The sequence below is a fragment of the Streptomyces sp. col6 genome (assembly GCF_008042035.1).
Classification (GTDB): domain Bacteria; phylum Actinomycetota; class Actinomycetes; order Streptomycetales; family Streptomycetaceae; genus Streptomyces.
Genome location: NZ_RDBL01000006.1, coordinates 1,099,183 through 1,150,755 on the forward strand (window position 1 = coordinate 1,099,183; position 51,573 = coordinate 1,150,755).

Below are 51,573 nucleotides of genomic sequence, written 5' to 3' on the forward strand. Positions count from 1 at the left end.
GGGGCCGGGGGCAGCGGTACGGGAAGCGGCTGCGGAGGTTGGGCGGCCTGCTGGTACGGGGGCTGCGGCTGAGGCTGCGGGTACCCGTACGCGGACTGGTCCGGCCAGGGGGCCTGCCCCTGCTGCGGCTGCCCCTGCTGGGGCGGGCTCTGATGGCCGATGGCCCCGAGCTGCGTGGTGCGGGTGTCGGGGACCGGGGCGGGCGCGTCGGGGACCGTGCCGCCGCCCACGGTCGGCTGCTGCCACTCGGGCACCGGCGCCGGCCGGTGGTGGGGCGGCACGGCGTCCTGTATGTCGGGCTCGGGCTCGGGCGCCGGCGGCCGGGGCGCGACGGCGTCCCAGACGTCCCCGTACGACTTCGGGGCGTTCGCGCCCCTGGCGTCCGAGGGGTTCTCGTCGGACACCGGATACTGATCGGACACGGGGTTCTCCACAGACGCTTTCTCGACGGACACAGATTTGTTCGGGGGCGCGGTGCCGGGCTCGGCCGGGGTATCGGATCCGCCGGCCAGCCCCCGGGCCCGCGCGTCCTGCGCGGCCACCGCCGCCGACAGCCCGGCCGGAAGCCAGCCGTCCGCCGCGAGGGCCGCCGCGCCCTCCAGCGCGAGTTCGGCGGCCACCGTCCCCGCGGTGGGGCGGTCGGCCGGGTCCTTCGCCAGGCAGCGGGCGACCAGGTCGCGCAGCTCCGCGGGCACACCGCCGAGTTCGGGGGCCGCCTGCGCGATGCGCTCGGCGGCCTCCGCCGGGGGGCCGTCCGCCAGCGGGGTGGCCCCGGTCGCCGCGTAGGCCAGCAGCAGCCCGAGCACGAAGAGGTCGGAGGCCGGCCCCGCCTCCTCGCCCGCGAGCTGTTCCGGGGTCAGATAGCCGAGGCGTACGGACAGCCCGCCGCCCGGTCCCCGCTCCGCCTCGGCCGCCGCGCCCAGCGGGCCGAACGCGGTGAGCCGGGGGCCGTCCTCGGCCAGCAGGACGGTGCGGGGCGCGAGGCCGTGGAGCACGGCGCCGCCGGCGTGGACGCGGGAGAGGGTCTCGGCGATGCCGGCGCCCAGGATCCGCACGGCGCGCTCGGGCAGCGGTCCGACGGCCTCTATGGCCTCGGCCAGAGTGAGCGCGGGGACGTACGCCGACGCGGTCCACGGCACCTCGTCCGCGCCGGAGCCGTCCGTGCGGGTGTCGGCCGGCTCCGCGACCCAGCCCCCCGCCAGCCGGCCCGCGACGCGCGCCTCCGCGTCGAAGCGGTGCCGGAAGGCGGGCAGCACGGCCAGTTCGGGCCGGGCTGCCGTGACCACCACGAGGTCATGCGCGTCCGTACCGTGTGCGAGGTACTGCACCGCGGCTGCCGTCTCGCGCAAGCGCGCCAGCACGGTGTACGGACCGAAGCGGCGTGGCTCGTCCTGACGCAGCGCCTCCATGGCGCATCCCCCCTTGTGACCGTCCCTCGGCACCAGACGGTCGATCCTAGTTGGACGGTTCCGGCCGTCCGCCGCCCGGCTTCGACCAGGGCCACCGCGGGCGGTTCCGCTCACGGCCCTCGGGGGCGTACTCGTAGATCCAGCCGCGCTGGATGCCGAGCCGCTTGGTGTGCCCGGCCGGGGTCCTGCGATACGCGTGCACGGTGGGGGGTCCGCCGGCGGCGTCCGGGACCGGGACCTCGTACCACTTGGGCGGGTGGCCGGTCGCGCCGGTGAGGACGGGCAGCACCCGGCCGTCCAGCGGGCCGCCGACGAAGGCGGTGTTCTCGCTTCTCACCGGCCCAGTCTGACCGATCGCGCGGGCCGGTCCGACCGGAGCGGTGCCCCGGCCGGTACGGCCGCTCAGTCCGGCGGCAGCAGATGCGCCGCGACGCCCACCAGCGGGGCCAGCCGGTCCGCCAGCCGCCCCGCCGGGCCCTCCACGGTCTCCAGCGGGAGCAGCGCGGCCACGGCCTCGGCGGTCTGTGGGTCCGAGGCCGAGGTGATGGCGAGAAGGCCGATGAACTGGTCGACCAGCCAGTCGCGCAGTTCGGAGGCGTCCGGCCGCTTGTCCTCGTCGAGCCAGATCAGCGAGGCGGCCTCGACCGCCGCGATCCAGGTGCGGACCATCATGCTCATGCGGGGCGCGGGCTCGCTGTGCTCGTCCTGGCCCAGGTGGAACAGGATCTGTTCGGCCGCCGCGCGCCGGACCTCGTCGACGATGGTGCTCGTCCGGGACGTCTCGGCGACGCTGCCGCCCCGGAGGAGGGCGCTGAACCCGGCGTCGTGCTCGTCGACGAACGCCAGATAGCGGTCGAGGACGCGCATGACGCGCTCGGTCGGCGGCCCCTCGGCGGGCTCGGCGAAGCACAGCTTCAGCTGCTCGGCCGCCGAGCGCAGCGCCGCCTCGTACAACTGCTGCCGCCCGCCGGGGAAGTAGCGGTACACCAGCGGGCGCGAGACCCCGGCCACCGTCGCGACCTCGTCGAGCGACACCTCGTCGGGGGCCCGGTGGGCGAAGAGCGTGAGCGCCGCTCCCAGCAGCTGGGCGCGCCGCTCCTCGACGCTGAGCCTTCGGTACGCACGGCTGGGCGGTGCGGTCGCGGCAGGGGTCATACCGCCCAGACTAAGGGGGTCCGGCGATTGAGGGGCGGCGTCGCGGGGCCGGGCACGCACTCCCCCAAGCTCTCGGCTTCGCTCGAGCAGGGAGGGACCCCCTGCGGCGTTGTCGTCAATCACCATGGCTCCGCCATGCCTCAATCCTCCGCCTTGCAGCTGCACGCATCCGGCCCCGCTCCTTCTCCCGCCCCTCAATCGCCGGACCCCCTAAGCGCTGCCACCGCTAGGCCAGCAGGCCCGAGCTCTTCCACAGCCTGCGCCCCACCCCGTTCAGGACGCCGATGTCCTCGAAGAAGTCGGTCAGCCGCTTGGCCCCCGTCTGCATGACCTCGGCGCGGTGGCCGCTGGCCTTCACCTGGGCGACGGCCTCGTGGCGGTTCAGGCCGACGTTCTCGTACACCTGCGGGTTGACGAAGCAGACGGAGAAGACGCGGGCGGCCTGTCCGCAGCTGACGCGCGCCAGTTCGCGTTCCCAGCGGGGCGCGGTCACCATCTGGCGGCGCAGCTCCTCGCGGGCGTAGCGGACGTGCCGGGCCTCCTCGATGACGTGGATGCGGGTCACGCCCCGTACCAGGGGCTGGACGCGCTCGTCGGGGAAGGTCAGCCGCTGCATCCAGTCGAGGATCTCCTCGCCGAGCAGCGTCCCGGCGAACGAACCGGGCGTCGTGGACACGCTTTTGAGGACGCGCGCCATGTTGTGGTACCTGCGCGGAACGGCGTACGTGGGCCCGTCGCCCCAGGTGATCATGCGGCCGAACATCATCGAGTGCCGGCACTCGTCGGCGATCTCGGTGAGCGCGTAGCGGACATGGCTGCTGGTCGCGGGCTTGTCGTAGATGTGCCGGACGAGCAGCTGCATGAGGATGATCTCGAACCAGATGCCGAGCGAGGCCAGCGAGGCCGCCTCGTGCCGGGCGAGTTCGAGCCGCTGGTCGTGCGACATGCGCTTCCACAACGGGGTGTCGTAGAGGGAGATCAGCTCCGGCGGCCAGAACCACTTGCCGTCCTCGGGCAGGGTGTCCCAGTCGAGTTCCTTGTCCGGGTCGAAGGAGTGCTTGGCCGAGGCCTCCAGCAGCCGTTCCGCGATCTGCTCGCGGCCGCGCAGCGGGCCGAGTGCGTCGCGGAGTGTCTGCAGGTCGCTTTCGGAGACGGTCGTCATGGCTGGAGGCACCTCACACATGGGTTACCGGCGGTCACTCTTTATGAGACTGCTTGTCAGCAAGGTCGTCAATCCCTGCGGCACGACTTGTTGACCGGGTGTCTACCAACGTGTGAACCTGCCAACTGAGCGGGGAGCCCGCCGACTTCCCGGCATTCGCGAGGCGAAGGAGCCGTCCGTGTCGACCCACGACCTCTACACCACCGCCCCCGACGAGCCGCTGTGGACGGTGCCCGCCACGGGAGCCGCCCGCTTCAGCTGGGACTACGACGACGGCCGCGAGCGCCTTCTCGCCCTGTACCAGAAGGGCAAGGACAAGCAGTGGGACGGAAACAAGCGCATCGACTGGAGCCTGGAGGTCGACCCGTCCGACCCGCTCGGCACCCCCGACGAGGCGCTCACGCTGTACGGCACCCCGCACTGGGCGAAGATGACCGAGAAGGACCGCGGCGAGCTGCGCAAGCACTACACCGCCTGGCAGTTCAGCCAGTTCCTCCACGGCGAGCAGGGCGCGATGATCTGTGCCGCCCGCATCGTGGAGTCCGTCCCGGACCTGGACGCCAAGTTCTACTCCGCGACCCAGGCGATGGACGAGGCCCGGCACGCCGAGATCTACGGCCGGTTCCTGCACGAGAAGGTGCAGATGCTCTACCCGGTCAACGACAGCCTCCAGGGCCTGCTCGGCGACACCCTGCGCGACTCGCGCTGGGACATGCCCTACCTCGGCATGCAGGTCCTCATCGAGGGCCTGGCGCTGGCGGCGTTCGGCATGATCCGGGACACCACGACCCGGCCGCTGCCCAAGCAGATCCTGGCGTACGTGATGCAGGACGAGGCGCGCCACGTCGCCTTCGGGCGGATGGCGCTGCGCGACTACTACAAGCAGCTCAGCGACGCGGAACGGCGCGAGCGCGAGGAGTTCGTCATCGAGGGCTGCTACCTGATGCGCGACCGGCTCAGCGGGGTCGAGGTCCTGGAGAACTTCGGCATAGGCAAGCAGGAGGCGAAGGACCTCTCGGAGCACTCCGAATTCCTCCAGCTCTTCCGTAAGCTGCTGTTCAGCCGGATCGTGCCGTGCGTCAAGGACATCGGCCTGTGGGGCGAACGGCTCCAGAAGGCGTACGTCGACATGGGCGTCCTCGAACTCGGCGACTCCAACCTGGACCTCCTCATGGCCCAGGACGAGGAGATGGCCGAGCAGCTGGACAAGGACCGCTTCGAGGCGGAGGAGCGGGAACGGGTGGCGGAAGTGGCCGAGGCGATCGCGCAGGGCGGTGCGGGTGCGGCGGAGTCCTGACGACGGGCGCGCGGCCGTCCACGCGGCGGTCTCCACCCGCCTCGCCCTCATGAGCGACCGCCGCATCGGCGAGGCGGTCGCCGCGGCCGCCCCGCTGGGCTCGGGCATGGGCGGCAGGGCGGCCGGACTGGACGTCGACGGCACCCGGGTCTTCGTGAAGCGGGTGCCCCTGACCGACCTCGAACTGCGCCCCGAGAACATCCGGTCGACCGCCAACCACTTCGGGCTGCCGGTGTTCTACCAGTACGGGATCGGCTCCGCCGGATTCGGCGCCTGGCGGGAACTGGCCGCGCACACCCTGACCACCCACTGGGTGCTCAGCGGCGCGCACCCGGACTTCCCCCTGATGTACCACTGGCGCGTGCTGCCCGACTCGCCGCCGCAGGGGTTCGTCGACGAGTTCGGCGGCATCGACGGAGCGGTGGCCCACTGGGAGGGCCACCCGGCCGTACGCGCCCGGCTGGAGGCCATCGGCCGCTCCACCGCGAGCCTGGTCCTCTTCCTGGAACACGTGCCGCACACCCTGGGCGCCTGGCTGGCCGAGCGCCGCGAAGCCGCCGCGCGGGGCGGCGAGGCCCCGCCGTTCGCCCGCCTCGACGAAGCCCTGGCCCGGGGCGCCGAGTTCATGAGCGCGCAGGGGTTCGTCCACTTCGACGCGCACTTCCGCAACGTCCTGACCGACGGGCGCTCGGTCCGGTTCGCGGACTTCGGCCTGGCGCTCAGCACCGCCTTCGAACTGTCCGCCGAGGAGGCCGCGTTCCTGACCGGGCACCTCGCGTACGACCGCCACTACGTCGCCGGCCATCTGCTGCGCCACCATCTCTTCGACGAGGTGCGCGACGCGGACTTCCTGCGTGCCTGGCTCGCGGGCGACCGCCCCGACGGGACAGCCCCGGAGGCCGCCGCGCTGCTCGACCGCCACGCCCCCGCCGCCCTCGTCCTGGACGGCTTCCACCGCCGCCTGCTGACGGAGAGCAGGCGCACGCCGTACCCGTCCGCCGCGATCGACCGGGCGGCGGGGCGCTGACCCTACGCGCTACGCGGGCCGCTCCATGCAGACGAGGTCCGCGCGCTCGTCCCACGACGGTACGACCGTGAAGCCGAGGCGCCCGTAGAGAGCGAGGGCCCCGGTGCGCCACCGCCACACCGAGAGCCGCACGGTCCGGGCACCCGCGCGGCCCGCGTGCTCCAGCGCGGCGCCGAGCAGGGCGGAGGCGACACCGCGCCCGCGCGAAGCCGGGTCCGTCCAGAGCCGTTTGATCTCCGCCCCGCCGTCGACGGGTGCCGTGACCACGACGCACCCGACCGCCGTACCGCCGTCCTGGGCAACGAGCACGGTGCCATCGGCGAACGCGAGGTCCGGCTCCCGCGTCTCCAGCCGGTAGCGCTCCGGGAGCCCGGCCGCGTCCGGGACGGGCACGCCCTTCTCCGCCTCCGTGCACAGGTGGTAGTCGGTGAGCAGCGCGGACAGGCCGGGTACGGAGTGCAGCGAGCCGGCCGGCGGGCGCAGGACGGAGACGGGGCGAAGGTCGTTCATGGCCCGAGAATCGCACGGCGGCACCCGCGGACCTCACCCGGGCAGGCCCCGGAAGCGGTGTCGTGGCCATGCCGTAGCTTGGGCGGCATGACCACGCCCCCGCCCCCGCAGGGTCCGTACGGTGCGCCCCAGGGCCCCTACGGGCCGCCGCAGCCCCAGCCGAATCCGTACGCCCAGCAGCCGGTGCCCGGACAGCAGCAGCCCTACGGGTACCCGCAGGGGCCGGCGCCCCAGCCCTGGGGCACGGTGCCCGGCGGACCGGGGTTCCCGCCGCCGCCGCGGCGGAACCGGACGGGCCTGATCGTGGGGCTCGTCGTCGGGGCGCTCGTGGTGGCGGGCGGCGTCGCCTTCGGGGTCTCCCGGCTGATGGGCGCGGCGGACGACGGCAAGCTGCCGGGGACCGGTGGGTTCCCGGCAGCCGAGTACAAGCTCACCGTGCCGAAGACACTGCTGAACGGCGAGTACACCCTGCACGCGGACACCTCGGCGACGGACGGCAAGGACATCGAGGAGACGTACGACCCGTCCATCCGCGACGCGAAGGCGGTGGTCACGCAGTACACCTCGAAGAGCGGCGGCACGGTGATCGTCTCCGGCATGTGGGGCCGCATCAAGTCCCCGGAGTTCTCCCGCGACAAGATCCTGGAAGGGGCCGCCGAGGCCGACGGGATGACCGTGGCCGTGCCCGCCCGGGAGTTCACCCCCGCCGGTTACGGGATCACCGTCTCCTGCGAGGTCGTCCGGTCGAAGGACGACGGGATCGGCAGCAATACCCTGCCGATGTGCGCGTGGGGCGACGACAACACCGCCTCCTTCGTCGCCGTCGTCACCGCCGAGACCGCGCTCATGGACCCCGACGAGGTCGATCTCGCCGAGGCGGCCCGACAGGCCGCGCAGGTCCGCAAGGAGATGCGCAAGCCGATCGGTGCCGGCACGGCGGGCTGATCACCCCGGGGCCCCTCACCCGGGAGGCCCCTGAAGGCGAGATCTCGCTCTACTGGGAGACCTCGATGATCTTCCCGTCCTTGTCCAGGCTGTGCTCGTTCCAGTACGTCCACCACTTGTCGTCGACGTGCTTCGGGACCTTGCCCTCGGGGTAGCGGGCGTACCCCTTGGGCGGCTCCTCGCCGTCCTTGACGCACGCGCCGCCCGTGCTGCCGACGTACAGCACCGGGTACTCGCCGCCGGAGCACACCGCGTCCGCCGTCGAGCAGGCGGACGTGAGCAGCGCGAACACCGCGCTGCCGGCGGCGAGGGCGGCGGTGGTCCGCAGGGGACGGGGACGACGGGTCGTACGCATCGTGACACTCCTTCAGGGGGTGGCTGTTGGAGTCCAGGCTGCCGTCCCGGGGGCGGCGCCGCCCTGAGTACACGTACTCATCCACGAGGTCCGCGTACTTGTGCGAACGGCTCACCCGACGTCCACAGCGCACGCTCCACCGCCCCTGCCGCGCCCAGGAGTTCGGCGTCCCGCCCCCGGTCCGCCACCAGCTGGAGGCCGACCGGGCAGCCGTCCGCCGTGAAGCCGGCGGGCACGCTCGCCGCCGGATGTCCGCTCAGGTTGAACGCCCAGGTCAGCGCCGTCGAGAAGGTGTCGCCCGGACCCTCGTGGCCGTGCGGGCGGTTGGGCGTGACGGGGGTGAGGAGCAGGGGCGTGCGGGCGAAGAGGGCATCCAGGCGGCGGCCGTTCTCCTCGCGCGCCTCCGCCTCCGGCGGGGCGACGTCCCCGCCGCGCACCGCCAGCCAGGCCGCCGCCGGGTCCAGCAGGGCGCAGCCGCCCCCGGCGAGCCGCACCACCCCGGCCGCCTCCAGCCGCCGCACCGCGCCCCGCACCACGGCCGCCACCTCCGGTTCGGTCTCCGCGAAGCCGAGGTCCGGGCTGTAGGCGGCGGACAGCGGCAGCGACGGGGCGGCCGGGACGTAGTCGTCGAGCACGCAGCGCAGATACGTCTCCGCCTCGGCCGCCGATGCCGCCAGCACCCCGGCCGACGCGAGCCCCGACCGGTCCGGCGAGGGCAGCAGCCCGTTCGTCGTCTTCAGCCCGAACACCCCGCACCAGGCGGCCGGGATGCGCACCGACCCCGCCCCGTCGCTGCCGGTCGCCAGTGGCACCAGGCCCGCCGCGACCGCCGCCGCCGAGCCGGCCGACGAACCGCCCGGGGTCCGGTCCGCGCGCCAGGGGTTGACCGTCCGGCCGTGGGCCCCGAGCCCCCAGGTCTGCCAGACCGTCCCCGGACCGGGCACGGAGGCCGAGCCGACCGGGACGCCGCCGGCCGCGATCAGCCGGCGGGCCGCGTACGAGCGGATGCCGGTGCGGCCCTTCACCGCGAAGGGGAGCCCGGCCAGGGGGAGCCGGGACGCGGCCGGGAGCCGGGCGAGCGCGTCCTCGTGCCACACGTCGAGGAAGGCGCACAGCCCCGGGTCCGCGCGGTCGATCGCGGCCAGCACCGCGCGCAGTTCCCCGCGCACGTCCCCGCTCGTGTCCCCGTAGGCCGTCATCCGCTCAGTCTTCCAGGGCCGCCTCCATCACGGCACGGGCGATCGGGGCCGCGCTGCCGCCGCCGCTGATGTCGGCGCGGTCGGCCTCGGCGTCCTCGACGACCACGGCGACCGCCACCGCCGGGCGGGCCGCGCCGTCCGCCTGCGCCCAGGAGATGAACCAGGCATAGGGCAGGTCGGAGTTGTCGACGCCGTGCTGGGCGGTGCCCGTCTTGCCGCCGACCGTCGCCCCGTCGATCGCCGCGTTGGTGCCCGTACCGTCCTGGACGACGTCCACCATCATCTGCCGCAGTCGCATCGCCGTCATCGGGTTCATCGCCCGGTGGTACGAGCGCGACCCCGTGGTGTGCACCGTGGACCCGTCGTGCTTGGTCGTCCGCTCCACCAGGTGCGGATACATCAGCTCCCCGCCGTTGGCGACCGCCGCCGCCACCATCGCCATCTGGAGCGGGGTCGCCGTGGTGTCGAACTGGCCGATCGAGGACTGCGCCAGCTGGTCGTCGGTCATCTCCGTGTCGAAATTGCTCTTCGCCACCCCGGACGGGACCCGCAGCCCCGTGTCGTTGAAGCCGAACCGCTCGGCCGCCGCCACCATGCCGTCGAGCCCCACCTCCACCCCCAGATGCGCCATCACCGTGTTGCAGGAGACCCGGATCGCGTCGGCCAGCGACGCCTTCTCGCAGCCGCGCGACTCGTTGGGCAGCACGGTCGAGGTGCCCGGCAGCACGTACGGGGACGGGGTGTCGGTCTCCGCGTCCGGATCGGTGACGACCTCCGCGTCCAGCGCCGCCGCCGCCGTCACGATCTTGAACGTGGAGCCGGGCGGATAGGTCTGCCGGATCGCCCGGTTGAGCATGGGCTTGCTGTCCGCCGCGTTCAGCTGCCGCCAGGCGTCGGTGACGGACGAGCCGGTCCCGGACAGCCGCTCGGGGTCGTACGAGGGGGTGGAGACCAGCGCCAGGACGCGCCCCGTGGCCGGCTCGACGGCCGCGACCGCGCCGCGCCGGTTGCCCAGCCCTTCGTACGCGGCGCGCTGCATCGCGTCCCGGACCGTGGTGACGACGTCCCCGCCCGGCTGCCGGCTCCGGCTGACCTCGCCCCACAGCGGGAGCGGGGCGAGCAGCGGATCGGTGCCCGAGAGGATCTCGTCCTCGGCGTTCTCGATGAACGTGGTGCCGTACGTCTGCGAGGCGTACCCGGTCACCGGCGCGTACAGCGGCCCGTATCGGTAGGTCCGTTCGTACGCCAGCTGCTCGCCGGTGTTCTCGGATCCGGTGACGGGCCGGCCGTCGACCAGGATGTTGCCGCGCGGCTCGTCGTAACGGGTGATGGCGGTACGCCGGTTGGCCGGGTTGTCGTCCAGCTCGTCGGCCTCGAAGACCTGGACGCGTGCGGCGTTCGCCAGCAGCGCCACGAGCAGCAGCAGACAGAACGCGGCGGCGTGCCGGATGTAGCGGATCACCGCTCGCCCTCCGTGCCGGGCCGCTCTGCCGGGACGGAGGCCACGATCCCCGTCTCCACGTCGTCCGGCGCGGGTCTGCGGGCGAGATCGCTGACCCGGATCAGCAGCGCCACGATGATCCAGTTGGTGACCACGGACGACCCGCCCTGCGCCAGGAACGGCATCGCCATCCCGGTCAGCGGGATCAGCCCCATCACCCCGCCCGCGATCACGAAGACCTGGAGCGCCAGGATCGAGGCGAGGCCGATCGAGAGCAGCCGCCCGAACGCGTCGCGCAGGGCTAGCCCGGCCCGGTATCCGCGCGCGACCAACAGCGCGTACAGCAGGAAGACCGCGGTCAGACCGGCGTACCCCAGCTCCTCGCCCGCCGTCGCCAGGATGAAGTCGGACTTGGCGGCGAACCCGATCAGGACGGAGTGGCCGAGCCCGAGCCCCGTACCGAGCATCCCGCCGGCCGCGAAGGCGAACAGCGACTGGGCGAGCTGTCCGGGCCCGCGTCCGGCGTCGATCGAGGCGAACGGATCGAGCCAGTCCTGCACCCGGCTGTGCACATGCGGTTCGAACGAGCCGACGACGAACGCGCCGACCGCCGCGAGCAGCAGCCCCACCGCGATCCAGCCCCGCCGCCCGGTCGCCACGTACAGCAGGATCACGAAGAGGCCGAAGAACAGCAGCGAGGTGCCGAGGTCCCGTTCCAGGACCAGGACGCCCACGCTGAGCAGCCAGATCGCCACGATCGGGCCGAGCACCCGCCCGGTGGGCAGCTGGAACTTCCAGACCTTGCGGCCGGTGTACGCGAGGGCGTTGCTGTTCGCCGCGAGGTAGGCGGCGAAGAACACCGCGAGCAGGATCTTGGCGAACTCGCCGGGCTGGAAGGAGAACCCGCCGACCCTGATCCAGATCTTCGCCCCGTTCACCGCCGGGAAGAAGATCGGCACGATCATCAGGACGAGGGCGGCGGCGACCGAGAGATACGCGTAGCGCTGGAGCACCCGGTGGTCGCGCAGGAGCACCACGACCGCGATGAAGAAGGCGACGCCGATCGTGGACCAGATCAGCTGGGTCGTCGCCGCCCGGTCGCCCGGGGTCTCCAGGTCCAGCCGGTAGATCAGCACCAGGCCGAGTCCGTTGAGCAGGACGGCGATGGGCAGCAGCAGCGGATCGGCGTACGGGGCGCGGAGGCGGACCGCGAGATGGGCCAGCAGCGCGAGCAGCCCGAGGCCGCCGCCGTACCCCGCGACATCGGGCGGGACCGCGTCGTCGTGGGCCAGACCGACCGCGGCGTAGCCGTAGACGGAGATGAGGACGGCCCCGATGAGGAGCGAGAGTTCCACGCCGCGCCGCCGGGGCAGGCGCAGCTCGGGCGGGGGTGTGTCCGCCGTCGATGCGGTCATGCTCCGCAACGTAGCAAGAGGCGGGGGTTATGTCGGTTATGTCACGTACGGAGGCGGCGCGTACGGGCGGCTCATGACGCCTCGCCGTCCAGGCGTACGTAGTGAGGCAGCGTCAGCCGGGCCACCGCGCCGCCGTCCGGCGCGTTCCCGAAGGTCAGCGCGGCGCCCATCACGTCGGCCTGGCCGGCGGCGATGGTCAGCCCGAGGCCGTGCCCCTTGCCGCCGCCCTCGGTGCGGAAGCGCTGCGGACCACCCGCCGTCAGGTACTCCGGGAAGCCGTCGCCGTGGTCCCGTACGGTCACCGCCGGGCCGTCGACGGTCAGCACCACGGGTGGCCTGCCGTGCCGGTGCGCGTTGCTGATCAGGTTGCCCAGGACGCGTTCCAGGCGCCGCTTGTCCGTCTCGACGCGCACGGGCTCCCCGGTGACCTCGACCACGGTGTCCGTGCCCCGGGCCACGCGGGCGGCGAGCGGGGCCAGTTCGTGGACGTCCAGGTCGACGTGTTCGGTGCGGGCGTCCAGGCGCGAGATCTCCAGCAGGTCCTCGGTCAGGGCGCGCAGGGCGCGGGCCCGGTCCTGCACCAGCTCGGACGGGCGGCCCGGCGGCAGCAGTTCGGCGGCGGCCGACAGGCCCGTCAGCGGGGTCCGCAGCTCGTGCGCCACATCGGCGGTGAACCGCTGCTCCGCCTGGAGCTTGCGCTGGAGCGCCGCGGCCATGGTGTCGAGCGCCCCGGCGACGACGGCGACCTCGTCCTGCCGGCGCGCGGGGTCCGCCGTGCGCGGGTCGTCGACGCGGGCGTCCAGGTCGCCCGCCCCGATCCGCCGGGCCACCCGGGCGGTCTGGTGGAGCCGCCGGGTGACCCGGGTGACGGCGAACGCGCCGACGAGCAGCGTGGCGCCGATGGCCAGCAGCGAGGACCCGATGATCGCCCCGTCCAGGCCGTTGATGGTGCGGGCGCTCTGGCTGTAGTCGGTCCAGGCCGCGAGCGCCCGGCCGCCGTCCGCCGGGGCGGCGGCCCACATCACCGGCCGCCCGCGGAGCCGGCCGACCATCGTGCCGCGCCGCCCGCCCGCCGCCAGCGTCCGCAGCGGCCCCGGCAGGCCCGGCGGATCGGCCCCGGAACGCGGCGGCAGCGCCTCGCCCGCCTCGTACGCGCGCGACACCTCCGTCAGCCGGGAGAGCGACTTCTCGCGGGCGTGGCCGACCGTCTGGCGGGTGACCGCGGTGTGCACCAGGACACCGAGGAGCGCGGCGAGCACGCAGCACATCACGGTGATGAACACCGCGGCCTTCCAGGTCAGCGTCGCGGTCCAGGCGGGCAGCCGCGGCCGGCGCCGGCGCCTCGTCGCCCCCGCCCGGCGGCTCACCGGCGCTCCGCCGATACGGAGGCCGTGGGTCGGGGTGTGCGCGGGGCGGAGGGGCGTGGCACCGGTGTGTGCCGCCGGAACTCGCCGGTGCGCAGGATCTCGTCCTGGGTCGGCAGCATCGCGCGCTGCCGGTCGTCCCAGGACCACGCCGTGCGGTACTCGTATCCCGTGATCGCCGACGGCGCCCGCATGATCAGGTCGCGCCCGGCCAGCTGCACGCTGATGACCGCATCCGAGGTGGACATGATGCGCGTCAGCCCGCCGGACTCCGGCATGTAGACCTGGACGGAGAGCTGGCGGCCAGGCATGCGGACCGCGAGGACCATCTCGTCCCGGCCGTCGCCCGTGAGGTCCCGGAAGTACGGCGGCAGCACCGGGCAGGAACGGGGCGCGCTCGGGCAGGCGTTGATCGCCTCCACCGTCCGCGCGGGCAGCTCCTCGGCCACGTCCGACCGGTCGGGCCGCGCCTTCAGCCCCGCGCGCACCACCGCCACCGGGTCCAGCCGGCGCACATCGCCGCCGGTGACCCGGATTCCGGGGAGGCGCGCGGTCTCGCCCTCGCCGTAGTCGTAGGGGGCGGCGGAGGCCGGGGGCAGCGTCGGCCACAGGCGCACCGGGCCGGTCGCGGCCGGGGTCCGGCCGGCGCTTCGCAGCTCGCCGCCGGTGCCGCACCCCGCCAGCAGCAGGGCGGCGGCGACGGTCACCAGGGCGGGCAGCCGCGGACGCATGACTTCCTCCGTTCCCGACGGGCGGACGGGCCGGTGCGCGGCCCCCACCTGCCGACCTTATTCGGAAGGAAGTCTCTTATGCGTATTTAGTGCTGATGTGCAGTCGGTGCGGACGCACCCGTCACTGCTGGTACGGGTTCTGCCCCTGGCCCGGCGCGCCCGACGCGTATCCCTGCTGCGGGGCCTGGCCGAACGGGTTGCCGTCCTGCGCGGCCATGTGCTGCGCGAGCAGCTGGTCGGCCTGCTCCTTGGGTATCCGCTGCTCGCCGCCGCAGAACGTGCACTGCGTGGCGTACTTCGTCGAGATCGGGAACAGCGGCACGAAGAACAGCGTGAACTTCGTGAGCCGCTTGCGCAGCGTGTGCGCCGCCGGGTTCCCGCACCAGCCGCAGACCAGCGTCAGGACCGCCAGCTGGTACAGATAACCTCGCGTGCCGAAAATGATCATGTGGGTTCCTTCCCCGTGTTCCCCAGGAGCGCCCGGCGGCAGAGCGCCAGCAGCTTTTCGTCGGTGTACGTGTCGTGGCTGCCGTGGACCCCGTCCGTGGCGTTGTGACGGCGTACGGAGGTGAGTTCGGCGAGCAGCACGCGCGCCGCCTCCGACCCTGCACCAACGGGCCGCATCCGCGCCAGGCATTCCGCCACCCGGACCCGGACGTGACGGTTCTGCTCCCAGGCCGCCAGCAGCACCGGGACGCACTCCGCGGCCCGCCCGGAAACCTCCCACAGAGCGACCGCCGCGTCCACCCGCAGCCACAGCTCCTCATGGCGCAGCAGGGCCCGCAGCCGGGGCGCGGTCACCGCCGCCCGCTCACCCAGCCGGCCCAGCACGCCCGCCGCGGCTCGCCGCGCGTACACGCTCTCCGACGCCAGCCCCTCGATCAGGGCGGGCAGCACCGCGCCGGCTTCCCCCTCCACCGCCCACAGGGCCCCCGCCGCCTCGGTCGCCTCCACCGTCCCCGGGTGCCGCACCAGCGCCCGCAGCTCAGGTACGGCGCAGCGGGCGGCGGGCCCGAAGGAGGCGAGCGCCCGCAGCGCCGCCGTACGCAGCCACTCGCCCCGGAACTCCCCGGCGTCGCGCAGCACCCGCAGCACCTCCGGCGCGGCCTCGCCCGCCCGCAGTGCGGTCAGCCCGGTCAGCAGCGGGCGCGCCCGGTCGTAGGCGTGCTCGTCCAGCACCACATCGGCGAGCCGGCGCCGCAGCGCACCGGTCAGCGGCCGGGCCGCCTCGCCGAGGAAGCCGATGGCCGGGCCCACGTCGTACGGCACCCCGGGGTGGTCGAGGGCCGCCGCCAGGGCGGGCAGGGCGCGGGCGTCGCCGAGCCGGGCCAGTGCCTTCACCGCGCTGCCGAGCTCCGGCCGCCCGTCCGCCCACTCGCGCACCCACGCACCCGGGTCCGCCGCGACCCGTGCCGCCAGCGCGTCCGCCGCCGGGGCGGCGAGAGCGAACAGATCCTCCAGCACGTGCGAGGCGGCCTCGGCGAGCTTGGGCTCGGGCGCGGCGAGCTGCTCGCCCACCAGCCGCACCAGCTCCGTGTGGGAACCCCGCCAGCCGCCCATGAGCCCGCCGGTCATGCGCACGGCGTCGATGCGCTGCCAGGGGTCGGGGCTGCGCAGCTGGTCGGCCAGTAACGCCGCCCGCTCGGCGACCCGGTCGTCGAGCCCGGCGTGCAGGGTGCGCAGCAGATCGGCCGTCCAGGGCGCGGTCCGCACCGCGCTCTCCCCGGCGGACCGTGCCCGCAGCTGCCCGAGCAGCGTGACCGGGGCGGCCTCGGCGCCCGGACCGAGTGGTTCCGCGGTCCGCGCACGGGCGCCGCCTGGGCCGGGGAACGCGCGCAGCTGCCGCAGCAGGGCGGTCACCACGGAGGCCACGTCGCCGGGCAGCGCGTGCGGGGCGCAGCGCGCCAGCTGGGCCAGGGCCGCCAGCCGCAGCCCCGGTGGATGGGACTCGGCGGCCAGCCGGCTCAGCCAGTCGGCCACCGGCCCGGCCAGCGGCCGATGGCGCAGCGCGAGCCGCCCGGCCGCCTCGACCAGCGCGAACCGCACCTCGTCGGCCCGCTCCGCCGCCAGCCGGGCCCGCAGCAGGGCCAGCACCCTGGCGGGGTCGTCGTGCAGGGCGGCGAGCGCCAGCGGGGCGCTCAGCCGTACGCCCGGGTCCTCGTCGGCCAGCAGCGCGAAGAAGACCCCGGCGTTCGCGGAGACGGCCGCCGCCGCCATCGCGTAGTTGGCCGCGCCCTCCGCCTCCTCCTCGTCGAGTTCCGCCTCGTCGTCCTCGCCGAGGTCGATGCCGCCGATGCTGGTCAGCAGCTCGACTATGTCGCCCCGGTCCGGCACCGAGGGATCGGCGACCAGCTCGAAGAGGAAGGGGATGCAGGCGAGCGTGCACGGATAGACGTCGCCCTGGTGGTGCACCGCCCCGTACATCCCGTCCAGGGCGCGTTCGCGTTCCGCCGGATCGGCGGACGCCAGTCCCCGCAGCAGGGCCGGCACATCGTCCGCCGGCCCGTAGGCATGCTCCATCGAGGCCCAGTCGACCTCGTCGATCCCCGCGAACACGCCATCGCCTCCCCGCCGACGCCACGAAAGCAGTGTCTGCGCAGAGTGTGCACCACTGGCCTGACCATCCGGCCACCCTCCGCGCGCATTTGCCCTGTGACATGACAAGAGTCGCGCGCGTGCGGTAGGGACGGGGTGCGTACGCCCTACGAGGCCTCCGGGAGCGGGCGGCCCGCCCCGGGGTCGCACAGCGGGGCGAGCAGATCGCCGTGCCGGTCCAGCCGGCCGGCCAGGTCGCCCGCCAGGAAGACCAGGTCACCGGGGGAGCGGCAGCCCTCGATCTCCGCCCAGGTCACCGGCGCCGAGACGGACGGCTCGGCGCGGGCGCGCAGGGTGTAGGGCGTGGCGGTGGTCTTCGCGGCGGCGTTCTGGCTGAAGTCGACGAACACCTTGCCCGGCCGCAGCGCCCGCCGCATCCGGTGCACCACCAGGTCCGCCAGCTCCCGTTCCGCGCGGACGGCCAGCCCCTTCGCGTACGCCGACACCGCCGCCGAGTCCGTCGGGGTGATCGGGACCAGCAGATGCAGGCCCTTGGAGCCCGAGGTCTTCCCGTACGCCGTCAGGCCGTCCTCGGCCAGCTGCTCCCGCAGCCACAGCGCGACCCGGCAGCACTCCACGACCGTGGCGGGCGCCCCCGGGTCCAGGTCGAACACCAGCCGGTCGGCCACCGCGGGCGTCTCGGCCCGCCACTGCGGGGTGTGGAACTCCACCACCAGATTGGCGGCCCACATCAGGGAGGCCAGGTCCTGGACGACCACCTGCTCGGACGGCTCGCTCTCGCGGTGCGGCACCGGGGCCCGGCGTACCCAGGACGGAGCACCGGGCGGCGGGTTCTTCGTGAAGAACAGCTGCCCCTCCGGTCCGTCCGGATAGCGCAGGAACGACACCGGCCGGTCCCGCAGATGCGCGAGCAGCACCGTGGCCGCCGTGGCCGCGTAGTAGTGCAGCACCTCGCCCTTCGTGGTGCCGGTGGCCGGATACAGCACCTTGTCCAGGTTGCTCAGGGACAGCCGTCGCCCCTCCACCTCGGTGATCGGCGTCATACGATAAGAATCACACGCGAAACGTCCTTTCTTCGTATAAACGGATCCAAGGGGTGAACCGTGAGGTCCATCTGGAACGGCGCCATCTCCTTCGGGCTGGTCAGCATCCCGATCAAGCTGGTCAACGCCACCGAGAACCACTCGATCTCCTTCCGGCAGATCCATGTCGAGGACGGCGGGCGCATCCGCTACCGCAAGGTGTGCGAGCTGGACGGGGAGGAGGTGACCCCGGCCGAGATCGGCAAGGCCTACGAGGACGCCGACGGCACGATGATCCCGATCACCGACGAGGACCTGAGCCATCTGCCGCTGCCCACCGCCAAGACCATCGAGATCGTCGCCTTCGTCCCGGCCGACGCGATCGACCCGCTCCAGATGGACGCGGCGTACTACCTCTCCGCCAACGGCGTCCCGGCCGCGAAGCCGTACACCCTGCTGCGCGAGGCCCTGAAGCGGAGCCGGAAGGTGGCCCTCGCCAAGTACGCGCTGCGCGGGCGCGAGCGCCTGGGCATGCTGCGGGTCGTCGACGACGTGATCGCCATGCACGGGCTGCTCTGGCCGGACGAGATCCGCGCCCCCGAGGGCGTCGCCCCGGAGTCCGACGTGACGGTGCGCGACGCGGAGCTGGATCTCGCGGACGCGCTGATGGACACCCTCGGCGAGGTCGACATGGACTCGCTGCACGACGACTACCGCGAGGCGGTCGAGGAGATGATCGCGGCGAAGGCGTCGGGCGAGGCCCCGGAGCCGGCCGAGAAGGGCGCGAAGGGCGGCGGCAAGGTCATCGACCTGCTGGCCGCGCTGGAGAGCAGCGTCAAGGCCGCGAAGGAGGCCCGGGGCGAGGAGGGCGAGGAGTCCGTGGCAGACGTCACGCACCTCGCCGACCACAAGGCGTCCGGTGCCGACAAGAAGCCCGCGGCCGGCGGGGCCGCCAAGAAGTCCGCCTCCTCCCCGAAGTCCACCGGCGGCAAGAAGTCGACGTCAGGCGGTACGGGCAGGCAAGCGGCCAAGAAGACCGCCTCCAAGGGCACCGCCAAGAAGACGGCCGCGAAGAAGACGACGGCCAAGAAGCAGAGCGGGTCCAGGAACACGGCGTCCCGCAAGCGCGCTTCCGCCTGACGGGGCGGGCACCTCCCCGTGCGCCCGAATCACCGTTGCGCACCCCGTACGGGCGCCCGGTAGGGTGCGGAAGGCCGCGACTGGCGCGCACTCCCTCACGGGGGTGCTCAGTGGAATCGACCACGAGGAAGCGGCACACCCCGGGCACGCCCGGGGGCGTCATGCCGGAGAGCCGTCCGCCTGGGCATCCGGGTCCACGCCGCAGCCATGCGACCGACCCGGGAGGAACCCCGTGACCGCGTCCGTACCCGCACAGCCCCGCCACCCCGCCCTGGCGGGCGCCGATCCCGAACTCGCCGCCCTGGTGGCCGCCGAGGAGCGGCTCCAGGCCGACACCCTGCGCCTGATCCCGAGCGAGAACTACGTCTCCGCCGCCGTGCTCGAAGCGTCGGGCACCGTGCTCCAGAACAAGTACTCCGAGGGCTACCCCGGCAAGCGCTACTACGAGGGCCAGCAGGTCATCGACCAGGTCGAGACGCTGACCGCCGAGCGCGCCAAAGCCCTCTTCGGCATGGACCACGCCAACGTCCAGCCGTATTCCGGCTCCCCGGCCAACCTCGCCGTCTACCTGGCGTTCCTCAAGCCCGGCGACACGGTGCTCGGCATGTCGCTGCCGATGGGCGGCCACCTCACGCACGGCTGGGGCGTCTCCGCCACCGGCACCTGGTTCAACGGCGTCCAGTACGGCGTGCGCCGCGACACCGGCCGCGTCGACCTGGACGAGGTCCGCGACCTGGCCCTCGCCGAACGCCCGAAGCTGATCTTCTGCGGCGGCACCGCCGTACCCCGCGAGATCGACTTCGCGGGCTTCGCGGAGATCGCCCGCGAGGTGGGCGCGGTCCTGGTCGCCGACATCGCCCACATCGCCGGCCTGATCGCGGGCGGCGCCCACCCCTCGCCCGCCCCGCACGTGGACGTCGTCTCCACCACGACGCACAAGACGCTGCGCGGCCCGCGCGGCGCGATGCTCCTCAGCCGCGCCGAACACGCCCGCGCCCTGGACCGCGCCGTCTTCCCCGGCCTCCAGGGCGGCCCGCACAACCAGACCACGGCCGCCATCGGCGTCGCCCTGAACGAGGCGGCGACCCCGGACTTCCGCACCTACGCCCACGCGGTGGTGGCCAACGCCCGCGCCCTGGGCGAGGAGTTGGCGGCCCGAGGCTTCGATCTGGTCTCCGGCGGCACGGACAACCACCTGCTGCTGGTGGACCTCACGGCCAAGAACATCCCCGGCAAGCCTGCGGCCAAGGCCCTGGACCGCGCGGGCATCGTCGCCAACTACAACGCGGTGCCGTACGACCCGCGCAAGCCGTTCGACCCCTCCGGCATCCGCCTTGGGACGCCCGCGCTGACGTCGCGGGGCGTCCCGGTCTCGGAGATGGCCAGGATCGCGGACTGGATCGACCGCGTGATCACGGGTGACGAGGACACGATCGTGAAGGTGCGCGCCGAGGTGAGGGAGCTGATGGACGCGTACCCGGCCCCGGGCCTGCCGGTCGGCTGAGCCGCCGCGTACGACCGTGCCCCGCACCGGAGTTGTCCGGCGCGGGGCACTGCGCAGGCCGTCAGCCCCGGGCGGCGTACGCGATGATGTGGCGGTCAAAACCGCGAACAGCGCCGCCGTGCCGGCCGGCGCGCTGAGCCCGCCGATGCAGCGGAGGAGCGGCGCGGCCGCATCGTACATACGCGAAGACCCCGACTTCAGTGTTTCCACTGACGGCGGGGTCTTTTCGGCACTTCCTGCGAAGTGCCCCCGGCAGGATTCGAACCTGCGCACCCGGCTCCGGAGGCCGATGCTCTATCCCCTGAGCTACGGGGGCGTATCGCCGTGTTGCTCGGCGACGGGTGAAACACTACCAGCTCCGACGGGGTGCCCGTGAACAGGTATTCCGCGTCATCGCGTGACGGTGCGCGCCCCCTCGTACACACATCCGGCCATCCTTATGGGCGCTCCTCCGGGGGCGGAAGTGGGCAAAACCCGGACGCAGCCCCTCCGGCCCGCCTACTCTCGAAGGGTGTCAGGGGCATGCGGCCGCGTGCTTGTTGTCGACGACAACAAGGTCATCCGGCAGTTGATCAGGGTCAACCTCGAGCTGGAGGGCTTCGAGGTCGTGACCGCGGGCGATGGTGTCGAGTGTCTGGATCTGGTGCACCGGGTCCGCCCCGACGTGATCACGCTCGATGTCGTCATGCCCCGGCTCGACGGCCTCCAGACCGCCACCCGGCTGCGGTCCGACCCGCGCACCGGACATCTGCCGCTCGCGATCATCAGCGCCTGCACGCCGTACGAGGTGGACAACGGCGTCGCCGCCGGGGTCGACGCGTTCCTCGCCAAACCCTTCGAGCCGAGCGAGCTGGTGCGGCTCGTGCGCCGGCTGATGGAGCGGGGCCGGGCGCCCGTGTTCGACGGTGGACCGGGTGCCGGGCGGGCGGAGAGCTCCGCCGGCTGACCGCATGGCGAAACCGGTTCGCGAAGGGCCCCCCTCCCTCCCATACGCTGGTCCCGTGACCCCCGTCGATCTCTCCACGACCGTGCTGCACGCCGTGCGCCGCGCGGTCCGCGAGGACGCTCTGCGCGCGCCCGTGCCCGCGCGCGTACGGGTGGAGAGGACCCGGCCCGGCGGCCGCGGGGACTACGCCAGCGCCGTCGCGCTCCAGCTCGCCGGACCCGCCGGCCTGGGCGCGCGCGAGGTCGCCGCAATCCTCCGCGACCGGCTCACCGGCGCCCCCGGAGTCGCCGGTGTCGAGATCACCGGCCCCGGTTTCCTGAACTTCACGCTCGACGCCACCGCCCACCGCGACCTGGTGCACCGGGTACGGGAGGAAGGGGAGCGGTACGGGTACGGGGACGCCCTCGCCGGGCAGCGTCCGCTCCTCGTGCACGCCCGCGAGGTCCGGGCCGCCGTCACCGCCGACGCCGTCCGCCGTCTGCTGACCGCCCAGGGCGCCGTCGTACGCGTCAGCTGCGACGGGGAGCCGGACGCGGACTGGACACGGCTCGGGGCGAGCGCGGAGGCGTACGGGATCCCGCAGACGCCCGGCCCCGTCTCCCACGAACCCCCCGCGCCCGGCACCGTCCCCCCGTCCCCGCCGGCGAGACCGCTGCCGAACTGCTCACCCGCCTCGGCCCCGACGCCGCCCGCTGGGGCCTGCTCCGGGCCGCCGGGCACGACCGTGCCTCCCTCGGGCCCGAGCTGATCGCGCAGACCGAGGCCAACGCCCTCTTCCGGGTCCGGTACGCGCACGCCCGCGCCCGTGCCGTGCTGCGGGGCGCGGACCGGCTCGGGGTCGCCGTCGCGGGGCCCGGTGAGGACATCGACGCCACCGAGGTGTCCACCGCCCTGCTCGCGCTGCTCGACGCGTACCCCGCCGTACTCGCGGGCGCAGCCCGCCACCGCGCCCCCGACCGGCTCGCCCGGCACCTCGAAGCGGTCGCGGGCGCCTTCTTCGACTTCCACGACGCCGCCCCGCCGCTCCCCGTCGGGGACGGGAAACCCTCGGCCGCCCACCGCTCCCGGACGGCCGTCGCCGAAGCCGCCGGGACGGTGCTGGCCGGCGGCCTGTCCCTGCTCGGCGTCAGCGCGCCCGAACACCTCTGAAGACCCGAGAGAGCAGAGCCACACGATGAGCCGTTCCGCACACCCCGCCGGACCCCGTCACGCCGACGTCATGTCCGACGGCCACTACCTCGCCCCCGCCGACGACCTCAACGTCCTCGACGAGAAGGTGTGGTCCCGCACCGTCACCCGCGACGAGCACGGCGCCCTGACCGTCGCCGGAATCCCGGTCTCCCGGCTGGCCGAGGAGTTCGGCACCCCGGCCTACTTCCTCGACGAGGCCGACTTCCGGGCCCGCTGCCGCGCCTGGTCCGACGCCTTCGGGCCCGGGGCCGACGTCTTCTACGCCGGCAAGGCGTTCCTCTCCCGGGCGGTCGTGCGCTGGCTCAAGGAGGAGGGGCTCAACCTCGACGTCTGCTCGGGCGGCGAGCTGACCACCGCCCTGGACGCCGGGATGCCCGCCGAGCGCATCGCGTTCCACGGCAACAACAAGACCGTCGAGGAGATCGAGCGGGCCGTCGAGGCGGGCGTCGGACGCATCGTCCTCGACTCCTTCCAGGAGATCGTCCGCGTCTCCCACGTCGCGCAGAGCCTCGGCCGGCGCCAGCGCGTCCAGATCCGGGTCACCGTCGGCGTCGAGGCGCACACCCACGAGTTCATCGCCACCGCCCACGAGGACCAGAAGTTCGGCATCGCGCTGGCCGGGGGGCAGGCCGCCGAGGCGGTGCGCCGGGCGCTCACGCTCGACGGGCTCGAACTCGTCGGCATCCACTCCCACATCGGCTCGCAGATCTTCGACATGGCCGGCTTCGAGGTCTCCGCCCGCCGCGTCGTGCAGCTGCTCGCCGAGGTGCGCGACGAGCACGGCGTCGAACTGCCCGAGATCGACCTCGGCGGCGGCCTCGGCATCGCGTACACCTCCGAGGACGACCCGCGCGAACCGCACGAGATCGCCAAGTCGCTCGGCGACATCGTGACCCGCGAGTGCGAGGCCGCCGGGCTCGCCACCCCCCGTATCTCCGTCGAGCCGGGCCGCGCCATCGTCGGCCCGACCGCCTTCACGCTGTACGAGGTCGGCACCATCAAGCCGCTGGAGGGGCTGCGCACCTACGTGAGCGTCGACGGCGGCATGTCGGACAACATCCGCACCGCGCTGTACGACGCCGAGTACAGCGTCGCGCTCGTCTCGCGCACCTCGGACGCCGAACCGATGCTCGTCCGCGTCGTCGGCAAGCACTGCGAGAGCGGCGACATCGTGGTCAAGGACGCCTACCTGCCGTCCGACCTGGCCCCCGGCGACCTGATCGCCGTGCCCGCCACCGGCGCGTACTGCCGCTCCATGGCGAGCAACTACAACCACGCCCTGCGCCCGCCGGTCGTCGCCGTGCGGGACGGGGAGGCGCGGGTGATCGTCCGGCGCGAGACGGAGGAAGATCTCCTGCGTCTCGATGTCGGCTGATGCCGTATTTCCGGGGGCGTACCACGGTATCCCCGTAAACATCTCAGGATCCGGACGGGTGGCGGGAACACCCGTCCGGTGAGTGAGACTGGTCCGTACAACAGGTGTAAAGGAAACGAGGTCGGATGATGCGTACGCGTCCGCTGAAGGTGGCGCTGCTGGGCTGTGGAGTGGTCGGCTCAGAGGTGGCGCGCATCATGACGACGCACGCCGACGACCTCACGGCGCGCATCGGCGCGCCGGTGGAGCTCGCCGGTGTCGCCGTCCGCCGGCCCTCCAAGGTGCGCGAGGGCATCGACCCCGCGCTGATCACCACGGACGCGACCGCCCTCGTCAAACGCGGCGACATCGACGTCGTCATCGAGGTCATCGGGGGCATCGAGCCCGCCCGTACGCTCATCAGGACCGCCTTCGAGCACGGCGCGAGCGTCGTCTCCGCCAACAAGGCGCTGCTCGCCGAGGACGGCGCCGCCCTGCACGCCGCCGCCGAACAGCACGGCCGGGACCTCTATTACGAGGCCGCCGTGGCCGGTGCCATCCCGCTCGTCCGGCCGCTGCGCGAGTCGCTCGCGGGCGACAAGGTGAACCGGGTGCTCGGCATCGTCAACGGCACCACCAACTTCATCCTCGACAAGATGGACACCAGCGGCGCCGGCTACTCCGAGGCGCTCGACGAGGCCACCGCCCTCGGCTACGCGGAGGCCGACCCCACCGCCGACGTGGAGGGCTTCGACGCCGCCGCCAAGGCCGCCATCCTGGCCGGTATCGCCTTCCACACCCGGGTGCGGATCGGCGACGTGCACCGCGAGGGCATCACCGAGGTCACCGCCGCCGACATCGCCTCCGCCCGCCGCATGGGCTGCACCGTCAAGCTCCTCGCCATCTGTGAGCGCGCCGCCGACGGGGCCTCGGTGACGGCCCGCGTGCACCCCGCGATGATCCCGCTCAGCCACCCGCTCGCCTCAGTGCGCGAGGCGTACAACGCGGTGTTCGTCGAGGCGGAGGCCGCCGGGCAGCTGATGTTCTACGGCCCCGGCGCGGGCGGCGCGCCCACCGCGTCCGCCGTCCTCGGCGACCTCGTCGCCGTCTGCCGCAACAAGCTCAACGAGGCCCCCGGGCCCGGCGAGTCCGCGTACACGCGTCTGCCGGTGAGCCCCATGGGCGACGTCGTCACGCGGTACCACATCAGCCTCGACGTGGCCGACAAGCCGGGCGTGCTCGCCCAGGTAGCGACGGTCTTCGCCGAACAGGACGTATCGATCGATACGGTCCGCCAGCAAGGTCGACAGGACGGCAGCGGCGAGGCGTCGCTCGTCGTCGTCACCCACCGCGCGCCCGACGCCGCCCTCTCCGGGACCGTCGAGGCGCTGCGCAAGCTCGACACCGTGCGCGGTGTCGCCAGCATCATGCGTGTTGAAGGGGAGTAAGGACCCATGACCACCAAGGGCACCCACCAGTGGCGCGGCATCATCGAGGAGTACCGGGACCGTCTCCCGGTCACGAGCACGACGCCGGTCGTCACGCTCCGTGAGGGCGGCACGCCGCTCGTCCCCGCTCAGGTCCTCTCCGAGCGCACGGGCTGCGAGGTGCACCTCAAGGTCGAGGGCGCCAACCCCACCGGGTCCTTCAAGGACCGCGGCATGACCATGGCCATCACCCGGGCCAAGGAGGAGGGCGCGCAGGCCGTCATCTGCGCCTCCACCGGCAACACCTCCGCCTCGGCGGCCGCCTACGCGGTCCGGGCCGGGATGGTCTGCGCCGTCCTCGTGCCGCAGGGCAAGATCGCGCTCGGCAAGATGGGCCAGGCGCTCGTGCACGGCGCCAAGATCCTCCAGGTCGACGGCAACTTCGACGACTGCCTGACGCTGGCCCGCTCGCTTTCGGACAACTACCCGGTGGCGCTGGTCAATTCGGTCAACCCGGTCCGTATCGAGGGCCAGAAGACCGCCGCGTTCGAGATCGTCGACGCGCTCGGCGACGCCCCGGACATCCACGTCCTCCCGGTCGGCAACGCCGGCAACATCACCGCGTACTGGAAGGGCTACACCGAGTACGCCGGGGACGCCATGTCGACGCACAAGCCGCGCATGTGGGGCTTCCAGGCCTCCGGCTCCGCGCCCATCGTGCGCGGCGAGGTCGTCAAGGACCCGTCGACCATCGCCACCGCGATCCGCATCGGCAACCCGGCCTCCTGGAACTACGCGCTCGCCGCGCGCGACGAGTCCGGCGGCTTCATCGACGAGGTCACGGACCGTCAGATCCTGTCCGCGTACCGGCTGTTGGCCTCCCAGGAGGGTGTCTTCGTGGAGCCCGCGTCGGCGGCCTCCGTCGCCGGTCTGCTGAAGGCCGCCGAGGAGGGCAAGGTCGACCCCGGTCAGAAGATCGTCTGCACGGTCACCGGCAACGGCCTCAAGGACCCCGACTGGGCCGTCGCGGGCGCCCCGCAGCCGGTCACCGTCCCGGTCGACGCGGCCGCCGCCGCCGAGAAGCTCGGCCTGGCGTAACGCCGTACGACGAGGTCCCCGGGGCCGGTCCGCACACGGCGGGCCCCGGGGCACCGTGTGCGGACCGGCCCCGGAGGCTCCGCCCGCGCCACACCTCGTCAGAAACGGCACCCGACCGGCCCTTTCCGGTGCGGAGAGCGCATCGCGGGCGTGCGACACGCATCGTGCGCCTCCTGTGCGCCCTATGTCGCCACAGAACCTTCCTTCGATAAGCTGTACCCAACCCGCCCCGCCGCATCTGCCGGGGTGCCCCGGGCCGTTGCGGCTCCCCCCGAACACCATCCCCGCAGTCGCAGCGCCCCGAATCCCCGCCGCCTCACAAGGAGAGTCGTCACAGCGATGGCCGGTCCCGCCTTCCGAGCCGCCGCCGTCCGGGTGCGCGTCCCCGCGACCAGCGCCAACCTGGGCCCCGGTTTCGACGCCCTCGGCCTGTCGCTCGGCCTGTACGACGACGTCGTCGTCCGCGTCGCCGACTCCGGACTGCACATCGACATCGCCGGCGAGGGTGCGGACACCCTGCCCCGCGACGAGAAGCACCTGCTCGTACGGTCCCTGCGCACCGCCTTCGACCTGCTCGGCGGTCAGCCGCGCGGCCTGGAGATCGTCTGCGCCAACCGCATCCCGCACGGGCGCGGCCTCGGCTCCTCCTCCGCCGCCATCTGCGCCGGCATCGTCGCCGCCCGCGCCGTGACGACCGGCGGCGACGCCCGCCTCGACGACGCGGCCCTGCTGGAGCTCGCCACCGAGATCGAGGGCCACCCGGACAACGTCGCGGCCTGTCTGCTCGGCGGATTCACGCTCGCCTGGATGGACGGCGCGTCCGCCCGCGCGATCAGGATGGATCCCGCTGATTCCATCGTTCCGGTGGTTTTCGTCCCCGGCAAGCCGGTGCTGACCGAGACCGCCCGCGGCCTGCTGCCGCGCACCGTCCCGCACGTCGACGCCGCCTTCAACGCCGGCCGTGCCGCCCTCCTCGTCGAGGCCCTGACCAGGCGCCCCGAGCTGCTGCTCACGGCCACCGAGGACCGGCTGCACCAGGACTACCGCGCGCCCGCCATGCCCGAGAGCGTCGAACTCGTCGGCCGGCTGCGCGCCGAGGGCGTTCCCGCGGTCATCTCGGGCGCGGGACCGACGGTGCTGGCCCTGGCCGAGGACGGCGCGGCCGACAAGGTCGCCGCGCTGGCGGGCGAGGGATGGGCGGCCAACCGGCTCGCTCTCGACGCGCAGGGCGCGAGCGTCCTGCCGCTGGCGCCCTAGCGCGCCCGAGGCTGCTGGCCGAGAAGTGATTGCCGGTGAGTGAGAGGGGGAATGTTTGTTGGAGCCGGTAGTGTTAACCTCAAGTCTGCAATCGACGTCCATGAGGCGCGTTGCTTCGTGTCCCCTTCGGGACCACCATTTCTTCCGGGAGCCTCCCCAACTGCCTGAGCAGCCTGCCTGAGCAGTTGCGAGCACGCTCCGGAACCGGCACGACACCCCTCGCTCGTCCAGGAGTGGGCCGAGCAGGGGGATGCTCGCGCCGGGCCCCAGCACACCTCATCTCTCCGCCGTTCCATCCGGCGGACCACCGCCCCGGCACGGGCCGCACCAACCGAGGACCGCAGCCGGACAGCACAACCGGTCGCCGAGCCAGAAGGCCGACGTCCGCTCCAGGGAAGGACCCTTCGTGAGCGACACCACCGATCTGATGGGCGTGACTGCCGACAAGAGCGTCGACAGCGCCGCGCCCGCCGAAGGTGCTGCCACTGGCACCACCGCACGGCGCCGCCGCTCCGGCACCGGCCTTGACGGCATGGTCCTGGCCGAGCTGCAGCAGGTCGCGTCCGGCCTCGGTATCAAGGGCACCGCGCGGATGCGCAAGAGCCAGCTGATCGAGGTCATCAAGGAGGCCCAGGCCGGCGGCGGCTCCTCCGCCCCCAAGGCCAAGGCCGCCGCGGCCCCCGCCGAGGCGGCGGAGACCAAGCCGAAGCGCCGCGCCACCTCCAAGGCGCGCACCGGCACGGCCGACGAGACCGCCGCCGCGCCCGCCGACCAGGCCACGGCCCAGCAGCAGATCGACATCCCGGGCCAGCCGGCCAGCGACGACCAGCCCGCGGGCGAGCGCCGTCGCCGCCGCGCCACCGCGCAGGCGGGCAGCCCGGAGAGCAAGCCGGACGCCAAGGCGCAGTCCAAGGACCGCGCCCAGGACGAGCCGAAGCAGGACCAGAAGCAGGAGGCGCCCGCCGAGGGCTCCGACGCCAAGGCCGAGGCCGGTGCCGACAACGCCGAGGGGCGTCGCGGCGACCGCCAGGACCGCGGCCAGCGCGGCGAGCGGGGCGAGCAGCGCCGTGACCGCCAGCGCGACCGTCAGCGCGGCAAGGGCGACGACCAGCAGGGCGGCCGGCGCCAGGGCCAGGGCGGCGGCGGCCAGAACCAGGGCGGCAACAACGGCCCGCAGGACGACGGCTTCGACGACGAGGGCGGCCGGCGCGGCCGTCGTGGGCGCTACCGCGACCGCCGCGGGCGTCGCGGGCGCGACGACTTCGCGAGCGACGCCCCGCCCGTCAGCGACGACGACGTCCTGATCCCCGTCGCGGGCATCCTGGACATCCTCGACAACTACGCGTTCATCCGGACCTCCGGCTACCTGCCCGGACCGAACGACGTGTACGTCTCGCTCGCCCAGGTCCGCAAGAACGGCCTGCGCAAGGGTGACCACGTCACCGGTGCCGTGCGCCAGCCCAAGGACGGCGAGCGCCGCGAGAAGTTCAACGCGCTGGTCCGCCTCGACTCGGTCAACGGCATGGCGCCGGAATCCGGCCGCGGCCGCCCCGAGTTCCAGAAGCTGACGCCGCTCTACCCGCAGGACCGGCTCCGTCTGGAGACCGACTCCAACGTCCTGACGACGCGGATCATCGACCTGGTCGCCCCCATCGGCAAGGGCCAGCGCGGTCTGATCGTGGCCCCGCCGAAGACCGGTAAGACCATGATCCTCCAGGCCATCGCCAACGCGATCACGGTCAACAGCCCCGAGTGCCACCTGATGGTCGTCCTCGTCGACGAGCGTCCGGAAGAGGTCACCGACATGCAGCGGTCGGTGAAGGGCGAGGTCATCTCCTCGACCTTCGACCGTCCCGCCGAGGACCACACCACCGTCGCCGAGCTGGCCATCGAGCGCGCCAAGCGCCTCGTGGAGCTGGGTCACGACGTGGTCGTCCTGCTCGACTCGATCACCCGTCTGGGACGCGCGTACAACCTCGCCGCCCCGGCCTCCGGCCGCATCCTGTCCGGTGGTGTCGACTCGACCGCGCTCTACCCGCCGAAGCGCTTCTTCGGTGCGGCGCGCAACATCGAGGACGGCGGCTCGCTGACCATCCTGGCCACCGCGCTCGTCGAGACCGGCTCGCGCATGGACGAGGTGATCTTCGAGGAGTTCAAGGGCACCGGCAACATGGAGCTCAAGCTCGACCGCAAGCTCTCCGACAAGCGGATCTTCCCGGCGGTGGACGTCGACGCGTCCTCCACCCGCAAGGAGGAAATCCTGCTCGGCAGCGAGGAGTTGGGGATCGTCTGGAAGCTGCGCCGGGTGCTGCACGCCCTCGACCAGCAGCAGGCCATCGAGCTTCTGCTGGACCGGATGAAGAAGACCCAGTCCAACGCGGAGTTCCTGCTCCAGATCCAGAAGACCACGCCGGCCCCGGGCAACAACGACTAGTCGTCGCCCTCCGGCAGCGGTACACAGGGCCGCCCCCGCACTCCGGTGCGGGGGCGGCCCTGTGCCGTACGCCGTTGCCGTTCCGAGACCTTCGCCACACGGGCGCCCGCACGCGGGGCCGTCGTACGACCGTTGTACGAGCCACGAAACCGCAGGTGAACGCCGGAGCACGGGCCGTCTCCCCGTGCGTCCGAGCCGCCGGGTGCGCACCCGGCGGCCCCGGCTCCCTGTGCAACCCTTCTTGTCGCCGCCGCGTCGTACCCATCAGTGACGAACAAGCGCGACAAATCGGCACACAGACCCGCTCACCACTGCAGGGGGTAGCCGGGAGCAGCGAGGGAACGAGGAGAGCATGAGCGATCGAAGCGGGAGCAGCAGCCGAATACGGGCCACCGGCAAGCGCCGGAAGAAGGCGTCCCGCCGCCGGAAGGCGACGCGCATAGCCGTCTGGAGCCTGGCCGGCGCCGTCGTCGTCGGCGGTGCGGGGCTCGGATACGCGTACGTGCACCTCAACGGCAACCTCAAGGCCGTCGACATCAACTCGGCGCTCGGCAAGAACCGCCCCGAGAACGTCGACAACGGCTCCGAGGACATCCTCGTCCTCGGCTCCGACTCCCGCTCCGGCGCGAACGGCAAGTACGGCGCCGACGAGGGCGCGGCCCGCTCGGACACCGCGATGGTCGTCCACGTCAACAAGGGCCACAGGACCGCGAGTGTGGTCTCCATCCCGCGCGACACCCTCGTCACCCGCCCCGACTGCACCGGCGACGTCAGCGGCAAGCCCGTGGCCGGGCAGCAGCGCGCGATGTTCAACACGGCGTACGAGGTCGGCGGGCCGGCCTGCGCGGTCAAGACCGTCGAATCGATGTCCGGCATCCGCATGGACCACTACGTCGAGGTCGACTTCACCGGCTTCAAGAAGCTGATCGACAAGCTCGGCGGCGTCGAGATCACCACCACCAAGGCGATCGACGACCCCGACAGCCACCTGGACCTCCAGCCCGGCACCCACACCCTGGACGGCGAGCAGTCCCTCGGCCTGGTCCGCACCCGCCACAGCGTCGGCGACGGCAGCGACCTCGGCCGCATCCAGCTCCAGCAGGCGTTCATCAAGGCGCTGATGCAGCAGGTCAAGAGCGTCGGCGTGTTCAACGGCAGCAAGCTCTACGGCGTCGCGGACACCGCCACCAAGGCCATCACCACCGACTCCGACCTGGGCTCCGTCACCGAGCTCGCGAGCTTCGCCAAGGGCCTCAAGGGGCTCGGCTCGGAGGACGTGAACATGGTGACCCTGCCTGTCCAGTACGACCCCGCGGACCCCAACCGCGTCGTCCCGCTGGAGAAGGCCGACAAGCAGGTGTGGGCCGCGCTCAACGCCGACAAGCCGATCCCCGCCTCCGCCACGAAGCAGTCGGCGGGCGACAAGGGCGACGCAAGCAAGATCGTGAAGTGACCCGCGGCCGGCCCGGGAATACCGGGCCGTCGCCCCTGGTTTTGGGAGATACGGCCGGTCCTGGCAGACTGGTACGTCGGCCCCGGTTCACGGACGCGCAATCCGCGCGTACGACCCGGTGCCCTCCCGAACCTAGGAGACACCCTTGAAGCGCGACATCCACCCCCAGTACGTCGAGACGCAGGTCAGCTGCACCTGTGGCGCGTCGTTCACCACCCGCTCCACGCTGGACAGCGGCACCATCCGTGCCGAGGTCTGCTCCGAGTGCCACCCGTTCTACACGGGCAAGCAGAAGATCCTCGACACCGGTGGCCGTGTGGCCCGCTTCGAGGCCCGCTTCGGCAAGGGCGCCAAGGCCGCCGGCAAGTAGCGAGCCGTCCGCGCCGGTCCGCGGCGCCCTCTTCCCGGGGGCGCCGCGGCCGGCGTTTTTTTCCGGTCCGGGCACGGGGTCTCCGTATCCCGGCCCCGGCAGGCACCCACCGGCCGGCAGGCACGACGAGCGAAGGAACCAGGAGCCCGAGATGTTCGAGGCGGTCGAGGAACTGATCGGCGAGCACGCCGATCTCGAGAAGCAGCTCGCCGACCCCGCGGTCCACGCCGACCAGGGCAACGCGCGCAAGCTCAACAAGCGCTACGCGGAGCTGACCCCGATCGTCGCGACGTACCGCTCCTGGAAGCAGTCCGGCGACGACATCGTCACCGCCCGCGAGCTGGCCGCCGACGACCCCGACTTCGCCGCCGAGGTCAAGGACCTGGAGCAGCAGCGCGAGGAGCTCACCGAGAAGCTGCGCCTCCTGCTCGTCCCCCGCGACCCCAGCGACGACAAGGACGTGCTCCTGGAGATCAAGGCCGGCGCGGGCGGCGACGAGTCCGCGCTGTTCGCCGGCGATCTGCTGCGCATGTACCTCCGCTACGCCGAGCGCGTCGGCTGGAAGACCGAGATCATCGACTCCACCGAGTCCGAACTCGGCGGCTACAAGGACGTCCAGGTCGCCGTGAAGACCAAGGGCGGCAACGGCGCCACCGAGCCCGGCCAGGGCGTCTGGGCCCGGATGAAGTACGAGGGCGGCGTGCACCGCGTGCAGCGCGTGCCCTCCACCGAGTCCCAGGGCCGCATCCACACCTCCGCCGCCGGCGTCCTCGTGACGCCGGAGGCCGAGGAGGTCGACGTCGAGATCCACGCCAACGACCTGCGTATCGACGTCTACCGCTCCTCCGGCCCCGGCGGCCAGTCCGTCAACACGACCGACTCCGCCGTCCGCATCACGCACCTGCCCACCGGTGTCGTCGCGTCCTGCCAGAACGAGAAGAGCCAGCTCCAGAACAAGGAGCAGGCCATGCGTATCCTGCGCTCCCGGCTGCTGGCCGCCGCGCAGGAGGCCGCCGAGCAGGAGGCTTCGGACGTACGTCGCAGCCAGGTGCGTACGGTCGACCGCTCCGAGAAGATCCGGACGTACAACTTCCCGGAAAACCGGATCTCGGACCACCGCGTCGGCTTCAAGGCGTACAACTTGGACCAGGTACTCGACGGCGACCTCGACGCGGTGATCCAGGCGTGCGTCGACGCCGACTCCGCGGCCAAGCTCGCCGCCGCCTGAGCCCGTCCGCCCGCCCCGCCCCGCTCGTGAACCCGTACGGAGAACCGCGATGAACCTGCTGCTCGCCGAGGTGGCCCAGGCCACCCAGCGGCTGGCCGACGCCGGTGTTCCCTCACCGAGATTCGATGCCGAGGAACTCGCCGCGTTCGTGCACGGCGTCAAGCGGGGCGAGCTGCACCACGTGCCGGACGCCGACTTCGACGCCCGCTACTGGGAGACCATCGCCCGCCGCGAGGCCCGCGAACCCCTCCAGCACATCACCGGACGCGCCTTCTTCCGCTACCTGGAGCTCCAGGTCGGACCCGGAGTCTTCGTGCCACGCCCCGAGACCGAGTCGGTCGTCGGCTGGGCCATAGACGCCGTCCGCGCGATGGACGTCGTCGAGCCGCTGATCGTCGACCTGTGCACCGGCTCCGGCGCCATCGCCCTCGCCATGGCCCAGGAGGTCCCGCGCTCCCGCGTGCACGCCGTGGAGCTGTCCGAGGACGCCCTGAAGTGGACCCGGAAGAACGCCGAGAACTCCCGCGTCACCGTCCACCGGGGCGACGCGCTCAGCGCCCTGCCCGAGCTGGACGGCCAGGTCGACCTGGTCATCTCCAACCCCCCGTACATCCCGCTCACCGAGTGGGAGTACGTGGCGCCCGAGGCTCGCGACCACGACCCCGAGATGGCGCTGTTCTCCGGCGAGGACGGCCTCGACACCATCCGCGGCATCGAACGCACCGCCCACCGCCTGCTGCGCCCCGGCGGTCTCGTCGTCATCGAGCACGCCGACACCCAGGGCGGCCAGGTGCCCTGGATCTTCACCGAGGAGCGGGGCTGGGCCGACGCGGCCGACCACCCCGACCTCAACCGGCGCCCCCGCTTCGCCACGGCCCGCAAGGCGATGCCGTGACCGGGGGCCGACACCCGTACCAGCCCTACCCGTACATGCTTGAGGAGGCCGGCTGATGGCACGGCGATACGACTGCAACGACGCGACCGACCGTACGACGGGTCTGCGCGAAGCCGCGTCGGCCGTCCGCCGCGGGGAACTCGTCGTGCTGCCCACCGACACCGTGTACGGGATCGGCGCGGACGCCTTCAGCTCGGAGAGCGTCGGCGACCTGCTGGAGGCCAAGGGCCGGGGCCGCAACATGCCCTCGCCGGTCCTCATCGGCTCCCCGAACACCCTGCACGGCCTGGTCACCGACTTCTCCGAGCAGGCCTGGGAGCTCGTCGACGCCTTCTGGCCGGGCGCGCTGACGCTCGTCGCCAAGCACCAGCCCTCCCTCCAGTGGGACCTCGGGGACACCCGGGGCACCGTCGCCGTCCGGATGCCGCTGCACCCGGTCGCCATCGAACTGCTCACCGAGGTCGGCCCGATGGCCGTCTCCAGCGCCAACCTCACCGGCCACCCCTCGCCGGAGACCTGCGACGCCGCCCAGGAGATGCTCGGCGACTCCGTCTCCGTCTACCTCGACGGCGGCCCGACCCCCGGCATCGTGCCCTCCTCCATCGTCGACGTCACCGGCAAGGTGCCCGTCCTGCTGCGCGCCGGAGCGCTCTCGGCGGAGGAGCTGCGCAAGGTGGTACCCGACCTCGAGGTGGCCAATTGACCGCCCCCGAGGGGCGTGGCATAGCGGGGCGGTCCGACACTTTCCGCATCCTCCACGTCAGCACCGGCAACGTCTGCCGCTCGCCGATCACCGAGCGGCTGACGCGGCATGCCCTGGTGCACCGGCTCGGCGACCCCCTCCAGGGCGGGCTGATCGTGGAGAGCGCGGGCACCTGGGGACACGAGGGCGCCCCGATGGAGGCCAACGCCGAGGTGGTGCTCGCCGACTTCGGGGCCGACGCCACCGGCTTCACCGGCCGTGAGCTGCTGGACGAGCACGTGATCCGCGCCGACCTCGTGCTCACCGCCACCCGCGACCACCGCGCCCAGGTCATCTCCATGGGCCACTCGGCCGGGCTGCGCACCTTCACGCTCAAGGAGTTCACCCGGCTCGTCCGGGCCATAGACCCGGCGACCCTGCCCGACGCCGGCGAGGAGGGCGTCGTCGAGCGCGCCCGCGCCCTGGTCCGGGCCGCCGCCGCGCTGCGCGGCTGGCTGCTCGCGCCGACCGCGGAGGCCGACGAGGTCTACGACCCGTACGGCGCCCCGATCACGTTCTTCCGGTCCGTAGGCGACGAGATCAGCCAGGCCCTGGACCCGGTCGTCACCGCACTGACCGGCGTCTCCGCACCCCGCTGACCCCACGGCAGCGGGCAGCGGGCCCGTTACGGGCCTACATTGGAGCTACGCCAGTCCCCCCGGGCCCGGAGCCTCCGATGCCGGTCAACCGATCCGCCGCACCCTCCGCCGACGGCCGCCTGCCGCAGGACTTCGGCGCTCTGCTCCGCGAGGACCCGGAGATCGCCGGCGTACTGCTGGGCGAGCTGGACCGGCAGTCCGGCACCCTCCAGCTCACGGCCGCCGAGAACTTCACCTCGCCCGCCGTCCTCGCCGCCCTCGGCTCGCCCCTGGTCAACAAGTACGCCGAGGGCTACCCCGGCCACCGCCACCACGGCGGCTGCGACCGGGCGGACGCCGCCGAGCGCATCGCCGTCCAGCGGGCCACCGCCCTCTTCGGCGCGGACCACGCCAACGTCCAGCCGCACTCCGGCTCCTCCGCCGTCCTCGCCGCCTACGCCGCGCTGCTGCGCCCCGGCGACACCGTGCTCGCCATGGGACTCCCGTACGGCGGCCACCTCACGCACGGCTCGCCCGCCAACTTCTCCGGCCGCTGGTTCGGGTTCATCGGCTACGGCACGGACCCGGAGACCGGGCTCATCGACTACGCGCAGGTCCGCGCGCTGGCCCGGGAGCACCGCCCCCGGGCGATCGTCACCGGATCGATCTCGTACCCCCGCCACCCGGACCACGCGCTGTTCCGGGAGATCTGCGACGAGGCCGGCGCGTATCTGATCGCCGACGCGGCGCACCCGATGGGGCTGATCGCCGGGGGAGCGGCCCCGAGCCCGGTCCCGTACGCGGACGTGGTCTGCGCCACCACGCACAAGGTGCTGCGCGGGCCGCGCGGCGGGATGCTGCTGTGCCGCGCGGAGCTGGCCGAGCGCGTCGACCGGGCCGTCTTCCCGTTCACCCAGGGCGGCGCCCAGATGCACACGATCGCCGCGAAGGCCGTGGCGTTCGGCGAGGCGGCGGCACCGGCCTTCGCCGCGTACGCGCACCGCGTGGTGGCCCACGCCCGCGAGCTGGCCGCCGGGCTCGGCGCGGAGGGCTTCGGGATCGCCACGGACGGCACGGACACCCATCTGATCGTCGCCGACCCGGCCCCGCTCGGCGTCGACGGACCCACCGCACGCGACCGGCTGGCCGCCGCGGGCCTCGTGCTCGACACGTGCGCATTGCCGTACGGGGACGCCCGGGGCATCCGGCTCGGAACGGCCGCCGTGACGACGCAGGGCCTGGACACGGGGGACATGGCGCGCCTCGCGGTGCTGATCGCTGCGGCGGTGCGCGGGGAGGACGGGGTCCTGGCCCGGGTCCGTGAACTGGCCGCGGCCCATCCGCCGTATCCGGGGTGAGAGGGGCCCGTTGATCTTGCCGGGAAGAGCCGTGCAACCATCGCGGACAGCTTCGTGTCCTCAACCATGGGACCTGTCTAGTTAAGGTGTGGGCTGAGATGGCCGGCGATTTCTGTGGGGCAGCCCGTGCGTGATTACTTGCTGACACTCTGTGTCACGGCCGCTGTGACCTACCTGCTCACCGGACCGGTGCGCAAGTTCGCCATCGCGGTCGGGGCGATGCCCGCGATCCGTGCGCGCGACGTCCACCGCGAACCGACCCCGAGGCTCGGCGGCATCGCCATGTTCGGCGGGCTGTGCGCGGGGCTGATCGTCGCCAACCACCTCGCCAACCTCGACGGCGTCTTCGAGCTGTCCAGCGAACCGCGGGCGCTGCTCTCCGGGGCGGCGCTGATCTGGCTGATCGGTGTCCTGGACGACAAGTTCGAGATCGACGCCCTGATCAAGCTCGGCGGGCAGATGCTCGCCGCCGCCGTCATGGTCCTCCAGGGCCTGACGATCCTGTGGCTGCCGATCCCGGGCGTCGGCACCGTGGCCCTCACCCCGTGGCAGGGCACGCTGCTCACCGTCGCGCTGGTCGTCATCACGATCAACGCGGTCAACTTCGTGGACGGCCTGGACGGGCTCGCGGCCGGCATGGTCCTCATCGCCGCCGCCGCGTTCTTCCTGTACACCTACCGGCTCTGGTACGGGCACACCATCGAGGCCGCCGCCCCGGCGACGCTCTTCGCGGCGATCCTGATGGGCATGTGCCTCGGCTTCCTGCCGCACAACATGCACCCGGCCCGGATCTTCATGGGCGACTCGGGCTCGATGCTGATCGGGCTCGTGCTGGCGGCCGGCGCGATCTCGGTGACCGGGCAGGTCGACCCGGACACCATGAAGATCTTCGAGGGCAGTGAGCGCCAGGCGACCCACGCGATGCTCCCGGTGTTCATCCCGCTGCTGCTGCCGCTGACCATCATCGCCATCCCGGCGGCCGACCTGGTGCTGGCGATCGTGCGGCGCACCTGGAACGGCCAGTCGCCGTTCGCGGCGGACCGCGGCCACCTGCACCACCGGCTGCTGAACATCGGCCACTCGCACAGCCGGTCGGTGCTGATCATGTACTTCTGGTCGGCGCTGATCGCCTTCGGCGCGGTGGGGTATTCGGTGCACTCGACGTCCCTGTGGATCGTCCTGGTGATCGTGGGCCTGAGTGCGCTCGGCCTGATCCTGCTGCTGATGCCGCGCTTCACCCCGCGCGCCCCGCGCTGGGCTGAGAGCTTCGTACCGCCGCGCTACCGCCGCAGACGGCGTCGCGGAGAGGGGCCGGGTGCCGCCGTGCGGGACGAGGCCGCGGAGGGCCAACAGGGGCCCGCGGAAGGCCGGATGGACGCGGACGGACCCGACGGGCCGGGGGGCGGTCCGGGAGAGCGCGAGGAGGCCGCAGCGGCCCCGGTCGCCGCGGGCGCCGCGCGTGTCAACGGAGCGACCGCCATCGGCCACCGTTCGCGTATCGCCGACCGCCGGGCGGCCGGTTCCACCCGTCGCTGAAACGGTCATGGGCGCCCATTAACAGACAAATCGAATGGACGCCTCGCTCACACGTGCTCGTTAACCCTCACGTGTGACAGCAAGCACACTTTCTTGGTAAAGACCTCATCAAATAGTTTGTGATACCGTTCACGAAGCCCGGTGACAGAGCCGAAGGACCTGATGTAGCACGGTCCATCGGCCCGAGGCATCGACTCGGACCGGGCCCCTACGCTCGTCCATGACGACACACTGCCCACCCCCTGCAAGCGGAGCTGCCGCCATGCCGTCCAACGACGTCCGGACTCTCCTCCAGACCGCCGTACCCACCGCTGTCGCCGGCGCCGTAGCCGTCGCGATCAGCGCGGGTGTCGCCGGTGGCAAGGGGGCCCTGGGCGCGGTCTTCGGGACGGTTGTGGTCATCCTCTTCATGGGGATCGGGCTCGTGGTCCTGCAGCGGACCGCCAGGTCCATGCCCCACCTCTTCCAGGCGATGGGGCTCGCGCTCTACACGGCGCAGCTCCTGCTGCTCTTCATCTTCGTCGCCGTATTCAAGAACACCTCGCTGTTCAACCCGAAGGCCTTCGCGATCACCCTGGTCGCGACGACCCTCGTGTGGATCGGCGCACAGGCGCGTGCGCACATGAAGTCCAAGATCCTTTACGTGGAACCGGAATCCGACAAGGGTGACAAGCCCATGAAACCGGGGTCCGGAGCGTGAAGGGTAGGGGCGGAATAAGTGCGGGGTCAGGACCCTGCTATCGTCCGGTTCCAACTGCGGCACTGCGGGCGCGTGCATGTGAGCTGACGCCTGCTCGATCGCGAGGCTCACATGCCTGACTGCCGCTCACACATCCGAAACACCAGTCCAGTGCCGAACCGCGGCTGCGCGCCGCGCCGACACAACGAGGTTGCCGTACCTATGCGCCACGCTGAAGGAGCCCGCGGTGAGTGCTGACCCGACACAGGTGCTCGCCTTCGAGACCGATTGCCACCTCTTCGACGGTTGTGGCTTTCCGGCACCCGGCCTGCACTCGTTCCTGTTCGAGCCCCTCTGGGGTGACGCGGACAGCAACTTGTACTTCAACAAGACGATGCTGCTGGCCCTGCTCGGCTCGGTCATCATCGTCGGCTTCTTCTGGGCCGCCTTCCGCAAGCCGAAGTTGGTGCCCGGCAAGCTCCAGATGACGGCCGAGGCGGGTTACGACTTCATCCGCCGCGGCATCGTCTACGAGACGATCGGCAAGAAGGACGGCGAGAAGTACGTCCCGCTGATGGTCTCGCTGTTCTTCGTCATCTGGATGATGAACCTCTGGTCCATCATTCCGGTTGCCCAGTTCCCCGTGACGGCGATCATTTCGTACCCGGCGGTTCTCGCCGGAATCGTCTACCTCCTGTGGGTCGGCCTGACCTTCAAGAAGCACGGGTTCGTCGGAGCCTTCAAGAACTTCACGGGCTACGACAAGAACCTCGGCGGGGTCCTGCCGCTCTCGATGACCATCGAGTTCTTCTCGAACCTCCTGGTCCGGCCGTTCACGCACGCGGTCCGACTGTTCGCCAACATGTTCGCGGGCCACACGCTCCTGCTGCTCTTCACGATCGCCAGCTGGTACATGCTCAACGGCATCGGCATCGCCTACGCGGGCGTGTCGTTCGTGATGGTCCTCGTGATGACGGCCTTCGAACTCTTCATCCAGGCTGTCCAGGCCTACGTGTTCGTGCTGCTGGCCTGCAGCTACATCCAGGGCGCTCTCGCCAAGGGCCACTGAGCACCCCACCTCCTGAAGCACCCGGTGGCCAACCCCCACCGGACATTGAAAGAGAAGGAAGAACCGGCATGTCCGCTCTCCAGACCCTCGCCGCCGGCGTCGAAATCAAGGGCAACCTCGGCTCGATCGGTTACGGCCTCGCCGCGATCGGCCCCGGCGTCGGCATCGGCATCATCTTCGGTAACGGCACCCAGGCGCTCGCCCGTCAGCCCGAGGCTGCCGGTCTCATCCGCGCCAACCAGATTCTCGGCTTCGCCTTCTGTGAGGCGCTCGCCCTGATCGGTCTGGTCATGCCGTTCGTCTACCCGACCTCCTGACCGGTCGCGAACAGCCCATTCGACGGAAGGCACTGACGTGAACCAGCTGGTTCAGCTCGCGGCGGAGGAAGCGGAAAACCCGCTCATTCCGCCGATCCCTGAGCTCGTCATCGGCCTCATCGCTTTCGTCATCGTCTTCGGCTTCCTCGCCAAGAAGCTCCTCCCGAACATCAACAAGGTTCTGGACGAGCGCGGCAAGGCCATCGAAGGCGCTATCGAAGAGGCTGATGCGGCCCGGACCGAGGCCCGGAGCGTGCTCGAGCAGTACAAGGCTCAGCTCGCCGAGGCCCGTCACGAAGCCGCTCGTCTGCGCCAGGAGGCGCAGGAGCAGGGCGCCGTGATCCTGCAGGAAATGCGCGAGGAGGGGCAGCGCCAGCGCGACGAGATCGTCGCCGCCGGCCATGCCCAGATCGAGACCGACCGCAAGGCGGCCGCCGCCGCGCTGCGCCAGGACGTGGGCAAGCTCGCCACCGACCTGGCCGGCAAGCTCGTCGGCGAGTCCCTGGAGGACCACGCCCGGCAGAGCGGCACCGTCGACCGGTTCCTCGACGAGCTCGAAGCGAAGGCCGAGGCCGTCCGATGAACAGCGCGAGCCGCGAGGCACTGGCTGCCGCACGCGAGCGTCTCGACGCGCTGACCGACTCCACGTCGGTCGACGCGGCGAAGCTCGCCGAGGACCTGGCCGGCGTCACGGCGCTGCTGCACCGCGAGGTGTCGCTGCGCCGGGTCCTGACCGACCCGGCGCAGCCGGGCGAGGCCAGGGCCGAGCTGGCGGGCCGCCTGCTCGGCGGCCAGGTGGGCGGCGAAGCCGTCGACCTGGTCACCGGCATGGTCCGCTCGCGCTGGTCGCAGTCGCGTGACCTGGTCGACTCGGTCGAGGAACTGGCGAACACCGCCGACCTCACCGCCGCGCAGCGCAACGGCGACCTGGACGACGTCGAGGACGAACTCTTCCGGTTCGGCCGCATCGTCGCCTCGGACACCGCTCTGCGCGCCGCGCTCACCAGCCGGACCGCGACCCCGGCCGCCAAGGGCGAGCTGCTCCGCAGCCTGCTCGGCGGCAAGGCGCGGCCCACCACCGAGCGCGTCATCGTGCGGCTTGTCACCCAGCCGCGTGGACGTAGCCTGGAAGCGGGACTCGACTCCCTCTCCAAGCTCGCCGCGGAGCGCCGGGAGCGCATGGTCGCCATCGTCACCTCGGCGGTGCCGCTCAGCGACCGGCAGAAGCAGCGCCTGGGTGCGGCCCTGGCGAAGATCTACGGCCGCCAGATGCACCTGAACCTGGACGTGGACCCCGAGGTCCTCGGCGGGATCGCGGTGCGGGTCGGCGACGAGGTCATCAACGGCACCGTCGCGGAGCGCCTCGACGAGGCGGCCCGTCGCATGGCCGGCTGACACAAGCGCAGCGCAACAGAACAGAGCAAGACCAGCGGCCCGGTTGGGCCGTGCAGAAACTGCAGAAGATTCCTGGGGGTCGGCCCCCAGACCCCCTTAAGAAACTTCGGGCCCAACAAGGAGAGCAGGGAACCCAGATGGCGGAGCTCACGATCCGGCCGGAGGAGATCCGGGACGCGCTGGAGAACTTTGTCCAGTCGTACCAGCCGGACGCGGCCTCGCGCGAGGAGGTCGGTACGGTCAGCGTTGCCGGCGACGGCATCGCGAAGGTGGAGGGCCTGCCCTCCGCCATGGCGAACGAGCTGCTGAAGTTCGAGGACGGCACCCTCGGTCTCGCCCTCAACCTCGAGGAGCGCGAGATCGGTGCGATCGTCCTCGGCGAGTTCAGCGGCATCGAGGAGGGCCAGCCGGTGCAGCGCACCGGTGAGGTGCTCTCCGTCGGCGTCGGCGAGGGTTACCTCGGCCGCGTCGTCGACCCGCTCGGCAACCCGATCGACGGTCTCGGCGAGATCGCGACCGACGGCCGCCGCGCCCTCGAGCTGCAGGCCCCTGGCGTCATGGTCCGCAAGTCGGTGCACGAGCCGATGCAGACCGGCTACAAGGCCGTCGACGCCATGGTGCCGATCGGCCGCGGCCAGCGTCAGCTGATCATCGGCGACCGTCAGACGGGCAAGACCGCTCTGGCCGTCGACACGATCATCAACCAGCGCGACAACTGGCGCTCGGGCGACGTGAACAAGCAGGTGCGCTGCATCTACGTCGCCATCGGTCAGAAGGGCTCCACCATCGCCTCCGTGCGCGGTGCCCTCGAAGAGGCCGGCGCGCTCGAGTACACGACCATCGTCGCCGCCCCGGCGTCCGACCCGGCCGGCTTCAAGTACCTGGCGCCGTACACCGGTTCGGCCATCGGCCAGCACTGGATGTACCAGGGCAAGCACGTCCTGATCATCTTCGACGACCTCTCGAAGCAGGCCGACGCCTACCGCGCCGTGTCCCTGCTGCTGCGCCGTCCGCCGGGCCGCGAGGCCTACCCGGGCGACGTCTTCTACCTCCACTCGCGTCTGCTGGAGCGCTGCGCCAAGCTCTCCGACGACATGGGTGCCGGTTCGATGACGGGCCTCCCGATCGTCGAGACCAAGGCGAACGACGTGTCGGCGTTCATTCCGACCAACGTCATCTCCATCACCGACGGCCAGTGCTTCCTGGAGTCCGACCTGTTCAACGCCGGCCAGCGTCCGGCCCTGAACGTCGGCATCTCGGTCTCCCGCGTCGGTGGCTCCGCCCAGCACAAGGCCATGCGCCAGGTGTCCGGCCGGCTCCGCGTGGACCTCGCCCAGTACCGCGAGCTGGAGGCGTTCGCCGCCTTCGGTTCCGACCTGGACGCGGCCTCGAAGGCTTCGCTGGAGCGCGGTAAGCGCATGGTCGAGCTGCTGAAGCAGCCGCAGTACGCCCCGTTCCCGGTCGAGGAGCAGGTCGTCTCCGTCTGGGCCGGCACCAACGGCAAGATGGACGACGTCCCGGTCGAGGACATCCGCCGCTTCGAGTCGGAGCTGCTGGAGTACCTGCGCCGCGAGCGCAAGGACCTCCTGACCAGCATCCGCGAGGGCGCCAAGATGTCCGACGACACGCTGCAGGCGATTGCCGACGCCGTCGCCGCCTTCAAGCAGCAGTTCGAGACCTCGGACGGCAAGCTCCTGGGCGAGGGCTGATCGATGGGCGCTCAGCTTCGCGTTTACAAGCGCCGCATCCGCTCCGTCACCGCCACGAAGAAGATCACCAAGGCGATGGAGATGATCGCCGCCTCGCGCATCGTCAAGGCGCAGCGCCAGGTGGCGGCGTCGACGCCGTACGCGACCGAGCTCACCCGCGCGGTGACCGCGGTGGCGACCGGCTCCACCACCAAGCACCCGCTCACGACCGAGGTCGAGTCCCCGGCCCGTGCCGCGATCCTGCTCATCACGAGCGACCGCGGTCTGGCCGGCGGTTACTCCTCCAACGCCATCAAGGCCGCGGAGAAGCTGACCGAGCGGCTGCGCGGTGAGGGCAAGGAGGTCGACACGTACGTGATCGGCCGCAAGGGTGTCGCCTACTACGGGTTCCGCGAGCGCAAGATCGCGGACTCGTGGACCGGCTTCACCGACAGCCCGACGTACGCGGATGCCAAGCGGGCGGCTGCCCCGCTGATCGAGGCGGTCTCCAAGGAGACCGCCGAGGGCGGCGTCGACGAGCTGCACATCGTCTTCACGGAATTCGTGTCGATGATGACGCAGAACCCGGTCGACGGCCGGATGCTGCCGCTCAGTCTCGGTGCCACGGAGCAGGAGGACGGCAAGGGCGAGATCCTGCCGCTCTTCGACTTCGAGCCGTCGGCGGAGGACGTCCTCGACGCCCTGCTTCCGCGGTACGTCGAGAGCCGTATCTACAACGCGCTGCTGCAGGCCGCTGCTTCCGAGCACGCCGCCCGCCGCCGTGCGATGAAGTCGGCCACCGACAACGCCGGTGAGCTCATCAAGACGCTCTCCCGGCTTGCCAACGCGGCCCGCCAGGCCGAAATCACCCAGGAAATCAGCGAGATCGTCGGCGGTGCCAGTGCGCTGGCCGACGCGACCGCGGGGAGTGACAAGTAATGACGACCACAGTTGAGACGGCCGTTGCCACGGGCCGCGTCGCCCGGGTCATCGGCCCGGTCGTCGACGTGGAGTTCCCCGTCGACGCGATGCCGGACATCTACAACGCGCTGACCGTCGAGGTGGCCGACCCGGCCGAGGACGGCAAGCTCAAGACGCTGACGCTCGAGGTCGCCCAGCACCTCGGTGACGGCGTGATCCGCGCGATCTCGATGCAGCCCACCGACGGCCTGGTCCGCCAGGCCCCGGTGACCGACACGGGCACGGGCATCACCGTCCCCGTCGGTGACATCACCAAGGGCAAGGTGTTCAACACCCTCGGCCAGATCCTCAACAAGCCCGAGGCCGAGGCCGAGGTCACCGAGCGCTGGCCGATCCACCGCAAGGCGCCCAACTTCGACCAGCTCGAGTCCAAGACCGAGATGTTCGAGACCGGCGTCAAGGTCATCGACCTCCTCACCCCGTACGTCAAGGGTGGAAAGATCGGTCTGTTCGGTGGTGCCGGTGTCGGCAAGACCGTGCTGATCCAGGAGATGATCTACCGCGTCGCCAACAACCACGACGGTGTGTCGGTGTTCGCGGGCGTCGGTGAGCGCACCCGTGAGGGCAACGACCTCATCGAGGAGATGGCCGACTCCGGCGTCATCGACAAGACGGCGCTCGTCTTCGGCCAGATGGACGAGCCGCCGGGGACCCGTCTCCGCGTCGCCCTGGCCGGTCTGACCATGGCGGAGTACTTCCGCGATGTGCAGAAGCAGGACGTGCTCTTCTTCATCGACAACATCTTCCGGTACACCCAGGCCGGCTCCGAGGTGTCCACCCTGCTCGGCCGTATGCCGTCCGCGGTGGGTTACCAGCCGAACCTGGCCGACGAGATGGGTCTGCTGCAGGAGCGCATCACGTCGACCCGCGGTCACTCGATCACCTCCATGCAGGCGATCTACGTCCCCGCGGACGACCTGACCGACCCGGCGCCGGCGACCACCTTCGCCCACCTCGACGCGACGACGGTTCTCTCCCGTCCGATCTCCGAGAAGGGCATCTACCCGGCCGTGGACCCGCTGGACTCGACGTCCCGCATCCTCGACCCGCGGTACATCGCGGCGGACCACTACGAGGCCGCCATGCGTGTCAAGGGGATCCTCCAGAAGTACAAGGACCTCCAGGACATCATCGCGATCCTCGGTATCGACGAGCTGGGCGAGGAGGACAAGCTCGTTGTCCACCGTGCCCGTCGTGTCGAGCGCTTCCTGTCGCAGAACACCCACGTCGCCAAGCAGTTCACCGGCGTGGACGGTTCGGACGTTCCGCTCGACGAGTCGATCGCCGCGTTCAACGCGATCTGCGACGGGGAGTACGACCACTTCCCCGAGCAGGCGTTCTTCATGTGCGGTGGCATCGAGGACCTGAAGGCCAACGCCAAGGAGCTCGGCGTCTCCTGAGCCCCCGGCTCACCGAGGGGGGCGGGTGCGTCCCGTCCCCCTCACCACGCCCCGTAGAATTGACCCAACACCCGGCACGACCGCCGGGTGGTGACCCGAGGAGCCACCCTTGGCTGCTGAGCTGCACGTCGAGCTGGTCGCCGCGGACCGCAGTGTCTGGTCCGGCGAGGCCACCCTGGTCGTCGCGCGCACCACGTCCGGCGACATCGGCGTCATGCCCGGTCACCAGCCGCTTCTGGGTGTGCTGGAATCGGGCCCGGTGACGATCCGTACGAGCGACGGCGGCACCGTCGTCGCCGCGGTGCACGGCGGTTTCATCTCGTTCGCGGACGACAAGCTGTCGCTTCTCGCCGAGATCGCCGAGCTTGCCGACGAGATCGACGTCCAGCGCGCCGAGCGTGCGCTGGAGCGTGCGAAGTCGGACACGGACGCCGCTTCCGAGCGGCGCGCCGAGGTACGACTGCGTGCGGTGGCGGCACACTAGCCACCCCACGACATGGCTTTACCCTCAGCCGCGGCCCGTGCCGGAGACCCCTCCGGACCGTGTCGCGGCTGAGGCGATGCAGATGCAGATGCGGTTCGGGCGGTATCCGTTTACTCGACGACGCGAGGAGGTCGGTGGAGATGTTCCTCGCGCTGTGGGTGGGCGGGCTGGTCGTCGCACTGGTCGCGGTGGGGCTCTTCGTCTTCGGTCTGCGCCGGCGGCTGATTCAGCGCTCCGGCGGGACCTTCGACTGCAGCCTGCGGTGGGACGTACCCGAGGAGCCCGATCTGTCGGGCAAGGGCTGGGTGTACGGCGTCGCCCGGTACAGCGGCGACAAGGTGAACTGGTTCCGGGTCTTCAGCTACTCGCCGCGTCCGCGCCGGGTGCTGGAGCGCTCCGCGATCGAGGTCGTCGCCCGCCGCATGCCGGAGGGCGAGGAGGAGCTGGCGCTGCTCTCCGACGCCATCGTGCTCGGCTGTCTCCACCGGGAGACCCGCCTGGAGCTGGCGATGAGCGAGGACGCGCTGACCGGATTCCTCGCGTGGCTGGAGGCGGCCCCTCCCGGCCAGAGGGTCAACGTCGCCTAGGGCCTGTCTGACCTAGCGGGCGGCCGTCGGCCGGTTCTCGATCGCCGGGCGGACCCGGGTCAGCATCAGGTCCAGGAAGCGGTCCGGGTGCCGGAACGACGCGAAGTGGCTCGCCTCGTCGATGAGCGCGAAGTCCTTGACCGGAGCCGAGACGGACGCGTGGAACGCCCTGGCCGGCTCCGGCGGCGTCAGGACGTCGTGCGCCCCCTGGAAGACGAAGAACGGCAGGGCGAAGTCCGTGCCCTCGGCCCACTCGTCGATCCCCACGGCCTCCGGCGCGACGCGCTCCGAGTAGGTCATCCCGCCCATGTAGGAGCGCAGCCCGCGCAGCGTGTGCAGGGGTGAGAACCACAGCGAGCGGACCACCACGGTCTTCATGGTGTCGTAGGTCAGCGGGTCGGACGTCACGACGATCTTCGCTCGGGCCGACCACTGCTCCGGGGTCCAGGCGGCGGGGTCGGGGCCCATCGCGGTGATGGCGGCCAGGGCCTTGCGCTTCCCGGCCGCCCGCAACCGTTCCAGCAGGGCGTCGTGGGCGCTTCGGTCGCGGTCGCCGCCGTAGATGTTCTGGTCGGTGCCGACGTACGCGGAGTACAGCTCGGGGTGCAGCCGGGCCAGCCGCAGCCCGAGGACCGTACCGAAGGAGTTGGCCACCAGCAGCACCTTCTCGACGCCCATCCGGTCGCGGACGTGCGCGGTGACCTCCAGGGCGTCCGCGTACAGCCGGTCGAGGGTGAACTCGCCCTGGCCGTCGGCGCCGTGCGCCGCGAAGGTCCGCCCGGCGCCGCGCATGTCCCAGCGGACGACGGTGAAGTGCTTCTCCCAGCCCCGGGTGCGCGGCAGGAAGATGTGGTTGGAGGCGCCGGGGCCACCGTGGATCTCCAGGATCACCGGGTTGGCGCGGTCGTCGCCGCGTATGGAGATCCACTGGTCGATGCCGCCGATCCGGACGAACCCCGACTCGTCGATCCCGTTCGGCGCGGTGATGCGCAGCCTTCTGGCGTGGGTGGTGCGCTTGAGCTGCCGGTATCCCAGCATGCCCGCGGCGGGACCGGCGATCAGAGTGGCGGCGGAGGCGGTGACGAGCGTGGCCAGCATGGCTGACTCCTTAAACTGTTTATGACGTAAGCGGTAGCGCTTAAGGTATATACAGTTGTTTGGAAGTGTCAACCGTCCGACCGAGACCAGGGAGAACGCGATGGCCGGGGCAGCCGGGAGAAGCAAGCGGGCGGGGCCGAGGGACATGCGGGCGGGCGTCGCACTGCTCTGGGGCGAACGGGAGCGGCCGGCCCGGGGTCCCAAGCCCTCGCTGACCCCGGGCCGGATCGCCGACGAGGCGGTCGCGGTGGCTGATGCCGAGGGATTCGACGCCGTCTCGATGGGGCGGGTCGCGGCCGGACTCGGGGTCTCGGGGATGGCGCTCTACCGCTATGTGCCCGGCAAGACCGAGCTGGTCGAGCTGATGGTGGAGGTCGTCCTCGCCGATGTGCCCGACCTGACGGACGAGGGGCCGGGGTGGCGGGAGCGGCTGGCCGCCTGGAGCCGCCGGTCCTGGCAGGTGTACGCGGACCATCCCTGGCTGCTGACGGCCACCGCGATGCGCCGCCAGATCATGGGCCCCCACCAGCTCGGCTGGCTGGACGCGGCGCACGCGGCGCTGGAGCCGACCGGTCTCGGCGCCGCCGACCGGCAGCGGGTGATCGTGCTCCTGATCGGCCAGGTGCGCAGCCTCGCCCAGCAGTCGGCGGACTTCGACGCGGAGCACGCCCGCGAGTGGGGCCGGCTGACGGGCGAACTCCTGGAACGGCACGCCGACCGGTTCCCGGCGCTGACCAGGGCCATCGCGGACGGGGCGTTCGAGTCGAGCGGCCTCGAATCGGTGGACTTCGGTCTCGACCGCATCCTGGACGGCGTCCAGGTGCTGATCGACGAGGCGTCCGCGTAGACCGCCCCGGAACACGCGAAAACCGGGGAGACAGGGGGCGGACCTGTCTCCCCGGCGTTTTTCGGGGGGTTGAGCCTCGGTCGTTACTTGAGGCCGTTGTTCATCGCGCTCACGAGTTCACCGTTGCTGGTGTCCCCGCTGAACTCCCAGAAGAACGCGCCTCCCAGGCCCTGGTTCTTGGCCCAGGTCATCTTGGAACCGATGGTGGCGGGGGTGTCGTAGCTCCACCAGTTGGTGCCGCAGTGCGCGTACGCGGTGCCGGCGACGGTGCCGGTGGCGGGGCAGCTGTTCTTGAGGACCTTGTAGTCCTCGATGCCCGCCTCGTACGTGCCGGGGGCGGCGCCGGTGGCGGTGCCGCCGGGCGCGTCCTGGGTGACGCCGGTCCAGCCGCGGCCGTAGAAGCCGATGCCGAGCAGCAGCTTGGAGGCGGGGACACCCTGCGCCTTCAGCTTGGCGATCGCGTCGGCGGAGTTGAAGCCGGCCTTCGGGATGCCGCTGTAGGAGGTCAGGGGGGAGTGCGGGGCGGTCGGGCCCTTCGCGTCCCATGCACCGAAGAAGTCGTACGTCATCACGTTGTACCAGTTGAGCGACTGCGCGGCGCCCGCGTAGTCGGCCAGGTCGATCTTGCCGCCGGCGGAGCCGTCGGCCGTGATGGCGGCGGTGACCAGGTTGCTGCTGCCGAACTTGGTGCGCAGCGCCGAGGTGATCTTCTTCAGCGCGTCCGGGCCGCTGGAGTCACAGGTCAGGCCACATGCGTTGGGGTACTCCCAGTCGATGTCGATGCCGTCGAAGACATCGGCCCACCGCGGGTCCTCCACCAGGTTGTAGCAGGACTCGGCGAACGCGGCCGGGTTCTGGGCCGCCTGGCCGAAGCCGCCGGACCAGGTCCAGCCGCCGAAGGACCACAGCACCTTGATGTTCGGGTACTTCGCCTTGAGCTTGCGCAGCTGGTTGAAGCTGCCGCGCAGCGGCTGGTCCCAGGTGTCGGCGACGCCGTCCACGGACTTGTCGGCCGTGTACGCCATGTCGTAGTCGGCGTACGAGTCGCCGATGGTGCACTTGCCGCCCTGGACGTTGCCGAAGGCGTAGTTGATGTGCGTGATCTTCGCGGCGGAACCGGAGGTGTCCAGGTTCTTGACGTGGTAGTTCCGGCCGTAGACGCCCCAGTCGGTGAAGTAACCGAGGTTGACCTTGTCACCGGTGCCGGGGTCGGTGCCGCCGCCGCCCGTGGTGTGCACCTTGACCGCGCCGCTGACCGGGCCGGTCTGGTCGGCGGTGTCACGCGCCTGCACGGTGTACGAGTAGTCGGTGCCGGCGCTCAGGCCGGTGTTCGTGTACGTGGTGCCGGTGACCGTGGCGACGACCGAGCCGTCCCGCAGGACGTCGTAGTTCTTGACGCCCTTGTCGTCGGTGGCCGCGGTCCAGCTGAGCTTCGCCGAGGTGTCGGTGATGCCGCTCGCGGTCGGGGTACCCGGAGCCGAGGGGGGATTGTCACCCGGGACCGTGGGGCCGCCGTCGCAGGAGGCGCCGTTCAGCGTGCAGTTGGTGGCGGCGCCGGAACCGGAGCCGGTGCCGTTGAAGCCGAAGGAGACGCTGGCGCCGGGGGCGACCGAACCGTTCCAGCCGACGTTCTTGGCGGTCCAGTGGTTGCCCGTGTGGGTCACGGTGGCGTCCCAGGCGGAGCCGACGCCGGTGCCGCTGGGGAAGTCCCACTCGATGGTCCAGGAGCTGAGGGCGGTGGTGCCGGTGTTCTTCACCGTCCACTGGCCCTCGAAGCCGGTGCCCCAGTCGGACTTCTTGAGGTACGTGGCCGTGGCGGAGGTCGCCGCCTCGGCGGGGGAGGCCAGGCCGACCATGGCGGCGAGGGGAAGGAGCAGTGCGGTGAGGCCCGCGACGGCTCTGGATCTGGAGGCTTGACCGGACCCGAGTCTGAATCGGGTCCGGCGGGGGGTCTCAGTGCTCAACGGTGCTCCTCGGGTGAGGTCCGGACATACGGGGTGGTCCGTGAACTGCAACCCTGCGCCGCCCTGAGCCCGCGTTTGTCATGGCAGGCTCACCGCAGTGTGTTCGGTGAGATTAGAAAGGTCTGGACCAATCGTCAAGAGGTCTGGACCAAAGAACGCGACCGGTCGCTGAATAAACCTCAGACGCCCAACTCCTGTGCCAGCACGGCCGCCTGGACCCGGCTGCGCAGCTCCAGCTTCCCCAGCAACCGGCTGACGTGCGTCTTCGCCGTCGCCTCCGCCATGGACAGCCGTTCGGCGATCTCCACGTTCGACAACCCCTCGCCGAGGCACCCCAGTACCTCGCGCTCCCGCCGGGTGAGCGTCTCCAGCACCGACGCGTCCGGAGCGTCCGCCCGTACGGATCCGCCCCCCGCGAACTCCGCGATCAGCCGCCGCGTCACGGCCGGGGCGATCAGCCCCTCACCGCGCGCCACCGTGCGCACCGCGTCGAGCAGCCCGGCCGCCTCGGTGTCCTTCAGCAGGAAACCCGAGGCCCCCGCCCGCAGCGCCCCGAACACATAGGCGTCCAGGTCGAACGTCGTCAGCACCAGCACATCCGCCAGCCCCTCAGCGGTCACCTGCCGGGTCGCCGCCACCCCGTCCAGGCGCGGCATCTGCACGTCCATCAGCACCAGGTCCGGCCGCAGCTCCCGGGCCAGCCGTACCGCCTCCTCGCCGTCCCCGGCCTCCCCGACGACCTCGATGTCCGGCGCGCTGCCCAGGATGAGCACCAGCCCCGCCCGTACCGCCGTCTGGTCCTCCGCGACCACCACCCGGACCGTCATGACCCCACTCCTCCTTCGTCCACGGGCAGTTCGGCCCGCACCCGCCACATCCCGTCGCTCGTCGAGGTGCTTCCCGCCTCGAACTCCCCGCCGAGCAGCGCCACCCGCTCCCGCATCCCCACCAGACCGGCCCCCGAC

The 51,573-nt window shown here is 71.8% G+C and carries 47 protein-coding genes, 1 tRNA gene, 2 pseudogenes and 1 riboswitch; of the genes and pseudogenes, 31 read left to right on the plus strand and 19 right to left on the minus strand.

Annotated features, from left to right (window positions below; genetic code table 11):
• The 4 genes from EAO73_RS36425 to EAO73_RS09110 all read right to left on the minus strand — a co-directional run.
• A partial coding sequence (locus EAO73_RS36425; protein ID WP_224756218.1) for a protein kinase domain-containing protein occupies window positions 1–1,409 on the minus strand: 1,409 nt, incomplete at its 3' end.
• A gap of 46 nt (window positions 1,410–1,455) precedes the next feature.
• Window positions 1,456–1,746, minus strand: a complete 291-nt coding sequence (locus EAO73_RS09100) for a hypothetical protein (protein WP_147970879.1) — start codon at window positions 1,744–1,746, stop codon at window positions 1,456–1,458.
• A gap of 65 nt (window positions 1,747–1,811) precedes the next feature.
• Window positions 1,812–2,564 (minus strand): TetR/AcrR family transcriptional regulator, encoded by a 753-nt coding sequence (locus tag EAO73_RS09105; protein WP_147970880.1) that lies wholly within the window; start codon window positions 2,562–2,564, stop codon window positions 1,812–1,814.
• Between the two features lie 226 nt (window positions 2,565–2,790).
• Window positions 2,791–3,726 carry an AurF N-oxygenase family protein gene (locus EAO73_RS09110; RefSeq protein ID WP_147970881.1) on the minus strand — a complete coding sequence of 312 codons (936 nt, stop codon included), beginning with the start codon at window positions 3,724–3,726 and terminating at the stop codon, window positions 2,791–2,793.
• A 178-nt stretch (window positions 3,727–3,904) separates the two neighbouring features.
• On the opposite strand from EAO73_RS09110, the gene EAO73_RS09115 reads away from it, so the two are divergent.
• Both EAO73_RS09115 and EAO73_RS09120 read left to right on the plus strand, forming a co-directional pair.
• Complete coding sequence (locus EAO73_RS09115; protein WP_147970882.1) at window positions 3,905–5,023, plus strand: ferritin-like domain-containing protein; 1,119 nt, start codon at window positions 3,905–3,907, stop codon at window positions 5,021–5,023.
• The gene (locus tag EAO73_RS09120) at window positions 5,001–6,050 is read left to right on the plus strand and encodes a protein kinase family protein (RefSeq protein WP_412074571.1); all 1,050 of its coding nucleotides are present in this window, start codon (window positions 5,001–5,003) and stop codon (window positions 6,048–6,050) included. The genes EAO73_RS09115 and EAO73_RS09120 overlap by 23 nt, the downstream gene beginning before the upstream one ends.
• A 9-nt stretch (window positions 6,051–6,059) precedes the next feature.
• Here the strand turns inward: EAO73_RS09120 and EAO73_RS09125 are convergent, their stop codons facing one another.
• Window positions 6,060–6,560 (minus strand): GNAT family N-acetyltransferase, encoded by a 501-nt coding sequence (locus tag EAO73_RS09125; protein ID WP_147970884.1) that lies wholly within the window; start codon window positions 6,558–6,560, stop codon window positions 6,060–6,062.
• A gap of 87 nt (window positions 6,561–6,647) precedes the next feature.
• Between EAO73_RS09125 and EAO73_RS09130 the strand changes: the two genes are divergently transcribed.
• Window positions 6,648–7,505: a hypothetical protein gene (locus EAO73_RS09130; RefSeq protein WP_147970885.1), complete on the plus strand. Its 858-nt coding sequence runs from the start codon at window positions 6,648–6,650 to the stop codon at window positions 7,503–7,505.
• 49 nt (window positions 7,506–7,554) lie between these two features.
• On the opposite strand, the gene EAO73_RS09135 is transcribed toward EAO73_RS09130, so the two are convergent.
• From EAO73_RS09135 to ligD, 9 genes are all read right to left on the minus strand, one after another.
• Entirely contained in the window at window positions 7,555–7,860 is a 306-nt protein-coding gene (locus tag EAO73_RS09135) for an SCO0607 family lipoprotein (protein ID WP_147970886.1), read from the minus strand.
• 77 nt (window positions 7,861–7,937) lie between these two features.
• A complete protein-coding gene (locus EAO73_RS09140; protein WP_147970887.1) occupies window positions 7,938–9,059 on the minus strand; it encodes an amidase family protein in 1,122 nt (373 codons plus the stop codon).
• A gap of 4 nt (window positions 9,060–9,063) precedes the next feature.
• Window positions 9,064–10,521 carry a penicillin-binding transpeptidase domain-containing protein gene (locus tag EAO73_RS09145; RefSeq protein WP_147970888.1) on the minus strand — a complete coding sequence of 486 codons (1,458 nt, stop codon included), beginning with the start codon at window positions 10,519–10,521 and terminating at the stop codon, window positions 9,064–9,066.
• Window positions 10,518–11,915 carry an FtsW/RodA/SpoVE family cell cycle protein gene (locus EAO73_RS09150; RefSeq protein ID WP_147970889.1) on the minus strand — a complete coding sequence of 466 codons (1,398 nt, stop codon included), beginning with the start codon at window positions 11,913–11,915 and terminating at the stop codon, window positions 10,518–10,520. Before EAO73_RS09150 ends, EAO73_RS09145 begins: the two co-directional genes overlap by 4 nt.
• A gap of 71 nt (window positions 11,916–11,986) precedes the next feature.
• Window positions 11,987–13,282 carry a sensor histidine kinase gene (locus EAO73_RS09155; RefSeq protein ID WP_147970890.1) on the minus strand — a complete coding sequence of 432 codons (1,296 nt, stop codon included), beginning with the start codon at window positions 13,280–13,282 and terminating at the stop codon, window positions 11,987–11,989.
• On the minus strand, window positions 13,279–14,010 hold the full coding sequence (locus EAO73_RS09160; protein ID WP_147970891.1) for a hypothetical protein: 732 nt from the start codon (window positions 14,008–14,010) through the stop codon (window positions 13,279–13,281). Before EAO73_RS09160 ends, EAO73_RS09155 begins: the two co-directional genes overlap by 4 nt.
• Before the next feature lie 121 nt (window positions 14,011–14,131).
• Window positions 14,132–14,458, minus strand: coding sequence for a zinc-ribbon domain-containing protein (locus tag EAO73_RS09165; RefSeq protein WP_147970892.1), 327 nt, complete (start codon window positions 14,456–14,458; stop codon window positions 14,132–14,134).
• Window positions 14,455–16,566, minus strand: a complete 2,112-nt coding sequence (locus EAO73_RS09170) for a HEAT repeat domain-containing protein (RefSeq protein WP_147970893.1) — start codon at window positions 16,564–16,566, stop codon at window positions 14,455–14,457. Before EAO73_RS09170 ends, EAO73_RS09165 begins: the two co-directional genes overlap by 4 nt.
• 146 nt (window positions 16,567–16,712) lie before the next feature.
• Window positions 16,713–17,609, minus strand: coding sequence for a non-homologous end-joining DNA ligase (gene ligD, locus EAO73_RS09175; protein ID WP_147970894.1), 897 nt, complete (start codon window positions 17,607–17,609; stop codon window positions 16,713–16,715).
• 60 nt (window positions 17,610–17,669) lie between these two features.
• Here ligD and EAO73_RS09180 point away from each other — a divergent pair, with 60 nt between their 5' ends.
• The gene (locus EAO73_RS09180) at window positions 17,670–18,728 is read left to right on the plus strand and encodes a Ku protein (RefSeq protein WP_147970895.1); all 1,059 of its coding nucleotides are present in this window, start codon (window positions 17,670–17,672) and stop codon (window positions 18,726–18,728) included.
• A gap of 66 nt (window positions 18,729–18,794) precedes the next feature.
• A riboswitch (ZMP/ZTP riboswitch) is annotated at window positions 18,795–18,921 on the plus strand.
• 39 nt (window positions 18,922–18,960) lie between these two features.
• Window positions 18,961–20,232: a serine hydroxymethyltransferase gene (glyA, locus tag EAO73_RS09185; RefSeq protein WP_147970896.1), complete on the plus strand. Its 1,272-nt coding sequence runs from the start codon at window positions 18,961–18,963 to the stop codon at window positions 20,230–20,232.
• Between the two features lie 244 nt (window positions 20,233–20,476).
• On the opposite strand, the gene EAO73_RS09190 is transcribed toward glyA (EAO73_RS09185), so the two are convergent.
• Window positions 20,477–20,548 (minus strand) — tRNA-Arg (locus EAO73_RS09190).
• 216 nt (window positions 20,549–20,764) lie between these two features.
• Between EAO73_RS09190 and EAO73_RS09195 the strand changes: the two genes are divergently transcribed.
• The 25 genes and pseudogenes from EAO73_RS09195 (at window position 20,765) to EAO73_RS09315 (ending at window position 46,699) form a co-directional block, all read left to right on the plus strand.
• The gene (locus EAO73_RS09195) at window positions 20,765–21,178 is read left to right on the plus strand and encodes a response regulator (RefSeq protein WP_147970897.1); all 414 of its coding nucleotides are present in this window, start codon (window positions 20,765–20,767) and stop codon (window positions 21,176–21,178) included.
• A gap of 55 nt (window positions 21,179–21,233) precedes the next feature.
• Window positions 21,234–22,327: pseudogene (nrtL, locus tag EAO73_RS09200) on the plus strand (ArgS-related anticodon-binding protein NrtL).
• A gap of 25 nt (window positions 22,328–22,352) precedes the next feature.
• Complete coding sequence (gene lysA / locus EAO73_RS09205) at window positions 22,353–23,744, plus strand: diaminopimelate decarboxylase (protein WP_147970898.1); 1,392 nt, start codon at window positions 22,353–22,355, stop codon at window positions 23,742–23,744.
• Window positions 23,745–23,869: 125 nt separating this feature from the next.
• On the plus strand, window positions 23,870–25,171 hold the full coding sequence (locus EAO73_RS09210; RefSeq protein ID WP_191133973.1) for a homoserine dehydrogenase: 1,302 nt from the start codon (window positions 23,870–23,872) through the stop codon (window positions 25,169–25,171).
• 6 nt (window positions 25,172–25,177) lie between these two features.
• Window positions 25,178–26,248, plus strand: coding sequence for a threonine synthase (gene thrC / locus EAO73_RS09215; protein WP_147970899.1), 1,071 nt, complete (start codon window positions 25,178–25,180; stop codon window positions 26,246–26,248).
• 339 nt (window positions 26,249–26,587) lie between these two features.
• Window positions 26,588–27,505 (plus strand): homoserine kinase, encoded by a 918-nt coding sequence (gene thrB, locus EAO73_RS09220; protein ID WP_147970900.1) that lies wholly within the window; start codon window positions 26,588–26,590, stop codon window positions 27,503–27,505.
• Window positions 27,506–27,911: 406 nt separating this feature from the next.
• On the plus strand, window positions 27,912–29,939 hold the full coding sequence (rho, locus tag EAO73_RS09225) for a transcription termination factor Rho (RefSeq protein ID WP_147970901.1): 2,028 nt from the start codon (window positions 27,912–27,914) through the stop codon (window positions 29,937–29,939).
• A 352-nt stretch (window positions 29,940–30,291) separates the two neighbouring features.
• Window positions 30,292–31,392 (plus strand): LCP family protein, encoded by a 1,101-nt coding sequence (locus EAO73_RS09230; RefSeq protein ID WP_147970902.1) that lies wholly within the window; start codon window positions 30,292–30,294, stop codon window positions 31,390–31,392.
• A 145-nt stretch (window positions 31,393–31,537) separates the two neighbouring features.
• Window positions 31,538–31,762 (plus strand): 50S ribosomal protein L31, encoded by a 225-nt coding sequence (gene rpmE / locus EAO73_RS09235; RefSeq protein WP_018102644.1) that lies wholly within the window; start codon window positions 31,538–31,540, stop codon window positions 31,760–31,762.
• Between the two features lie 151 nt (window positions 31,763–31,913).
• Entirely contained in the window at window positions 31,914–32,990 is a 1,077-nt protein-coding gene (prfA, locus tag EAO73_RS09240) for a peptide chain release factor 1 (protein ID WP_147970903.1), read from the plus strand.
• A gap of 49 nt (window positions 32,991–33,039) precedes the next feature.
• Window positions 33,040–33,885 (plus strand): peptide chain release factor N(5)-glutamine methyltransferase, encoded by an 846-nt coding sequence (gene prmC / locus EAO73_RS09245; RefSeq protein ID WP_147970904.1) that lies wholly within the window; start codon window positions 33,040–33,042, stop codon window positions 33,883–33,885.
• A 55-nt stretch (window positions 33,886–33,940) separates the two neighbouring features.
• The gene (locus EAO73_RS09250) at window positions 33,941–34,588 is read left to right on the plus strand and encodes an L-threonylcarbamoyladenylate synthase (protein ID WP_147970905.1); all 648 of its coding nucleotides are present in this window, start codon (window positions 33,941–33,943) and stop codon (window positions 34,586–34,588) included.
• Window positions 34,585–35,226 carry a protein-tyrosine-phosphatase gene (locus EAO73_RS09255; protein ID WP_147970906.1) on the plus strand — a complete coding sequence of 214 codons (642 nt, stop codon included), beginning with the start codon at window positions 34,585–34,587 and terminating at the stop codon, window positions 35,224–35,226. Before EAO73_RS09250 ends, EAO73_RS09255 begins: the two co-directional genes overlap by 4 nt.
• A gap of 77 nt (window positions 35,227–35,303) precedes the next feature.
• On the plus strand, window positions 35,304–36,563 hold the full coding sequence (gene glyA / locus EAO73_RS09260; RefSeq protein WP_147970907.1) for a serine hydroxymethyltransferase: 1,260 nt from the start codon (window positions 35,304–35,306) through the stop codon (window positions 36,561–36,563).
• A gap of 114 nt (window positions 36,564–36,677) precedes the next feature.
• Complete coding sequence (locus tag EAO73_RS09265) at window positions 36,678–38,099, plus strand: MraY family glycosyltransferase (protein WP_147970908.1); 1,422 nt, start codon at window positions 36,678–36,680, stop codon at window positions 38,097–38,099.
• A gap of 262 nt (window positions 38,100–38,361) precedes the next feature.
• The gene (locus tag EAO73_RS09270; RefSeq protein WP_147970909.1) at window positions 38,362–38,799 is read left to right on the plus strand and encodes a hypothetical protein; all 438 of its coding nucleotides are present in this window, start codon (window positions 38,362–38,364) and stop codon (window positions 38,797–38,799) included.
• Between the two features lie 226 nt (window positions 38,800–39,025).
• Window positions 39,026–39,847, plus strand: coding sequence for a F0F1 ATP synthase subunit A (atpB, locus tag EAO73_RS09275; RefSeq protein WP_191133974.1), 822 nt, complete (start codon window positions 39,026–39,028; stop codon window positions 39,845–39,847).
• Between the two features lie 68 nt (window positions 39,848–39,915).
• Entirely contained in the window at window positions 39,916–40,164 is a 249-nt protein-coding gene (gene atpE, locus EAO73_RS09280; protein WP_018102636.1) for an ATP synthase F0 subunit C, read from the plus strand.
• 37 nt (window positions 40,165–40,201) lie between these two features.
• Complete coding sequence (locus tag EAO73_RS09285; RefSeq protein WP_147970910.1) at window positions 40,202–40,747, plus strand: F0F1 ATP synthase subunit B; 546 nt, start codon at window positions 40,202–40,204, stop codon at window positions 40,745–40,747.
• On the plus strand, window positions 40,744–41,559 hold the full coding sequence (locus EAO73_RS09290; protein WP_147970911.1) for a F0F1 ATP synthase subunit delta: 816 nt from the start codon (window positions 40,744–40,746) through the stop codon (window positions 41,557–41,559). Before EAO73_RS09285 ends, EAO73_RS09290 begins: the two co-directional genes overlap by 4 nt.
• A 137-nt stretch (window positions 41,560–41,696) precedes the next feature.
• The gene (gene atpA / locus EAO73_RS09295; protein ID WP_147970912.1) at window positions 41,697–43,268 is read left to right on the plus strand and encodes a F0F1 ATP synthase subunit alpha; all 1,572 of its coding nucleotides are present in this window, start codon (window positions 41,697–41,699) and stop codon (window positions 43,266–43,268) included.
• 3 nt (window positions 43,269–43,271) lie between these two features.
• Window positions 43,272–44,186 carry a F0F1 ATP synthase subunit gamma gene (locus EAO73_RS09300; protein WP_147970913.1) on the plus strand — a complete coding sequence of 305 codons (915 nt, stop codon included), beginning with the start codon at window positions 43,272–43,274 and terminating at the stop codon, window positions 44,184–44,186.
• Entirely contained in the window at window positions 44,186–45,628 is a 1,443-nt protein-coding gene (gene atpD, locus EAO73_RS09305) for a F0F1 ATP synthase subunit beta (protein WP_018102631.1), read from the plus strand. The genes EAO73_RS09300 and atpD overlap by 1 nt, the downstream gene beginning before the upstream one ends.
• A gap of 109 nt (window positions 45,629–45,737) precedes the next feature.
• Window positions 45,738–46,112, plus strand: coding sequence for a F0F1 ATP synthase subunit epsilon (locus EAO73_RS09310; protein ID WP_018521150.1), 375 nt, complete (start codon window positions 45,738–45,740; stop codon window positions 46,110–46,112).
• Window positions 46,113–46,252: 140 nt separating this feature from the next.
• Window positions 46,253–46,699, plus strand: coding sequence for a DUF2550 domain-containing protein (locus tag EAO73_RS09315; RefSeq protein ID WP_147971480.1), 447 nt, complete (start codon window positions 46,253–46,255; stop codon window positions 46,697–46,699).
• Window positions 46,700–46,711: 12 nt separating this feature from the next.
• On the opposite strand, the gene EAO73_RS09320 is transcribed toward EAO73_RS09315, so the two are convergent.
• Window positions 46,712–47,797 carry an alpha/beta fold hydrolase gene (locus EAO73_RS09320; protein WP_147970914.1) on the minus strand — a complete coding sequence of 362 codons (1,086 nt, stop codon included), beginning with the start codon at window positions 47,795–47,797 and terminating at the stop codon, window positions 46,712–46,714.
• Window positions 47,798–47,897: 100 nt separating this feature from the next.
• Here EAO73_RS09320 and EAO73_RS09325 point away from each other — a divergent pair, with 100 nt between their 5' ends.
• The gene (locus EAO73_RS09325) at window positions 47,898–48,644 is read left to right on the plus strand and encodes a TetR/AcrR family transcriptional regulator (protein ID WP_147970915.1); all 747 of its coding nucleotides are present in this window, start codon (window positions 47,898–47,900) and stop codon (window positions 48,642–48,644) included.
• 83 nt (window positions 48,645–48,727) lie between these two features.
• Here EAO73_RS09325 and EAO73_RS09330 read toward each other — a convergent pair whose 3' ends face one another.
• The 3 genes and pseudogenes from EAO73_RS09330 to EAO73_RS09340 form a co-directional block, all read right to left on the minus strand.
• Window positions 48,728–50,608, minus strand: coding sequence for a glycoside hydrolase family 18 chitinase (locus EAO73_RS09330; RefSeq protein WP_147970916.1), 1,881 nt, complete (start codon window positions 50,606–50,608; stop codon window positions 48,728–48,730).
• 179 nt (window positions 50,609–50,787) lie between these two features.
• A complete protein-coding gene (locus EAO73_RS09335) occupies window positions 50,788–51,435 on the minus strand; it encodes a response regulator (RefSeq protein WP_147970917.1) in 648 nt (215 codons plus the stop codon).
• A pseudogene (locus EAO73_RS09340) lies at window positions 51,432–51,573 on the minus strand (two-component sensor histidine kinase); the annotation flags it as partial. The pseudogene EAO73_RS09340 and the gene EAO73_RS09335, both read right to left, overlap by 4 nt.

Excerpts from the sequence above, each read along its gene's own strand:
- EAO73_RS09105 (WP_147970880.1), bottom strand. The coding sequence starts at position 2,564 with ATGACCCCTGCCGCGACCGCACCGCCCAGCCGTGCGTACCGAAGGCTC.
- EAO73_RS09110 (WP_147970881.1), bottom strand. The coding sequence starts at position 3,726 with ATGACGACCGTCTCCGAAAGCGACCTGCAGACACTCCGCGACGCACTC.
- EAO73_RS09125 (WP_147970884.1), bottom strand. The coding sequence starts at position 6,560 with ATGAACGACCTTCGCCCCGTCTCCGTCCTGCGCCCGCCGGCCGGCTCG.
- EAO73_RS09130 (WP_147970885.1), top strand. The coding sequence starts at position 6,648 with ATGACCACGCCCCCGCCCCCGCAGGGTCCGTACGGTGCGCCCCAGGGC.
- EAO73_RS09135 (WP_147970886.1), bottom strand. The coding sequence starts at position 7,860 with ATGCGTACGACCCGTCGTCCCCGTCCCCTGCGGACCACCGCCGCCCTC.
- EAO73_RS09140 (WP_147970887.1), bottom strand. The coding sequence starts at position 9,059 with ATGACGGCCTACGGGGACACGAGCGGGGACGTGCGCGGGGAACTGCGC.
- EAO73_RS09150 (WP_147970889.1), bottom strand. The coding sequence starts at position 11,915 with ATGACCGCATCGACGGCGGACACACCCCCGCCCGAGCTGCGCCTGCCC.
- EAO73_RS09160 (WP_147970891.1), bottom strand. The coding sequence starts at position 14,010 with ATGCGTCCGCGGCTGCCCGCCCTGGTGACCGTCGCCGCCGCCCTGCTG.
- EAO73_RS09165 (WP_147970892.1), bottom strand. The coding sequence starts at position 14,458 with ATGATCATTTTCGGCACGCGAGGTTATCTGTACCAGCTGGCGGTCCTG.
- ligD (WP_147970894.1), bottom strand. The coding sequence starts at position 17,609 with ATGACGCCGATCACCGAGGTGGAGGGGCGACGGCTGTCCCTGAGCAAC.
- lysA (WP_147970898.1), top strand. The coding sequence starts at position 22,353 with ATGAGCCGTTCCGCACACCCCGCCGGACCCCGTCACGCCGACGTCATG.
- EAO73_RS09210 (WP_191133973.1), top strand. The coding sequence starts at position 23,870 with ATGATGCGTACGCGTCCGCTGAAGGTGGCGCTGCTGGGCTGTGGAGTG.
- thrC (WP_147970899.1), top strand. The coding sequence starts at position 25,178 with ATGACCACCAAGGGCACCCACCAGTGGCGCGGCATCATCGAGGAGTAC.
- thrB (WP_147970900.1), top strand. The coding sequence starts at position 26,588 with ATGGCCGGTCCCGCCTTCCGAGCCGCCGCCGTCCGGGTGCGCGTCCCC.
- EAO73_RS09230 (WP_147970902.1), top strand. The coding sequence starts at position 30,292 with ATGAGCGATCGAAGCGGGAGCAGCAGCCGAATACGGGCCACCGGCAAG.
- prfA (WP_147970903.1), top strand. The coding sequence starts at position 31,914 with ATGTTCGAGGCGGTCGAGGAACTGATCGGCGAGCACGCCGATCTCGAG.
- prmC (WP_147970904.1), top strand. The coding sequence starts at position 33,040 with ATGAACCTGCTGCTCGCCGAGGTGGCCCAGGCCACCCAGCGGCTGGCC.
- EAO73_RS09250 (WP_147970905.1), top strand. The coding sequence starts at position 33,941 with ATGGCACGGCGATACGACTGCAACGACGCGACCGACCGTACGACGGGT.
- glyA (WP_147970907.1), top strand. The coding sequence starts at position 35,304 with ATGCCGGTCAACCGATCCGCCGCACCCTCCGCCGACGGCCGCCTGCCG.
- EAO73_RS09270 (WP_147970909.1), top strand. The coding sequence starts at position 38,362 with ATGCCGTCCAACGACGTCCGGACTCTCCTCCAGACCGCCGTACCCACC.
- atpE (WP_018102636.1), top strand. The coding sequence starts at position 39,916 with ATGTCCGCTCTCCAGACCCTCGCCGCCGGCGTCGAAATCAAGGGCAAC.
- EAO73_RS09290 (WP_147970911.1), top strand. The coding sequence starts at position 40,744 with ATGAACAGCGCGAGCCGCGAGGCACTGGCTGCCGCACGCGAGCGTCTC.
- atpA (WP_147970912.1), top strand. The coding sequence starts at position 41,697 with ATGGCGGAGCTCACGATCCGGCCGGAGGAGATCCGGGACGCGCTGGAG.
- EAO73_RS09300 (WP_147970913.1), top strand. The coding sequence starts at position 43,272 with ATGGGCGCTCAGCTTCGCGTTTACAAGCGCCGCATCCGCTCCGTCACC.
- atpD (WP_018102631.1), top strand. The coding sequence starts at position 44,186 with ATGACGACCACAGTTGAGACGGCCGTTGCCACGGGCCGCGTCGCCCGG.
- EAO73_RS09315 (WP_147971480.1), top strand. The coding sequence starts at position 46,253 with ATGTTCCTCGCGCTGTGGGTGGGCGGGCTGGTCGTCGCACTGGTCGCG.
- EAO73_RS09320 (WP_147970914.1), bottom strand. The coding sequence starts at position 47,797 with ATGCTGGCCACGCTCGTCACCGCCTCCGCCGCCACTCTGATCGCCGGT.
- EAO73_RS09325 (WP_147970915.1), top strand. The coding sequence starts at position 47,898 with ATGGCCGGGGCAGCCGGGAGAAGCAAGCGGGCGGGGCCGAGGGACATG.
- EAO73_RS09335 (WP_147970917.1), bottom strand. The coding sequence starts at position 51,435 with ATGACGGTCCGGGTGGTGGTCGCGGAGGACCAGACGGCGGTACGGGCG.